Source organism: Pontibacter aydingkolensis, from assembly GCF_019443125.1.
GTDB lineage: Bacteria > Bacteroidota > Bacteroidia > Cytophagales > Hymenobacteraceae > Pontibacter > Pontibacter aydingkolensis.
In genome coordinates this window covers 173,015-230,685 of record NZ_JAHYXK010000001.1, presented here as the reverse complement: position 1 = coordinate 230,685, position 57,671 = coordinate 173,015, and the positions used below count along the sequence as shown (strand labels likewise).

General features: G+C 46.1%; 51 protein-coding genes (1 of these 51 cut by a window edge). 24 read left to right on the top strand and 27 right to left on the bottom strand.

Annotation, left to right across the window (positions count from 1 at the left end):
- From udk to K0O23_RS01010, 4 genes are all read right to left on the bottom strand, one after another.
- A protein-coding gene (gene udk, locus K0O23_RS01025; RefSeq protein WP_219875520.1) for a uridine kinase crosses the window boundary here: on the bottom strand, positions 1-270 show its beginning. It extends 351 nt beyond the left edge of the window; only the first 270 of its 621 coding nucleotides appear in the window; the start codon lies at positions 268-270; its stop codon lies beyond the left edge, outside the window.
- A gap of 76 nt (positions 271-346) precedes the next feature.
- Positions 347-928 carry a non-canonical purine NTP diphosphatase gene (locus tag K0O23_RS01020; protein WP_219875519.1) on the bottom strand — a complete coding sequence of 194 codons (582 nt, stop codon included), beginning with the start codon at positions 926-928 and terminating at the stop codon, positions 347-349.
- A 37-nt stretch (positions 929-965) separates the two neighbouring features.
- Positions 966-1,253, bottom strand: a complete 288-nt coding sequence (locus tag K0O23_RS01015) for a hypothetical protein (RefSeq protein ID WP_219875518.1) — start codon at positions 1,251-1,253, stop codon at positions 966-968.
- A 22-nt stretch (positions 1,254-1,275) separates the two neighbouring features.
- On the bottom strand, positions 1,276-1,791 hold the full coding sequence (locus tag K0O23_RS01010; RefSeq protein ID WP_219875517.1) for a phosphoribosyltransferase family protein: 516 nt from the start codon (positions 1,789-1,791) through the stop codon (positions 1,276-1,278).
- A 187-nt stretch (positions 1,792-1,978) separates the two neighbouring features.
- Between K0O23_RS01010 and K0O23_RS01005 the strand changes: the two genes are divergently transcribed.
- The 4 genes from K0O23_RS01005 (at position 1,979) to hemC (ending at position 5,757) form a co-directional block, all read left to right on the top strand.
- A complete protein-coding gene (locus tag K0O23_RS01005) occupies positions 1,979-2,224 on the top strand; it encodes a type B 50S ribosomal protein L31 (RefSeq protein WP_219875516.1) in 246 nt (81 codons plus the stop codon).
- 77 nt (positions 2,225-2,301) lie between these two features.
- Positions 2,302-3,510: a GlmU family protein gene (locus tag K0O23_RS01000; RefSeq protein WP_219875515.1), complete on the top strand. Its 1,209-nt coding sequence runs from the start codon at positions 2,302-2,304 to the stop codon at positions 3,508-3,510.
- Positions 3,511-3,630: 120 nt separating this feature from the next.
- Positions 3,631-4,755 (top strand): DNA polymerase III subunit, encoded by a 1,125-nt coding sequence (locus K0O23_RS00995; protein ID WP_219875514.1) that lies wholly within the window; start codon positions 3,631-3,633, stop codon positions 4,753-4,755.
- 48 nt (positions 4,756-4,803) lie between these two features.
- Positions 4,804-5,757, top strand: a complete 954-nt coding sequence (hemC, locus tag K0O23_RS00990) for a hydroxymethylbilane synthase (RefSeq protein WP_219875513.1) — start codon at positions 4,804-4,806, stop codon at positions 5,755-5,757.
- 289 nt (positions 5,758-6,046) lie between these two features.
- Here hemC and K0O23_RS00985 read toward each other — a convergent pair whose 3' ends face one another.
- Positions 6,047-7,597 carry an alanine/glycine:cation symporter family protein gene (locus tag K0O23_RS00985; protein ID WP_219875512.1) on the bottom strand — a complete coding sequence of 517 codons (1,551 nt, stop codon included), beginning with the start codon at positions 7,595-7,597 and terminating at the stop codon, positions 6,047-6,049.
- Positions 7,598-7,885: 288 nt separating this feature from the next.
- Here K0O23_RS00985 and K0O23_RS00980 point away from each other — a divergent pair, with 288 nt between their 5' ends.
- The 5 genes from K0O23_RS00980 to K0O23_RS00960 all read left to right on the top strand — a co-directional run bounded on the left by K0O23_RS00980 (position 7,886) and on the right by K0O23_RS00960 (position 12,397).
- Positions 7,886-8,536, top strand: a complete 651-nt coding sequence (locus K0O23_RS00980) for a peptidylprolyl isomerase (protein WP_219875511.1) — start codon at positions 7,886-7,888, stop codon at positions 8,534-8,536.
- Between the two features lie 6 nt (positions 8,537-8,542).
- A complete protein-coding gene (locus K0O23_RS00975; protein WP_219875510.1) occupies positions 8,543-9,454 on the top strand; it encodes an SDR family oxidoreductase in 912 nt (303 codons plus the stop codon).
- A gap of 171 nt (positions 9,455-9,625) precedes the next feature.
- Positions 9,626-11,278 carry a sodium-dependent transporter gene (locus K0O23_RS00970; protein ID WP_219875509.1) on the top strand — a complete coding sequence of 551 codons (1,653 nt, stop codon included), beginning with the start codon at positions 9,626-9,628 and terminating at the stop codon, positions 11,276-11,278.
- Positions 11,279-11,284: 6 nt separating this feature from the next.
- On the top strand, positions 11,285-11,446 hold the full coding sequence (locus K0O23_RS00965; protein WP_219875508.1) for a hypothetical protein: 162 nt from the start codon (positions 11,285-11,287) through the stop codon (positions 11,444-11,446).
- Between the two features lie 3 nt (positions 11,447-11,449).
- Positions 11,450-12,397, top strand: a complete 948-nt coding sequence (locus tag K0O23_RS00960) for a ComEA family DNA-binding protein (RefSeq protein WP_219875507.1) — start codon at positions 11,450-11,452, stop codon at positions 12,395-12,397.
- Between the two features lie 156 nt (positions 12,398-12,553).
- Here the strand turns inward: K0O23_RS00960 and K0O23_RS00955 are convergent, their stop codons facing one another.
- The 5 genes from K0O23_RS00955 to K0O23_RS00935 all read right to left on the bottom strand — a co-directional run bounded on the left by K0O23_RS00955 (position 12,554) and on the right by K0O23_RS00935 (position 17,429).
- A complete protein-coding gene (locus tag K0O23_RS00955; RefSeq protein WP_219875506.1) occupies positions 12,554-13,390 on the bottom strand; it encodes a class I SAM-dependent methyltransferase in 837 nt (278 codons plus the stop codon).
- A gap of 111 nt (positions 13,391-13,501) precedes the next feature.
- Entirely contained in the window at positions 13,502-13,972 is a 471-nt protein-coding gene (locus K0O23_RS00950) for an NUDIX hydrolase (RefSeq protein ID WP_219875505.1), read from the bottom strand.
- A 6-nt stretch (positions 13,973-13,978) separates the two neighbouring features.
- Entirely contained in the window at positions 13,979-15,079 is a 1,101-nt protein-coding gene (locus K0O23_RS00945) for an alpha/beta hydrolase family protein (protein ID WP_246596859.1), read from the bottom strand.
- A gap of 210 nt (positions 15,080-15,289) precedes the next feature.
- Positions 15,290-16,579, bottom strand: coding sequence for a MutS-related protein (locus tag K0O23_RS00940; protein WP_219875503.1), 1,290 nt, complete (start codon positions 16,577-16,579; stop codon positions 15,290-15,292).
- 61 nt (positions 16,580-16,640) lie between these two features.
- Positions 16,641-17,429, bottom strand: a complete 789-nt coding sequence (locus K0O23_RS00935; protein ID WP_219875502.1) for a hypothetical protein — start codon at positions 17,427-17,429, stop codon at positions 16,641-16,643.
- Positions 17,430-17,822: 393 nt separating this feature from the next.
- On the opposite strand from K0O23_RS00935, the gene K0O23_RS00930 reads away from it, so the two are divergent.
- Positions 17,823-21,764 carry an AAA domain-containing protein gene (locus tag K0O23_RS00930; RefSeq protein ID WP_219875501.1) on the top strand — a complete coding sequence of 1,314 codons (3,942 nt, stop codon included), beginning with the start codon at positions 17,823-17,825 and terminating at the stop codon, positions 21,762-21,764.
- A 46-nt stretch (positions 21,765-21,810) separates the two neighbouring features.
- Here the strand turns inward: K0O23_RS00930 and K0O23_RS00925 are convergent, their stop codons facing one another.
- A complete protein-coding gene (locus tag K0O23_RS00925) occupies positions 21,811-22,926 on the bottom strand; it encodes a toxin-antitoxin system YwqK family antitoxin (RefSeq protein ID WP_219875500.1) in 1,116 nt (371 codons plus the stop codon).
- Positions 22,927-23,083: 157 nt separating this feature from the next.
- Here K0O23_RS00925 and K0O23_RS00920 point away from each other — a divergent pair, with 157 nt between their 5' ends.
- Positions 23,084-23,935 (top strand): SdiA-regulated/phytase-like domain-containing protein, encoded by an 852-nt coding sequence (locus tag K0O23_RS00920; protein ID WP_219875499.1) that lies wholly within the window; start codon positions 23,084-23,086, stop codon positions 23,933-23,935.
- 102 nt (positions 23,936-24,037) lie between these two features.
- Entirely contained in the window at positions 24,038-24,913 is an 876-nt protein-coding gene (locus K0O23_RS00915; RefSeq protein ID WP_219875498.1) for an SDR family oxidoreductase, read from the top strand.
- Positions 24,914-25,019: 106 nt separating this feature from the next.
- Here K0O23_RS00915 and K0O23_RS00910 read toward each other — a convergent pair whose 3' ends face one another.
- Positions 25,020-26,597 carry a hypothetical protein gene (locus K0O23_RS00910; protein WP_246596858.1) on the bottom strand — a complete coding sequence of 526 codons (1,578 nt, stop codon included), beginning with the start codon at positions 26,595-26,597 and terminating at the stop codon, positions 25,020-25,022.
- On the opposite strand from K0O23_RS00910, the gene K0O23_RS00905 reads away from it, so the two are divergent.
- Both K0O23_RS00905 and K0O23_RS00900 read left to right on the top strand, forming a co-directional pair.
- Entirely contained in the window at positions 26,596-26,892 is a 297-nt protein-coding gene (locus tag K0O23_RS00905; protein ID WP_219875497.1) for a hypothetical protein, read from the top strand. The two genes, K0O23_RS00910 and K0O23_RS00905, sit on opposite strands and share 2 nt — an antisense overlap.
- Before the next feature lie 438 nt (positions 26,893-27,330).
- The gene (locus tag K0O23_RS00900) at positions 27,331-27,522 is read left to right on the top strand and encodes a cold-shock protein (RefSeq protein ID WP_219875496.1); all 192 of its coding nucleotides are present in this window, start codon (positions 27,331-27,333) and stop codon (positions 27,520-27,522) included.
- An 82-nt stretch (positions 27,523-27,604) separates the two neighbouring features.
- Here K0O23_RS00900 and K0O23_RS00895 read toward each other — a convergent pair whose 3' ends face one another.
- The 3 genes from K0O23_RS00895 to ricT all read right to left on the bottom strand — a co-directional run bounded on the left by K0O23_RS00895 (position 27,605) and on the right by ricT (position 30,787).
- Complete coding sequence (locus K0O23_RS00895; RefSeq protein WP_246596857.1) at positions 27,605-28,519, bottom strand: endonuclease/exonuclease/phosphatase family protein; 915 nt, start codon at positions 28,517-28,519, stop codon at positions 27,605-27,607.
- Between the two features lie 362 nt (positions 28,520-28,881).
- On the bottom strand, positions 28,882-29,361 hold the full coding sequence (locus K0O23_RS00890; protein ID WP_219875494.1) for a gliding motility lipoprotein GldH: 480 nt from the start codon (positions 29,359-29,361) through the stop codon (positions 28,882-28,884).
- Positions 29,354-30,787 (bottom strand): PSP1 domain-containing protein, encoded by a 1,434-nt coding sequence (gene ricT, locus K0O23_RS00885; protein WP_219875493.1) that lies wholly within the window; start codon positions 30,785-30,787, stop codon positions 29,354-29,356. The genes K0O23_RS00890 and ricT overlap by 8 nt, the downstream gene beginning before the upstream one ends.
- A 353-nt stretch (positions 30,788-31,140) precedes the next feature.
- Between ricT and K0O23_RS00880 the strand changes: the two genes are divergently transcribed.
- Positions 31,141-32,565: a lipopolysaccharide biosynthesis protein gene (locus K0O23_RS00880; RefSeq protein ID WP_219875492.1), complete on the top strand. Its 1,425-nt coding sequence runs from the start codon at positions 31,141-31,143 to the stop codon at positions 32,563-32,565.
- On the opposite strand, the gene K0O23_RS00875 is transcribed toward K0O23_RS00880, so the two are convergent.
- Positions 32,552-33,832 carry a glycosyltransferase gene (locus K0O23_RS00875; RefSeq protein WP_219875491.1) on the bottom strand — a complete coding sequence of 427 codons (1,281 nt, stop codon included), beginning with the start codon at positions 33,830-33,832 and terminating at the stop codon, positions 32,552-32,554. The genes K0O23_RS00880 and K0O23_RS00875 overlap by 14 nt on opposite strands.
- A 180-nt stretch (positions 33,833-34,012) precedes the next feature.
- Positions 34,013-35,170, bottom strand: coding sequence for a zinc-dependent alcohol dehydrogenase (locus K0O23_RS00870; RefSeq protein WP_219875490.1), 1,158 nt, complete (start codon positions 35,168-35,170; stop codon positions 34,013-34,015).
- A 178-nt stretch (positions 35,171-35,348) separates the two neighbouring features.
- On the opposite strand from K0O23_RS00870, the gene K0O23_RS00865 reads away from it, so the two are divergent.
- Positions 35,349-36,218, top strand: a complete 870-nt coding sequence (locus tag K0O23_RS00865) for a GNAT family N-acetyltransferase (RefSeq protein ID WP_219875489.1) — start codon at positions 35,349-35,351, stop codon at positions 36,216-36,218.
- A 65-nt stretch (positions 36,219-36,283) separates the two neighbouring features.
- Positions 36,284-36,613, top strand: coding sequence for a DMT family transporter (locus K0O23_RS00860; RefSeq protein WP_219875488.1), 330 nt, complete (start codon positions 36,284-36,286; stop codon positions 36,611-36,613).
- A 6-nt stretch (positions 36,614-36,619) separates the two neighbouring features.
- On the opposite strand, the gene K0O23_RS00855 is transcribed toward K0O23_RS00860, so the two are convergent.
- From K0O23_RS00855 to rsfS, 5 genes are all read right to left on the bottom strand, one after another.
- Complete coding sequence (locus K0O23_RS00855) at positions 36,620-37,441, bottom strand: hypothetical protein (protein WP_246596856.1); 822 nt, start codon at positions 37,439-37,441, stop codon at positions 36,620-36,622.
- Complete coding sequence (locus K0O23_RS00850) at positions 37,431-38,201, bottom strand: UDP-2,3-diacylglucosamine diphosphatase (RefSeq protein ID WP_219875487.1); 771 nt, start codon at positions 38,199-38,201, stop codon at positions 37,431-37,433. Before K0O23_RS00850 ends, K0O23_RS00855 begins: the two co-directional genes overlap by 11 nt.
- Positions 38,185-38,838 carry a LutC/YkgG family protein gene (locus K0O23_RS00845; protein WP_219875486.1) on the bottom strand — a complete coding sequence of 218 codons (654 nt, stop codon included), beginning with the start codon at positions 38,836-38,838 and terminating at the stop codon, positions 38,185-38,187. The genes K0O23_RS00850 and K0O23_RS00845 overlap by 17 nt, the downstream gene beginning before the upstream one ends.
- An 8-nt stretch (positions 38,839-38,846) precedes the next feature.
- Entirely contained in the window at positions 38,847-40,970 is a 2,124-nt protein-coding gene (ftsH, locus tag K0O23_RS00840; protein ID WP_219875485.1) for an ATP-dependent zinc metalloprotease FtsH, read from the bottom strand.
- Positions 40,971-41,031: 61 nt separating this feature from the next.
- The gene (gene rsfS, locus K0O23_RS00835; RefSeq protein ID WP_219875484.1) at positions 41,032-41,406 is read right to left on the bottom strand and encodes a ribosome silencing factor; all 375 of its coding nucleotides are present in this window, start codon (positions 41,404-41,406) and stop codon (positions 41,032-41,034) included.
- A 50-nt stretch (positions 41,407-41,456) separates the two neighbouring features.
- On the opposite strand from rsfS, the gene K0O23_RS00830 reads away from it, so the two are divergent.
- Positions 41,457-42,206, top strand: a complete 750-nt coding sequence (locus K0O23_RS00830; protein ID WP_219875483.1) for a biotin--[acetyl-CoA-carboxylase] ligase — start codon at positions 41,457-41,459, stop codon at positions 42,204-42,206.
- Here the strand turns inward: K0O23_RS00830 and K0O23_RS00825 are convergent.
- The gene (locus K0O23_RS00825) at positions 42,199-42,783 is read right to left on the bottom strand and encodes a YceI family protein (protein WP_219875482.1); all 585 of its coding nucleotides are present in this window, start codon (positions 42,781-42,783) and stop codon (positions 42,199-42,201) included. The two genes, K0O23_RS00830 and K0O23_RS00825, sit on opposite strands and share 8 nt — an antisense overlap.
- 115 nt (positions 42,784-42,898) lie before the next feature.
- Positions 42,899-44,413, bottom strand: a complete 1,515-nt coding sequence (locus K0O23_RS00820; protein WP_219875481.1) for a T9SS type A sorting domain-containing protein — start codon at positions 44,411-44,413, stop codon at positions 42,899-42,901.
- A gap of 489 nt (positions 44,414-44,902) precedes the next feature.
- On the opposite strand from K0O23_RS00820, the gene K0O23_RS00815 reads away from it, so the two are divergent.
- The 4 genes from K0O23_RS00815 (at position 44,903) to rlmB (ending at position 50,744) form a co-directional block, all read left to right on the top strand.
- Positions 44,903-45,517, top strand: a complete 615-nt coding sequence (locus tag K0O23_RS00815; protein WP_219875480.1) for a T9SS type A sorting domain-containing protein — start codon at positions 44,903-44,905, stop codon at positions 45,515-45,517.
- 124 nt (positions 45,518-45,641) lie between these two features.
- Entirely contained in the window at positions 45,642-48,596 is a 2,955-nt protein-coding gene (locus tag K0O23_RS00810) for a glycosyltransferase family 117 protein (RefSeq protein WP_219875479.1), read from the top strand.
- Positions 48,597-48,690: 94 nt separating this feature from the next.
- Entirely contained in the window at positions 48,691-49,929 is a 1,239-nt protein-coding gene (locus K0O23_RS00805; protein ID WP_246596855.1) for a GWxTD domain-containing protein, read from the top strand.
- The gene (gene rlmB, locus K0O23_RS00800) at positions 49,899-50,744 is read left to right on the top strand and encodes a 23S rRNA (guanosine(2251)-2'-O)-methyltransferase RlmB (protein WP_219875478.1); all 846 of its coding nucleotides are present in this window, start codon (positions 49,899-49,901) and stop codon (positions 50,742-50,744) included. Before K0O23_RS00805 ends, rlmB begins: the two co-directional genes overlap by 31 nt.
- Positions 50,745-51,192: 448 nt before the next feature.
- Here the strand turns inward: rlmB and K0O23_RS00795 are convergent, their stop codons facing one another.
- Together K0O23_RS00795 and K0O23_RS00790 are read right to left on the bottom strand one after the other, a co-directional pair.
- Positions 51,193-52,269: a mannose-1-phosphate guanylyltransferase gene (locus tag K0O23_RS00795; protein ID WP_219875477.1), complete on the bottom strand. Its 1,077-nt coding sequence runs from the start codon at positions 52,267-52,269 to the stop codon at positions 51,193-51,195.
- Positions 52,270-52,274: 5 nt separating this feature from the next.
- Positions 52,275-53,246 carry a KpsF/GutQ family sugar-phosphate isomerase gene (locus K0O23_RS00790; protein WP_219875476.1) on the bottom strand — a complete coding sequence of 324 codons (972 nt, stop codon included), beginning with the start codon at positions 53,244-53,246 and terminating at the stop codon, positions 52,275-52,277.
- A 65-nt stretch (positions 53,247-53,311) separates the two neighbouring features.
- Here K0O23_RS00790 and recQ point away from each other — a divergent pair, with 65 nt between their 5' ends.
- Complete coding sequence (recQ, locus tag K0O23_RS00785) at positions 53,312-55,492, top strand: DNA helicase RecQ (protein ID WP_219875475.1); 2,181 nt, start codon at positions 53,312-53,314, stop codon at positions 55,490-55,492.
- A 202-nt stretch (positions 55,493-55,694) separates the two neighbouring features.
- Complete coding sequence (gene purD, locus K0O23_RS00780; protein WP_219875474.1) at positions 55,695-56,984, top strand: phosphoribosylamine--glycine ligase; 1,290 nt, start codon at positions 55,695-55,697, stop codon at positions 56,982-56,984.
- A gap of 192 nt (positions 56,985-57,176) precedes the next feature.
- Here purD and K0O23_RS00775 read toward each other — a convergent pair whose 3' ends face one another.
- Positions 57,177-57,590: a BrxA/BrxB family bacilliredoxin gene (locus K0O23_RS00775; RefSeq protein WP_317195622.1), complete on the bottom strand. Its 414-nt coding sequence runs from the start codon at positions 57,588-57,590 to the stop codon at positions 57,177-57,179.
- Positions 57,591-57,671 lie beyond the last annotated feature (81 nt).

Sequence of the window (57,671 nt, the reverse complement as noted above, 5' to 3'; positions counted from 1 at the left end):
GTTAAAAGTATACTCTTTGCGGTAAACGGTTTCGCCCTGGCTTACTTTTAAAATGTCAGCAGCGTAGGCTTCGTCGTCGATGCAGGAAGGGAGGTCGAAGTTAACGACTCCGTTCGGGTCCTTTGTCTGGTGTTCGCGATCTTTGTAATAATTGTCCTGTGAGATCAGGCAAACCTGTTCCGGTGCGAACGAAGTGAGGAGCTTGTTCAAAAAAGTTGTTTTTCCTGAAGCGCTACCTCCTGTAATCCCGACGATAAATGGCTTTTGCATTGGAAGCTTTAGTTTCAGGCTACAAAATTAAGACATTAGGCAGAACAAGACCAATGCCGGGTAATAAATTTATACTTTATCCCTGTGTTTTTAGAAATTCTACCAGTTTTCGCACGGCACGGCCTCTGTGGCTGATGGCGTTTTTCTCTTCTGAGGTCATTTCTGCAAAGGTTTGTTCGTAGCCAGCTGGTGTAAAAACAGGATCGTAGCCAAAGCCTTTATTGCCTTTCCACTCCTGGGCTATACTTCCGTCTACGGTGCCTTCAAACTGGTGCTCCTGCCCGTTAAGTATAAGGGTGATGCTGGTTCTGAAATTCGCTTTTCTGTTCGGGTTGCCCTCCAGGTTTTGTAGCAGCAGGTATATGTTATCGCTATCGGAGCGTTGCGGGCCGGCATAACGGGCAGAGTATACGCCAGGCGCGCCATTTAATGCATCCACTTCCAGGCCACTGTCGTCGGCAAAACAGCTGATGTTATACTTATCCCACACATACTGTGCTTTCTGGCGTGAGTTAGCCTGCATCGTGTCGTGGTCTTCGGGCAGTTCTTCGTTGCAGCCAATATCTTCCAGGCTCACCAATTCATACTTTCCAGCCAGCATCTGGCTTACCTCAGTTATCTTGTTCTTGTTGTTGGTGGCAAAGCAGATTTTTTTCATGGACTAGGATTTATAGGATTATCAAGATTATTGGAAATTAGCAGCTTTGCCTGGCTTTGCTCTTAATATCGCTGTACTTGTTTTCGTTTGACTTCCACTTAAAATTCGCAAGGATCAAACCGATCAAGGTAAACAAAACCAGCTTCGTCAGAAATTCTTGAGAAAGCAGCAAATCCTTTACAGGTGCGTCGCCCCATCTGAACATGATGGTAATAGCAAGTGTGATTACAGCATAAATTAAAGCATAGCCAGCCATGTATGCTGCTTTGCCTCTTTCATGGTATTTCTGCCACGTGTTTATAAATGCCTGCTCCTTTTCGTTCATTGTTCCTGATTTATCGGTTCTTTTATAATAAATATGCCGCTACTTCATTCTCTTCCAGCACAACCTCCACGCGCTCACGCAGAGTGGTTGCCAGCGAATAACCGGTATAAGTAGCCGCCATCGGGTAAAGCGGGTGGTGCCTGTCTACAAGTGTGGCAATCTCTACTTTTTTAGGGTTTTTCGGCAGAAACGCATTTAAGGTATAAGCGAGTGTTTTGCCCGTATTCAGTACATCGTCTACTACCACTACTACTTTGCCATCCAGGTTTATGTCTGTTGGGGTAAGTATAACTGGAGCTTCAAGAGGGGTGGTTTTATTTAGCTGTACCTGTAGCAACTGTACTTTTAATGGTGAAATGGCCTCTAGTTTCTGAGCCAGCCTTTGTGCCAACGTATAGCCGTTCTGGTAAATGCCGGCCAGTACGAGCTCTCGCTCTTCAAAATTCTGCTCATACATTTCGTAAGCCATGCGTGTGATCTTCTGCTCAATCTGGCCCTGGTCCAGAATCAGGTTTTGTTGGTGCGATTGTGGTGTCATGGAGTGTGGCAGTATAAGTTATGGCCCATATCCGGAGCCGGTTAAGACAAATGTAAGAAGATAATTGCTTCAGTAGCAGCATTTAGCCGGTGTGTAAAATATTTTGGCGAATAGCATTCTACTTTACAAAAATCTTGTTAAATTTGCAGTCCGATTTAGAAATTAAGGTTAATTAACGTTTATAATAATGAAAAAAGGCATTCACCCAGAGTACAGAGAGGTTGTTTTCCATGATATGACAAGTGATTTCAAATTTATCACGCGTTCTACTATGAACTCTGATGAGACAGTCACGATGGAAGACGGTAAAGTATACCCGGTAGTTAAAGTGGAAGTATCTTCTGCTTCTCACCCTTTCTATACTGGTAAGAACATCTTCGTGGATACTGCTGGTCGCGTGGAGAAATTCAACACACGTTACAAGAAAAAATAAGCGGTTTTAACCGGTTAAAACGTTTCTATAAAAAGTCTTCTCGTAAAAATCGGGAAGACTTTTTTATTTTTGTACTCATGAACATCATTCTCTTTTGCGATCCTGTAATCAGGAAGAATCTTTTACCGTTAACTTTTACCCGCCCCATTTCGGAGATCAGGGTAGGCATACTTACCATAACAGAAAAGTGGGAGCAATATGCCGGTGCAACTGTGTCATTAATGACGGAGCCATACCTGCAGGATAAATATGCCATGCACCAAACGCATGAGAATATATATGTGAATGGAGCGCTGTTGCCGAGTAAGCCAATGCTGGCCGAGATAAAAAAACTGAAGCTGGGCGAGGCACTTTATTTCGGTGATAACTTGCTTGCCTTCAACGGCAATAACCTGCATCTGCACTCCATTGAAGACATGGTAAAAGCCTCATCGTCTAAAAAACAGGATTGCGCTGTTGAGTGCCATCTTGTACGCGACCTGTGGGATATTTTCCTGTTAAACGGCGAACAGATACGCAGTGACTATCAGGTGATAACAGAAGGACGTAAAAGCCAGCCAATAGGCGATAAGCATACTATTGTATATGGCGAAGAGAACATCTTTATAGAAGAGGGTGTGAAAATTCGCGCAGCCATACTTAACGCTGAAAACGGGCCTATATATTTAGGTAAAAACTCGCAGGTGCACGAAGGTGCTGTTATAAAAGGGCCTTTTGCTTTAGGCGAGGAAAGCAATGTGAACGTAGGAGGCAAAATGCGCGGCGACGTAAGCATTGGGCCGCACTGCAAAGTGGGCGGAGAGGTAGCTGCTTCGGTGATCTTCGGCTACACGAACAAAGGGCACGAAGGCTACCTGGGCAATTCTGTTCTAGGTGAGTGGATAAACATCGGGGCCGACACCAACACCTCTAACCTGAAAAATAACTACGCAGAGGTAAAGATCTGGAACTATGCAAAAGGCGGCTTCAAGAACACGGGGCAGCAGTTTTGCGGCCTGATTATGGGTGATCACAGCAAGTGCGGCATTAATACCATGTTCAACACCGGAACGGTAGTTGGTGTAAGCGCCAATATTTTCGGGCCGGGTTTTCCGCGTAATTTTATACCTTCGTTTAGCTGGGGCGGTGCTGCTGGCTTCGAAACATTTGGCCTGCGCAAAGCCTATGAAGTAGCCGATAAAGTGATGGAGCGCCGCAATATAAAATTTAACGACATAGATAAAGCCATACTTGAGCATGTGTTCGAAGAAACGCAGCAATACCGGGTGTGGGATAAGAAGGCTTAAACCGGTGATTAAGGGATTGAGGTGATTTTTATGGTTATTTTGGATAATCATACTTAATCTTTCAAATCACAAGTAATCACCGGTCAACAATTCAACAATCAGCAACCAACAATTAAAGAAGTGCAGTTTTCACAGATAATAGGGCATAAGGAGGCGAAGGGGTTGTTGCTTAAATCGGTGCAGCAGAACCATGTTGCGCATGCGCAGCTGTTCCTGGGGCAGGAGGGAAGTGCTAATTTAGCCCTTGCACTGGCGTATGCCACCTACATTAACTGCGAGAACAAGCAACCCGATGATTCATGTGGAACATGTAGCAGCTGCGTGAAAATGAACAAGCTGGTGCACCCGGACTTTAACTTTGTGATGCCGGTTACCACTACCAAATCGGTTAGTAAAGATGCGCTGAGCAGCAGGTTCATGAACGAGTGGCGCGAGTTTATACTTGCCAGCCCGTACCAGGGGCTCAACGACTGGATGCAGCACATCGGCGCTGAAAACAAACAAGGTAATATCTCAAAAGAGGAAAGCCGCCAGTTGGTAAAGCTGGTATCGCTGAAGGCTTTTGAAGGCGACTATAAAATTGTGGTGATCTGGTTGCCGGAACTTATGCACCCTTCCGCATCTAATGCGCTGCTTAAGTTACTGGAAGAACCACCTGTCAAAACGCTTTTCCTGCTGGTGGCACAGGCCGCTGAGAAGTTGTTGGCTACTATTACTTCCCGCACCCAGATCATGCAGGTACGCAGTTTTACTGAGCAGGAGGTAATTCAGTATTTGCAGGAAAAGTATAATACCAATCCCGACGTGGCGTACCAGGTGGCGCAGCTGGCAGAAGGCAATTTGAATGTTGCAGCGAAACTTACCACCGAGATCACCAGCGATTACTTTAGCTTTTTTACTGACTGGATGCGCAACTGCTACAGCTACAAGTTCGCGGAGATGATAGATATGAGTGATAAGTTTCAGACGCTGGGCCGCGAGAACCAGAAAAACTTTTTGCTATATGCCCTTAACCTGTTCCGGAAAGTGATGCTTTACGGAATTGATGCCAGTTTGATAACTTATTTGCCCCCGGCCGAGCTCGATTTTGTACAGAAATTCTCTAAGCTGATAACAGTGGCAAACGCTTCGCAGTTAACGGAAGAACTAAACCAGGCGCATTATCACATAGAGCGCAACGCAAACCCTAAAATAGTGTTTGTAGATAGCTCTATTCAGATTGCAGGCTACCTGAGGGGTAATTAAATTGTTAATTGCTGTTTCTGTAGCAGTTGGCCTACTAAATAGAAGATTATGCAAAATAGCATTCAAGATAAAGTAATACGAATTGGTACACGGGGCAGCAAACTGGCCCTGTGGCAGGCAGAACATGTGGCAGAAAAGCTACAGGCAGCAGGTTTGCAAACAGAGTTGGTGATCATCAGCACAAAAGGCGACCAGGTGCTTGATAGGTCTTTAGATAAGATAGGCTCGAAAGGTGTGTTTACCGAAGAGTTGGAAGTAAGCCTGCGTGAGGGAAATATAGAAATTGCCGTGCACAGTGCCAAAGATGTGCAGTCTTCGATTCCGGACGACCTGGAGCTAGTTGCTTTTATGGAGCGCGAAAAAGTAAACGACGTTATACTTAGCTTCGACCCGAATTTTAAGCTGGAACGTGATAGCAAAGTTGTAATCGGGACATCTTCTACGCGCCGTAAGGCTTTGCTTAAAAAACACTACCCAAATGTAACTACCGCTGAATCGAGGGGCAATTTGCAAACCCGTTTGCGCAAACTCGAAGAAAAACAGTTTGATGCCCTGATGCTGGCTTATGCCGGCGTATTTCGCATGGGCTATGATAACCTGATCGTGCATACTTTTCCGGAGGATGAGTTTGTGCCGGCAGCCGGCCAGGGAAGTGTAGCCGTAGAATGTGCCAAGAACCTGGAGCCTGTTTTAAAAGCAGCTATCAAAGATGCACTTAACCACCCTGATACGCATGTTTGCTTAGTAGCAGAGCGTGCTTTCCTGAGAACAATGGAAGGTGGCTGCAGCATTCCGTCTTTTGCGCTTGCCACTTTAACAGCTGAGGGTGTAAGTATAACTGGCGGCATAGTGAGCCTGGATGGTAAAACACTCTTGCAGCAAACCATGACGGCCCCAACTGAGGAAGCTGAGGCGCTGGGTGTACGTTTAGCAACTGATACACTACGTAGCGGCGGTGAAGAGATACTTTCAAGTATAAAGCGCGAACGCAGCGAAATTTAGAAGTATAAAGTATAATAGAAATGGCCCCTTCAGGAGATCTCCTGAAGGGGCCATTTCTAATTGTCAGAATCAGGCGTGCTCTAATAACACTCAGGTTATTAATTCATAGCTAACCCGAGTTGCGTGATGTTTTTTCGTTGATGATTTACCCACCCCTAACCCCTCCGAGGAGGGGAATTTTAATCGTGCATGTAATTCCCCTCCTCGGAGGGGTTAGGGGTGGGTTTTCTAAAACAGATGGGGTACATCAACTATGCATTTGCAGCTTATAAACTAATTCATCATTCACTCACACCTGCGCAGCTTTTACGGCCTCTTTAGATAAAGCCTGCTTTTTTGTTGATTTGGCATAAACCAGGAAAGCCTGCATTTCGCGTTTAACAACAGGAGCCAGCAAGTACAAGCCTACCATATTCGGTATACTCATGGCAAAGAGCATAGCATCTGAGAAAGCGACTACACTATTAAGCTGAATGGATGCGCCAAGTACAACAAAAGCACAGAAGATCACTTTAAAGGAAACGTCTGAAGCTCTTGTATTGCCAAACAGGTAAGTCCAGGACTTTAAGCCATAGTACGACCACGTGATCATAGTTGAAAAGGCAAAGAGGATAACGGCAAACGCTAGGATAAGCGGGAACCAGCTGATAACAGTGGCAAAGGCAGTAGACGTAAGCGCGATGCCGTCTCCAGTATCCTGGGTATAAGCACCTGTAACTACAATTACCAGGGCCGTCATGGTACATACGATCACAGTATCAATAAAAGGCTCCAGGGATGCTACAAAGCCTTCGGTAACGGGTACATTTGTTTTAACAGCTGAGTGTGCGATGGAGGCCGATCCAATACCGGCCTCGTTGGAGAACACACCTCGTCTCAAGCCTTGTATCATTACACCAACAAGGCCACCGGCAACGGCAGTACCGGAGAAAGCGCCTTCAAAAATGGCTACAAAAGCTGCCGGAATCTGCGTAAAGTTTACAGCCAACACTAACAAGGCTGCTGCAATGTAAATGCCGCACATAAACGGCACTACTTTTTCGGTAACTTTAGCAATGCTTTTCATGCCGCCAAGTATAACCAGGCCTACCAGTATCGCCATAATCAGGCCGAATATCCAGGCATTGCCACCACCGAAGAAAGAGCCTTCCGCACCTCCGGTTACAGCTATAAACTGTTGTGTTGCCTGGTTTATCTGGAACATATTGCCTGCCCCTACAGCTCCGCCGATACACATCACAGCAAAGAAAGCGGCCAGAAACTTGCCAAGGCTTTTCATGCCGCGCTCGCTAAGGCCTTTGTTAAGGTAGTGCATCGGGCCACCAGATACGGTGCCATCGGCATGCACATCTCTGTACTTCACACCCAGTGTACACGACACAAACTTTGACGACATACCCAGCAAACCAGCCACGATCATCCAGAAGGTAGCCCCGGGGCCTCCGAGTGAGATGGCAATAGCCACTCCGGCAATGTTGCCCAGCCCAACCGTGCCAGAGACGGCTGCGGTTAATGCCTGAAAATGGGAAACTTCTCCGGGGGCATCTTCTTGGTTATACTTGCCACGCACTATATCCAGGGCGTATTTAAATCCTCTGATATTTATGAAGCCAAGATAAACTGTAAAGAAAGCCGCTCCAGCTAAGAGCCATACAAGTATAAGCGGAATTGAAATAGTGTCAGTAAGGGCTACTTCGTAGAAAATAATGTCGGAGATAAGTTGTGCAGCAGGACCAACAGCGGCATCTATCTGCTCGTCTATAGAAGCCTCTGGCGCACGCGCCATAAGACTGCTAAGCGACGCTAAACAGAACCCTGTGGTAAGTAGGAATCTTTTCATTAGTGTATTTAGGTTGATTAGTCAGTTTGCTTGAATATAGCATTTTTACGGGGAAGTATGAAATTTAAGGCCCAATTGCATCTGAGGATACAGCAGGAAGTTACAATAATGCAATGATGAAGTATGTAGCAATTGACACTTCGGCAAAGTATAAAATCTGCTGAAATGAATGTTGAGCAGGTATAAATCGCATCCAAAGTATAAATACGAGCTAAAAAGATTTAAATTTGAGAGCCTGCTAACTATAGGCTGATCTTAACTAAAGTTTAACACCGATATAGAACAAGTATGAAGCTGCTTAAAAACCTGGTAGTCGCTGCTGGCATAATGGCTTTGGTGCCTTTGGGCGCAATGGCCCAGAAAGTAAAAGGCAAAGACCAACTGGTAACCATCGAAACACCGCAGGGCGAAATAAAGCTGGTGCTGTTTAACGATACCCCAAAACACCGCGATAACTTCCTGAAGCTTGCCAAGGAGGGCTTTTACGATGGCACTACATTTCATAGAGTGATTGACGGCTTTATGATACAGGGCGGCGACCCGAACACAAAAGACGATAACCCGAATAACGACGGCTCCGGCAACCCCGGCTATACTATCCCCGCCGAAATTAACCCACAGCACAAGCACGTGCGCGGTGCGGTGGCAGCAGCTAGAATGGGAGACCAGGTAAATCCGGAGCGTGCCTCCAGCGGATCGCAATTTTACATTGTAGAGAATCACGACGGAACCCCAATACTAGATGAAGCCTATACTGTATTCGGACAGGTAGTGGATGGCCTGGATGTGGTAGATAAGATTGCAGAAGTGCCTAAAGGGGGCCGCGACAGACCTTTGTCAGATATTAAAATGAAGGTGAAGGTTGAGAATGTGAAAAAGAAAAAGATAGCCAAAAAGTATAACTACGATTACACTACGCAGTCGCTGCAGAAGAAATAACATACCATGAAAAAAGTACTTATTACCGGCTCTAACGGCCTGCTTGGGCAGAAACTGGCAGAGTTGCTTTTGCCGAGAACGGATGTGGAACTGCTGGCAACCAGCCGTGGCGAAAATAAATTGGCAGAGGTGCTGCCAACACTGCCATTCAGAAGTATGGATGTAACTGACCCGCTGCAGGTAGAGGAGGTGGTAAGCGAATACAGGCCAACGCACATCATTCATACAGCCGCCATGACAAACGTGGACCAGTGTGAAACAGACCATGAAGGTGCTCTTAAGCTAAATCGTGATGCGGTACAGTACCTGGTTAATGCCTGCGAAAAGTATAACGTGCATTTGGTACACCTCTCCACAGACTTTATTTTTGACGGTGAAGACGGACCTTACGATGAAGAAGCAGAGGCAAACCCTATTAGCTTTTATGGCGAAACCAAGCTGATGGCAGAGGAGATTGTGAAGAACGCCAGCTGCAAATGGGCCATACTTCGGACTGTACTGGTTTATGGCGTAGCGCATAACTATGGCCGTACGAACATTGTGCTATGGGTGCGCGATAACCTGCAGGCAGGTAAAGTTATCAAAGTAGTCACTGACCAGTTCAGGACACCTACGCTGGCCGAGGACCTGGCGATGGGCTGCTGGTTGGCTGTAAAGCATGATGCTGAGGGAATCTATAATATCTCGGGCAGCGAAATGCTAACCCCTTACGACATGGCCATGCAAGTGGCAGATTATTTTGCCCTGGATAAATCTTTAATAGATAAAGCCGATGCCTCTACTTTTTCACAGCCTGCCAAACGGCCTCCACGCACCGGTTTCGATATCAGCAAAGCCCAAAAAGAATTAGGTTACCAGCCGCATAGCTTTATGCAGGGTATCCAAATGGTGGCAGAGCAAGCCGAGGCTATACTTTAATTTCTGTTTTACAGGCTGTTCTCTAGACCCGGCGCATCAGTTAATATTAAAAATATCTGATTTTTAATGCCGCTCTGTTAGGCATTGTTAAAATTGTTTCTTTAAATTTCAGTTTAAAACGACCTAATCTTAAAACCAACTAAACTAAACTAAACACTTCTACCTTATTTTATGAGTGCTAACAAAGAATCGTGGGGCTCACGTGTGGGTCTCATTCTGGCTATGGCCGGTAATGCTGTTGGTCTCGGTAACTTTCTCAGGTTTCCGGTGCAGGCAGTACAAAACGGTGGTGGCGCCTTTATTATTCCTTACCTGGTATGCTTCCTTGTAATGGGTATTCCGCTTTTATGGATCGAGTGGTCTATGGGCCGTTTCGGTGGTAAATTCGGACACCACTCCACACCATTTATAGTAGATACCATGGGCCGCAACCGCCTCTGGAAATACATCGGTGTTTTCGGTATCTGGACAAACATTGCCGTAGCCGCCTATTACTGCTATCTGGAGTCCTGGACGCTCTCTTACATGTTTCACTCACTGGGCGGTACCTTTAGCGGAATGGACCAGAATGGAGTGGCAGCTTTCTTTATAGAGTACGTTAGCCTTGGCGAATCTACATTTGGCATTCCTTACGAGCCAATCGTGTTCTTCCTGATCTGTTTGCTGCTTAATACCTGGATACTTTCGCAGGGCCTTGCAAAAGGTGTGGAGCGTGTAGCTAAAATCGGTATGCCATTGCTTATTCTTTTTGGTATCTTTTTAGCTTACAAAGGCTTTACCATTACAGCCGGCGAGAACGGAGCTATCAACGACAGCACCGTAGGCCTTAACTTCCTCTGGACACCACAGTACGATAAGCTATGGTCACCATCGGTGTGGTTGGCTGCTGCCGGACAGATTTTCTTTACCTTATCAGTGGGTATGGGTACAGTACATTGCTACGCCTCTTATGTTCGCTCTAAAGATGATATCGCGCTAAATGCCATGTCGGCTGGTTGGATGAACGAGTTCGTAGAGGTTGTACTGGGTGGCGCTATTCTTATCCCTATCTCTATCGGTTACCTGGGTATTGACAGAGTAACAGAACTTGTACAAAGCGGTGGTCTTGGCCTTGGCTTCAGAACGTTACCGTACTTATTCTATCAGTGGGGCGACGTGTTAGGTGCAGTAGCAGGGTTTATGTGGTTTGGCTTGCTATTCTTTGCAGGTATCACATCGTCGCTGGCAATGGGTACACCTTGGATCGGTTTCTTACAAGACGAATTTAACTGGAAACGCAAATCTGCTGCCTGGTCTTTCGGTTTGATCGTGCTTATACTTGGTATGCCAACTGTTTTGTTCTTTAACTATGGCGTGTTCGATGAATATGACTATTGGGCAGGTACCGTATCGCTGGTAGTGTTCGCCTTGCTGGAGTCTATACTTTTTGCATGGGTATTTGGTATTAACAAAGGCTGGAGAGAGATCATCTCAGGGGCTGATATCAAGGTGCCGGGTATCTATAAGTTCATCATTAAGTTTGTGACACCTTTGCTATTGTTATGGGTATTCCTGGGCTCTTTGTTTACACCAAAAGGTGGCGACTGGGGCAAGGCATTTGGCGGAGAGTGGGTGCTGGACGATAGTTCCATCATTAAAAAGATCACAAACAGCGATCTGAAAGCAAAATTAGCCGCTGCCACAGATCCTGCCGTGATAGAGCAATTACAGGATACGCTGTTCTTTGTGAACGCATCACGCATACTGCTGGTAACTGTTTGGCTAAGCTTGGCGTTGCTGGTGTATATCGCTTACAAAAAAAGAGTTAGAGAAGGAAGAATTTAAAAAATTATGAATACATCTGCACTTGTTGTTATGCTGCTCACGCTGGGCATTGTAACCGGACTAATGTTATACTTCTTCTGGAGAGTAATAAAAACACCACCCAAACCTGAGCCAGACTCGTATCTGGATAACGATGACGAGCCAGGCCGTCAGGAAACAATAGTATAATGCATGAAGAAACTCAGACACATGATCCGGCGACACTTTGGCTTTTCGCAGCGCGAGGTAAACGGATTTTTGTGGCTGATAACCATAATGGTGCTGCTTACGGCAGCACCATTTCTTTTTAACAGGTTTTATACTCCGCAGCAAAGTATAAATACAGCCACCGATAGGCAACTGCTCGATAGCCTGGTAGCGCAACTGGAGGCAAAGCAACCCGAAAGGCCTGGCAAGAGGCAGCTTTATACTTTACCTGAACAGTTGCAGCCCTTTAACCCCAACCAGTTAACTGCAGAAGGTTGGCAGCAAATCGGTATGCCGCCCTTTATGGCGCAGCGTATTCTTAATTACCGCAAAAAAATAGGCGATTTTACTTATAAAGCGGAGCTGGGTAAAATTTATGGCATGCCCGATTCTATTTTTCAGCAGCTTTACCCTTATATACAGCTGCCGGTAGAGCAACCGGAAAAGTATAAACGAAACCAGCGCTACGCCAGCAACTCAAGACCTTTACCAGATTGGAGCAGCAATTACCCTCCACGCGAGAAATTTATACTTGCCCCCTTTAACATTAATGCCGCCGATACCATCCAGCTAAAGCAGATCCGGGGCATTGGCAGCAAACTATCCGCAAGAATTATAAAGTATAGAAACAGCTTAGGTGGTTTTCATAGTATGGCACAGGTGCGTGAAGTTTTTGGCCTGCCGCCCAATGTAGTAGATAGTCTGGAGAAATATACGTTTGTACCAAAAGCCAACGCGCCACAAAAGCTGAACATTAACAACGCAACCGCCGATGAACTGCGTGCGCACCCTTATGTTACTTCCAACATGGCTCGCTTGATTGTGGCTTACCGCGAGCAGCATGGGGCGTATAAGCAGGTAGAAGATATCAGGAATATAAAGGTGATTACGCAGGAGCAGTTTGAGAAGCTTAGGCCGTACCTGGAGGTGTAGTAATATTTCAATGTTATGGCGCGAGCGTCCTCGCTCGTGACTAAGAATAGCGGGGCCTCTGGCCCCTTTAGAGTATTTGTTAGTTACTGTGGCCAGAGGCCTCTACTATAGTAGACACGAGCGAGGACGCTCGCGCCATAGTTTACATCACTCCGCTCACGAAGTATAAGCCTTAGCCTGCATAAAAGTATAAAAGAACACTGCATTCGGGTTTTTGGCTACTACATGCATCTCTTCCCGCACCTTATCAGCAAGCTCAGCATCTACGTAACCAGCCTCTAATAACTGTGGCAAACCGCTTAGTAGCAACTCCGTCCAAAAACCGATCATTTCGGCACGTTTAGCTGGGTTGCGGTTGTCGAGGTGGTAGGTTTTGGGTTCTGTGGTAATGCGCTGATATCCCACTGACTGCAGCAGGTTTCCTAGCTTAGCGCCTACAAACGGGTCACCGCTCATATCGTATTGCAAATCGTTAAAGCGCATCCAGTATTGCAATACGCTGGGCGAGTAGGGCTCTACAAAAAAGCTGGAGTTAAGTACCTCCGTTATCACAATAGGGCTGCCAGGCTTAAGCACACGCCGCACTTCCGACAGCACTCGCGCAGGCTCCGGGATATGCTCCAGCACCCAACACAGAAAAGCACCGTCAAACTGCGCCTGCGAATCAAAGTTCATATCCATGGCGTTGCCCTGCAGCAAAGTATAGCGGTTGGTGGCATAAGGTATAGTAGAGAGGTAACTCTCAGCCTGTTTTATCTGCTTTTCGGAGTAGTCGAGGCCTGTCAGGTGGATTTGCGGAAAACGGCGCAGAAGGATTTCACTCTGTGCACCTACACCACAGCCTACCTCCAGCAGATTCGTAACCGTTGAGAAATCAATATCAGAATAGATCTTGTTCTCCATAAACCTGGCCTGCTTGTAAAGGCGCTGCTGCTCTTCTGTAGAGTATCCGTGCAGGTATTTTTCTTCTGATGGTTCTGCTGATGTCGTCATAAGGGATGAAATATGGGCCAAAGTACAGAAAATATTATAGACTAACAGAAGTATAACGTATGATGTGCTAGTGATGCTTAGTGTAACATAGATCAGGAATATCTATACACGTTACACTTTGTTAAAGCTTTTTATAAGTAGTGCTGCTTTGGCAACAACCTGGCGCTCACTTTTAAAAGCCAGTAACTCTTCGGCCTCCTGTATGCTTACCCATCTGGCCTCATTCACTTCCCAGTCGTGCTTGCCAAGGTCGCCGGAAGAATAAGCCAGCAAAAAGAAATGCACGAACTTATGGAATCTCACCCGCTGTTGTCCTTTGTTGCCTACGTACCAGTACTCGATGGTCTCTAATTTCTTGATAAGTTCTGTGCTGATGCCGGTTTCTTCCTGCACCTCGCGCACTGCAGTAATCTCTGGCGTTTCGCCGGGGTCTACGATGCCTTTGGGTAATTGCCAATGGGCAGGTTGGCCAACAGAAATAAGCGCTACCTCAACGCCAGCGTCGCCTTTACGGTACGCCACCCCACCCGATGAAACCTGGTCCACTACAGGCAATTTGGGTTTAGGTGCATCAGGTTCCATTCGACTTTACTTTTTGGCTGTGTTCGTTACGGGTACTGGGGGCTTTTTACGTTGCTCGTTCAGCCACAGCAGGCCAGGATTATAAGCCATATCGTGCACGCCTTTAAACAGCACCAGCCGCACATCCCCCGATTGCCTTGCAAACACAATTTCGGGGTCGGTATCGCCAAAGTATTTAAACTCATCCGAAGTTTCTTTTAGTTCCTCAGGCAGTTGCTGTTCCTCATCGATGTATTCCATGTGCTCTTTTGAGATGGTATCTGAAGGGGCAGCGAGTACATTAAATGCCCTTATGGTGTGGCTAACCGGTACCAGTACATCCTCGGTGCCTCCTGCCAGTAATACAGGTACTCCCCTGGCATTGTGCAGGTACATGCTTGGGCTGCGGCGCCTGCATTCTTCGGCAGCCGGGGTGCCAGGCAAAGGCTCCCCGCCACAGGCCGCTACTACGTGGCGGTTATAATCGCGGTGCGGGTAGTTCTGGCTAAAAGCATACCAGTCTACCAGGTCATAAACCGGAACCCAGGCCACCACGCCTGCCCATATCTCGGGGTTTTTGCCGGCGGCTACTAAAGCTGTCATGGCGCCGCCTGAAGAACCCATAATGTATATGCGCGAATCGTCTATCTCGGTGTTTTGCTTAGCATAGTTTACGGCGTCTACAATATCCTGAATGGCCAGGGAAGATGCCATTGCTTCGGGCCTGTTAAATTTACCACGGTAATTAGGGTGTATAAAGGCCCAGTCGTACTTCATGGCCCACTTAGCGAACGGAATGCTTACCAACTGCAGATACTCGCTGCTCCAACTATGCAGCATTACCAGCAAGGGTCTCTTGCCGGTAGTATTAGAAGTATAAAACAGAGACGGTTGCATGGTGCCGTCGGCTGTTGATTTAATCTCTACCTTTTTTATATCGGGCACCTGCTGTTTCCACTTTGCTAAGCTCTCATCGGCAAATTTAGCGGGGTACTTTTTTGAAGTGGAGTACTCTTTCATACGCTTAACCTTTCTTTCCTTGCGTTCTTGGCGGCAGGAGGAGAGAAGTGTGAGTGCCAGCAGCAGCAGTGGCAAAAGGTAAGTATAAGGTTTTATATGCTTGGCCAAAGTAAAAGATATCACTGTATTACACATAAATAAACAAGGGCGCTGCTTTCGGGATTAAGTTTACTTAAGAACTTGCAAAGGAATAAAAAGTTGCAACACATTGCGCAGAATCTTAATAGCTGTAAAAAGTATTTATTAACGCTGCGACCAGATAACTTCTATCCTTTGACAGATAAACTGGCTATATTTTTCAAAAGCAGTAACTTAATTTTATACTTCCGACTGCAGCATTTCCGGAATTCCCTCTTTCTCAAAAAGTATACGGCCAATTTTCAACTCAGACCAACCCGGCTGCAGGCGATAGGTAAATACAGGCAAATCGTTATTTAAAGTACAGCCAATGCTAAGCTGCTTTACGCCTTGTATACTTGTAGTCTTCTTTAAACCGAGGAGGTGCGTTGAGATAAAGAAGTAGCAGTTGTTATACTTTGCCAGACCTTTGATGGTGGTAGCAGTAATATCCAGGGCATCGTCGGAGTTGGTGCCCCTGAAAAGCTCGTCGAATATAGCGAAGCAGCTTTTACCGGAGTTAATCTCATGCACAACGGCTTTCAGGTTTTTAACCTCTGCCATAAAGTGGCTGTAACCATCCTGCAGGCTATCGTTGGTGTTGATGGCGATAGAAATGGTATCAAAGTATGGAATTACAGCAGCAGAGGCCGGTACGGCAAATCCGATATGCGCCAGGTACACGCAAAGGCTCACAGCACGCAGCATCGTAGATTTTCCCGACATGTTCGGCCCTGTAAGCAGCACCACGTTATCATTACTAGCCAGACGCAAACTATTCTTTACCGGATCGCGGAGTAGCGGATGGTAAAAGTTCTGCAGGTTAAAGGCATTATTGTTAAAAGCTGGAAAATTAAACTGATGATCAAGTATACCCTTAGTGATAGAGATATAAGCCTCCACAGCAGCCAAGCTATTCCAAAGCGCCGAAACCTCTTCAGGCGTAAGCTTATCCAGCTTTTGGCTAAAATGTACCGTAGCCTTCAGGTTAAATTTTTGCTGCGCCACTAGCTCTGCCTGTTGCTCTATACTTAGCTTGTTAATAAAGCCTTTAACTACCTGTAAGTGCGTCTGAAAGCTGGCAGGGAAAAATGCTATACTTAGCCTGGAGAAAAAGCAACTGCTTAACTTGTGGAAGAAATTGATTACCTGCACACTTCTTGACCTCAGTTGCTGCCGCCAGCTGTCGTCGTAAGTAAATTTTATAAAAGCCTTTAATTGCCGTGTTTCCAGCACAATCCTCTTCGAGGCAACATCATCCAGAAAATTTTTTACCTCTCTGTAATCCAGCCGTTGGTAGGAGAAAGCCTCCAACACATCCCAGTTTAGTATAAGTGCCTGAATAATTTGCTGCCGGTCATGAATTTCACTAATGCTGCCAAGCGGTTTGTTGATGATCTGCTTCAGAAGGCTTTCTGATTCTCCGCTATTGGTGTAGTTAAACAGGGGCAGGATGTCGTCTTCAAGGCTCAGGTCGTATACTTTCAGCATAAAGCGGAGGCAGGTTAAAGTGTGCAAAAGCAAGTTCTTACCTCAATATAAGTATACTTCTCTAAACTCTGTGCTCTTCTAGTACCTGATTGTTTGCATTAAATTCTAGATAACGCTGTTTGGAACGACTTTCCTGGTATTTATTGAATGGAAGCAGAAATGCAAAAAATACAAAACTAGCCAGTGCGAACTCCTGCAGTTCCCACTTCTCACCTTCCCTGATCAGCAGGATGCTGAAAAATGACACAAAGTATATCAGGCTTTGGATAGCAGTCGGAATGGGTAATCTCACCTTATCCACCAGGTTTTTGAACCACGCTTTGTACCTGTAAAGTATAGGGAAAGCCAAAAAGTAAATAAACACGCAGGTATAAAGCACTTTCCCGAAAATTAACTTGTTCAGATTAACGCCATCTACATGAATGTTGTGGAAATTAAATTCTTTCTGGGCATTAATCTGTTCAAGATCGTCTGGCGTTTCGAAGCCGATAATACGCTGTCCCCAGGATATCTCTTCGCCGAAGCCCAGAAAAAATACGATTGCGGCCGAGTATAGAAACAATTTAGGCAGTTTGCTGCTTGTGGAGAAAGCTTTGTAAAAGCACAGTACTGCTGTTGCAAGTAAGATAAATGCCGTAAAATACTCTATGTAGCTGTCTTCTTCGGTATAGCTGTAATACAACTCGGGGTTAAGAAAAGAGAATACGATGCCAATAAAAATATGTGCAAATGTAAAAGTGTACAGAAAAGTGCCTAAAAGCGCAACTCTATCAACAGGAGCATTCTCGGCTTTTAATTTAGATAAGGCAAAGTATATAGATAGGGGGGTAAATTTTCTTATAGTATCCATTGGTGTTTATGTTGATCTGCCGTAGCCGGCAAAGCCTTACTGAGTGCAGATGTTGTATTAATTATTGTACTCTTTTTTACGAGAATATGCCTGATAATGATAATAAATTTAGTTTGTGTATAGCTGGTGATTTGTTTAAAAAATTGATTATGATAATGTTATGCCTTTGTTTGATAGTGTGTTTTTTTGTGTTAAGCCTATGCTTTTGCTTTAAGGTTGTTATACAGTGATAAAGGATAAGCGTTTTGTGAAAAGGATAAGTATAGCTACTCGAGAAGCACATACATAAATAGCCTGAAAGGCATACTTACTACCAACTCAAAGTAAATACTATTAACTTGCTAAGGCGCTAAGACTACTGCTGACATTTCTTCGTTAACGGTGACAGGCACTATGAAAAACATCCTCAAAAACTACCGACGCAGACTGCTGAACCTGGGCACTGGCAACAGGGCACTGCTGCTGTTGCGCCTGTACAGGGAGTTGCACGTAGATGTAGAGGCACTGGATTTTGTGAACGGTGAGCCTGCCTTTGAGGTAGTAAATAAACTCTTGAGCGGCAAAAAGAAGGTCAGCCTCAGTCCTTACGCCGATAGCCGCTATGCCCCGGTAAACCATGCCAGCCGCCGGCTACGCTACATCAAGCGCAAAGCTGAGATGATCTTTGAGGAGCGTGGCAGCCGTGAGTTATACTTAGGATGGCCATTTGTGCATGGCAAATTCTCGGATGGTACGCCGGTGCGCTGCCCTTTGCTATTCTTTCCGGTGGCTTTGCAGGTGAATGCGGCACAAGAGTGGGAACTGGTACCTGACACGTCGCAGCAGCCACAGTTTAACCAAAGCTTTTTGCTGGCCTACGCACACTACATGGGTACGCCCTTAGCAGAAGACCTAACCGAGCTAGACCTAAGTACACTGCCGCAGCACCCGCTGGAATTTCGCACCAAAGTATACGAACTGCTTAAAGAAAGCCAGTTGGCTATAAATGCAGGCCGCGAGCTGTTTGCCGATAAGCTGAAGCCGTTCAGGGATTATAAAAAGATTGATTACGAAACGCACCTGAAAGACGGGCAGCTGCACCTGGAGCCAGAAGCAGTTATCGGTATTTTTCCGCAGGCTGGCTCATACCTGCTAAACGATTACGATGAATTGCTGGAGCGTGAAGACCTGCAGCAGATGGAAGATCTTTTTGCCACACCCTTCGAAAGTATAAACACACAAGCTCCGGCGCAACAAACCTTTACTGCTTTTGCCATGGATGCCTCGCAGGAGGCTGCGCTGCAGGCGGTAAAACAGGGTAAGTCGCTGGTGGTGCAGGGACCTCCGGGCACAGGCAAATCGCAGCTTATCTGTAACCTGGTGTCGGATTTTACGGCGCGTGGCAAGCGGGTGCTGGTGGTGAGCCAGAAAAGAGCGGCCTTGGATGTGGTGCATCAGCGTTTATCACAACAGGGCCTGGGCACTTTCGCCGGTTTAGTGCACGACATAAACACTGATCGCAAACCGATCTTTAACCAGTTGCTGCACCAGATAGAGCAACTTGACGAGTATAAGAAACAAAACCTTGCCCTGAACAGCATTTACACCGATCGTGCTTTTCTGGAGGCAAGCCGGGGCATCAACAAAAGTATAGAGCAGCTCCAGAGTTTTAAGAACGCATTATTTGACACCAGCGCCTGTGGCTGGTCTGCCAAAGAGTTATACTTGCTCAGCAGTTTACAGCTGCCTCATATTCCTTTAAAGGGTATCTACAAGAATTTCATGGCAGCTACAGCGGCAACTTTTCTGCCAAGGCTAAAGCAATACCTGGAACAGGCCATCCGCTTTGAGGCTCCCGATTTTGTGTGGCGTGACAGAAGGAGCATGAAAGGCTACGGCTGGCCGCAACGCCAGGAACTGGAGCAAACCATACAAGCGGTGCACGAAGAATATGCCACGCTGCAGCAAAGTATAAAAAAGCAGAGCGGTTTTGATCTTGAACTGAACGCACTGCCGCCAAACATCACCCAAAGTATAAACCAGGTACATGAGGCACTGCAGCAAAGCGGTGTGCACGATATTGTTTATACGTTGCTGCAAAAGCCTGTAAGTATAAAAGAGCTGGCACGGCAAGTACAGGAGCTGAAAAGCTTATACCTGGTTTGTCCTGCCCCGGATGCAGCTATTCCGGCTACTGAACTGCCAGCAGTAAAAACCGCTATTACAAAGTATAATGAGCAGCAAGGTAGCTTGTTTAAAAGTATAAGCTGGCAGTTTTCCAAAGATAAGAATATACTTAAGCAGGCGCTTGCAAAGTATAAGTTGGAGCTGGATGCGGCAGGTGTTGGAGAGCTGGAACGCCGGCTGGCGCTAAGGCAGCAGGCCGAAACACTGATGCAGGCCATCAATCAAAGTATAAAGTATAGCCTGACCATAGCTGATAACCCTACTCCGGTGCTGCAAAAGCTAGCTATAGCGGAGCAGGCTCTGGAAGCGCATCAGTTATTAAAAAAGCTGCACCAGAATAAAGTACTCCACGAAAAGCTGCTGACAGAAGTAAATTTGCCTGCGCACCTGCAGGAGTTAAAAGAAAGTATACTTCGGTTGGATGAAACGCAGCAAAGATGGTTTACCATGCTTACAGAACAGCAGGTGGAGCGGCTTTTGCGTGAAGATAGTTTTGCTGATGAGCTGCTGCAGGCTTTGCCTCTATACTTTGAAGAACTGGTAGCCTTTGATGCCCTGAAGGAGGAACTGACGCAGGCTGAGCGCGAAGTAGCTGGTTTGCTGCTATCTGAAAGTATAAAATCAGGAGAAGAAGGGAAGAAGCTATTTCTAAATAGTTTATACCTGGCCTGGCTGCACCACCTCGAAAGCCAAAACCCGGAACTGCGTTTGCCAAGCAATGGCGGGCTTACCAAACTGGAAGATGATCTGCAGCGGTTGCTAAACGAAAAGCAGCAGTTAAGCCATGAAATTGTGCTTTCAAGGTTACGGGAACAAACTTATAAGAATATTGAGCTTAACCGATTGGGCAATGCGGTTACTTACCGCAGGCTGCACGCGCAGGTAAGTAAAAAACGCAGCCTGTACCCGCTCCGCAAGCTTTTTTCTTTGTTCTCTGCAGAGATTCTGGACCTGGTGCCCTGCTGGCTGGCTTCGCCGGAAACGGTGTCGGCGGTGTTTCCGCTGGAGGCCTGCTTTGATCTGGTTATTTTTGATGAGGCCTCGCAATGTTATGCAGAAACCGGGATACCAGCCATGCTGCGCGGCAATCAAGTGGTTGTGGCCGGCGACCAGCAACAGCTAAAACCATCCGATCTGTATCGTGCCCGGTGGAGCACTTCCGAAGATGAGGAGGTGGAAGAATTAACTGCCGAATCGTTGTTGCAGCTATGCGGTTTATACTTACCGCAAACTATGCTCACGCAGCATTACCGCAGCCGCTACCCTGAGTTGATCGAGTTCTCGAACCAAAACTTTTACCGCCACAAACTTGAGCTGATACCCGAACTGCACGACCTGAATGAACGCCAGCCGGCCATCCAGTTTATTAAAGTGCACGGGCTGTGGCAGGATAACCAAAACATACCAGAGGCCGAGAAGGTAGTGGAGCTAGTCCTGGAGTTACTGAAAACGGGTCAGGAAGAAATTGGCGTGATCACCTTTAACTACAACCAGCAAATGCTGGTACAGGACCTGCTCGAAGGAAAAGCACTGGAGCAAAGTATAAGTGTACCACCTTCGGTATTGGTAAAGAACATAGAGAACATACAAGGCGACGAGAAAGAGGTAATTATACTTTCGGTAGGGTACGCCCCCGATACAAAAGGCAAATTGAGTATGCAGTTTGGCAGCCTGAACCAGGCCGGCGGCGAGAACCGTTTAAACGTAGCCATTACCCGAGCCAGGCAGCAGGTGTTGGTAGTTAGCAGTATAAGGGCAGAGCAATTGCAGGTAGATGGCGCGCTGCATCCGGGGCCAAAGCTGCTAAAAGATTACCTGCACTACGCGCAACAGGTTAGCCGCAGGTATTTCCAGTATCAGCCTAAAAAAGGAAGTATACCAACACACGTGCCACTGCTAAAGGAACATTTAGCCGCGCAACTGCCTTACCTACAACCTGAAGTGCCATTCGCAGACCTAACACTGGTAGAAAACAACAGCTACAAAGCCGTAGTACTTACCGACGATGATCTATACTTCAGCCAACATGCGGTACGCCACCTGCATGCAGATGTGCCGCAATTATTAAAGCTGCGCCACTGGCCATACTTTAAAGTATACAGCAGGCAGTTTTGGGAGAACCCGCAGGGAGTGTTGGAGAGCTTAGTAGTTAGTGAGGTTGAAAGTTAGATACGCAATATCTTGCGTCTTTATCCATCGCATAATGCTTTGCCACCTACTTTTTCAGGTGTATAGGCATAAAGCGGTAGTTATACTGATAAAATCCGCTTTGGAATCTGAATTTAATCTCAAATGGCTGACGTGAGGGTTTCCCATCCACAAGTGCTGGCTCTAATGCAGGCAGTCGGCTTAGCGTTCTGATTAAACCATCAGCAATCTGCGTGTTAAAGGCAATATCATACCTCAGGTTCACCAGCCTTCCATCTTCCGAAACTTCACCTTTCAAGTTTAATTCATTGTCGTAGGGTTTCAGGTCTACGGTGCTAAGGTATGCGGATACATTTTTTTTGATTTCTTCGCTGTAAGCAGGTAAACCCCGTCGAAACTGTGCACCAACTATTTTAACACCTTTAGGTTGAGCATCGCATCCATAGGCAGAAAAAGCCATTTTTTCTGCATTTAGATGTGGAAGATCTTTTAGATTTATTAGGTTAATTCTGGAGGCATTGGTATATGCTCCTATCGGACCTGTGCCTTTTATAAAATGTCCGCCTTTAAATTTCTCTGTATTGATTGGAGTTTTAACTCTATCGTTCGCATTATAGGCTACCCAGGTGCCATCTGGTTTACCGTTTGCCAATTGCCCGCTCCAGATAATGAAGCCAGAGCCTGCGCTATACTTGCCTTTACCATTGCTAACCAGTTGCTTGCCGTTTTCATCCCAGGCATTTAATATGTCTATTTCACCTTTGTTGGCAGTAAAAGTTAGTTTTGGGTTGCCGCTTTCATAAAATAACTGCCAGGTTCCGGCAAACTCATCTTCAGAATAAACACCCTCTGCACGTAGTTTTCCGTTGGTATAGTACATCATGAACGGCCCATTTTTTAAACCGTCTCGGGAATAGCTTCCTCTGGATAAAATAAAGTCCGGATCAGTAGTACTGTGGTCGGTATAGTTGCCGTAAAACTTCTTTGTTTCCCTGTCAAAACGCACATGGCGCACTATCTGGGCACAGCTGTCTTCAATTATAAAGTAATCCGCATTAAATGGGATATGCAGGCTGTCCGGACCGTAGTTTTGGAGGGGTATCCTGCGCTGACTGGCAGTTTGGGCAAAAGCGGAAACTGAAACTATAAAGGTTAAAAGAAGAGTAAGTAAAGCTGTTTTCATTATCAGTAAAATATGTGGTGCTTTTTTGAATTAGTAAAAATAAGTAAATATTTGATTGTAGTTATATACTGGCTACAGCACTTACTTTGTGTAGATTTATAGGTAATTGCAGGTGGTTTATATAATGTTACCATTGGTGCTATTAACAGAATTGCGGATGCTTATTAAACTCTTTACCCTATATATTTACCTGCAAACCAGCCTTTGCGGATGCGCTTCAGACCGCAGAAATGGTGGTTTCGAGAAGCCTCCTTTTAAGTATAAACTGGAACGGGTAAGCAAAATGGACCAGCGCGTGCTCGAAAGTTCCGGCCTTGCCCATGCCCCGGACAGTACCCTCTGGACCCACCCCGACGGAGAAAATCCTGCCATACTTTACAACATAAATAAGCAGGGAGAACTGCTGGATACCATACCGCTGCCGCAGCTGCCAAACCTTGACTGGGAAGACCTGGCCGAAGACAAGGAACATCTCTACATTGGTGACTTCGGAAACAATGCCAACAACCGCCAGGACCTGCGCATTTATAAAGTAAGCCGGCAATATTATACTTTAGCAGGTGTTATTGAGTTTAAGCTGGCTGATCAGGTACAGTTCCCACCCACAGAAGATAACCTACACTTCGACCTGGAAGCTTTTTTTTACCATCAGGATTCGCTCTATCTCTTTACCAAAAGCCGGGGCAAGCACAAAAAGCTAAAGATGTATTCGTTGCCTGCCACACCTGGTAAGTATACCGCTAAGCTGCAGGAGCAGCTGCCGCTAAATGCCATGGTAACTGCCGCCGACCTTTCTCCAACCGGGAACCAATTTGCCGTACTTGGGTATGGTAAATTATACCTGTTTGAAGTGCAAAACGATAGTATAAACCTAAGTGGCAAACACTACTGCATACCCCTTAGCCGTACTGGGCAGGCAGAGGCTATACTTTATACTTCGCCACACGAACTGCTGATAACAAATGAAGCCGGAAAGTTGTTTAAGATTAAGCTAAAACCACGTCGGTAAAAGGTGCAATTTTATGTCTTTTTAGCCTCAATGGCCTGTAATTTATCATCGTGAAGGGCTTAAAAACCGTACTTAAAATATACATCTAAACAAAGTAGAACTATGCATTTAACGATATTGGTAACGGGTGCAACTGGCACCGTGGGTTGTGAGGTAGTTAAGCAGCTGTCGATGATAGATGGCGATTTAAGAGTGCGTGCCGGCGTACATTCCATCATTAAAGGCGAGAACCTGAAACGGCTGCCTGGCGTCGAGATTGTGGAAATGGATTTTGAAGATCAGGAGTCTCTACACGCAGCTTTCACACATGTGGATAAACTGTTTCTGGTTACGCCCATGGCTAAAGACCAGGTGCAAATGGCCAAAACACTGGTAGACGAAGCGAAAAAGGCAGGTGTAAAGCACATCGTGAAACTTTCTGTCATGGGTGCAGATGCTGAGCCGGGGTTACAACTGGGGCGCTGGCACCGCGAAACAGAAAAATACATAGAAGACAGCGGCATTGCCTATACTTTTCTCAGGCCAGCCTCTTTTATGCAGAATTTTGTAAACTACTGTGGCGATACTATTAAGCAAGAAGGCAAAATATACATGCCGACAGGAGACGGTAAAGTGGGTTACATAGATGCCCGTGATATTGCTGCAGTAGGGGTAGAGGCTCTGACCGGCGAAGGCCATGAAGGAAAAGTTTACGAACTAACCGGCCCTGATGCTATTTCTCACGGCGAGGCAGCCCGTATTTTGAGCGAAGTTACCGGAAAACAGGTTGAGTATGTGGATGTATCTGGTGATGCTGCCAGAAAGTCGATGAATGAGCAAGGTACCCCTGATTGGATGGCAGATGCCATGATGGAGTTATATGATGCACACAAAGCAGGATACTCGGAGGAAGTGCTTGATTCGGTAAAGGCAATTACAGACAGAAAGCCACACTCATTCAGACAATTTGCCCAGGATTATAAAGAATGCTTTAAGTAAAGAAAGTATACATTAGTAGAACAGCAAAGTATAGTATAATCATACAAAAAACGCCACTCCAAAAATCTGGAGTGGCGTTTTTTGTATGATCTATATTGATCTTAAATTAGTCTCTGTCAAGGTTGCGGTAACGATCGCTTCTGCGGCTTTCGTAACGGTCTCTGTCATGCTCAGATCCTGATCCTGATCCCGAACTTGAACCATAGTCACCACCACCATAGCCTCTGTAGTTTTCGCGTGAGCTGGAGCCACGGTTATCACTGTAATATGACGTGCCGCTATCCATAGAGCCATAACGGCTTTGGTCGCCACCACGGCCACCCTGGCCGTATCCGCCAGAGCTATGTCCGCTTCCGGTACCCTGACCATAACCGCCTCTGTCGCTGGAACTGCCAGATCCTGAACCGTGGCCATAGCCACCGCTCATACCGCGGCTGTAGTTGCTATCGCCGTATCCGCCTCTGTCTCTGTCAGAGCTGTAGCCTCCTGATCTGCTGGATCCGCCATAGCCGCCCTGGCCATAATCACTGCCCTGAGAGCCATATCTTCCCGAACGGTATTCGTCGTTGTAAGAACCGCCTCTTGAGCCGTAACCGCCCTGGCTGCCATAACCGCCCTGCATAGAGCTCTGAGAATCCCAGCCTCTTTGCGAACCGCGCTCATCTCTGTCGTACTCGCTCATGCCTCTTGATGAGCCATAGCCCATAGAACCATAACGGTCTCTGTCGCCGTAGCTGCTCTGGGTGCCTGGTCTGGATGAGCCGCCTTGCTGGCTGCTGCCATAACCTGACTGAGAGCCATAGCTGCCCTGGCCGTATCCGCCGCCCTGGCTGGAGCTTCCTCCACGCTGGCCATAGTCACCTTGTCCGTAATTTTGCTGATAGCCTCCCTGAGATCCCTGGCTTCCGCTTCTAGGAGAACCGTAAGACCCTCCTTGTCCGTAGCTGCTGCCAGACATACCCTGCGAAGAAGAACCATATCCACCCTGGCCATGCCCACCACCAGACGAACCTTGCTGAGAAGAGCCTCCATAGCCGCCTTGGTTACCAAAGCTTTGAGAAGATGAGCCATATCCACCGCCCTGCGACGAATGAACACCGCCACTCTGCTGAGATCGCTGGCTGCCATAATTGCCTTGCTGGTTATAACGGCCCATGCCGCCCTGGTCATTCATTACGCCGTAGCCTCCCTGGAAATCTCCTTCACGGTCCTGGTAGCCACCTTGCATTCCGCCGCGGCTGCCATACATGTCGTTAGAATAATCGCTCTGAGAACGCATACGGTTGCCTTCCATTCCGCCCTGGTTGCCATAGTTATAACCACCTGATGAGCCGTATCCGGACTGTGAGCCTGAGCCACTCTGGCCATATCCGCCAGACGAGCCCTGCGATGAGCCGTAGCCACCACTGCTCACGCCCTGAGATGAGCCATATCCACCCTGGCCCTGGCTGCCATAACCGCCTTGCTGCGAAGAACCATAGTCGCCCTGGTAACCATAGCCGCTCTGGCCACCATAATTACCGTGCTGCGAACCATAGCCGTAGCCACCCTGGCTGCCATAACCACCCTGGTCGCCGGAGTTTTGGCCACCGTAATTGCCCTGGCCCTGGTTAGATCCCTGAAAATCCTGCTGAGAGCCGCTGCTCATAGAGCCATAGCTACCAGAGTCTGAGCCCTCGCCCATGCCACTAACCTTTTGTGAGGAAGAAGATGAGCCAGAAGATTTCCCTGAAGTAGAGCCTGAGCCTGATGATTTACCAGATGTTGATCCGGAAGATTTGCCACTTGCAGACTTAGACGTACTTGCCTTAGTGGTAGATGATTTTGACGTAGAGCCTGACGCTTTACCGCTTTTTGAAGTTGAGCTGCTGCCAGCGCCTGAGGATGAAGCTAGGCCGCTGCTGCTGCCTGATGATGTATTAGATGATGAAGATGACGACGGGGTACTCGACGATCCGCCCGACATATTTGATGATTGATTCGAGCTTTGGTTTTTCTCAGTGTCTTTCATAGTTCTGATCTCCTTGTTTATTGTTAAAAATTAAGTTTGTTGCATGCCCCACACATGTAAGCCACAGGGACGGCAGATGTGGATTCTGTTATGGACAGCACCTGCTCCAAATAGTTGGTAGTGATGCCTTTTTTTAATGTAACAGAACGTTTTAGCTATACGAACCCCACGGTAGTTGGTTATTTCAATATCGAAGTATAAGGGTAGAGGAGTAAGGTGATATTAGGAAAGAGCCAGGGTGAGATTGCAGCAGGTTTTACTTACTTGAAAGTAAGGCTTAAAATGGCTGCGGTTTAACTTATACTTATGTAAGTAGCTGATGGTGTACTTTTTAATATTTTTTTAAGGGTACTAGTAATTTTGAAAGTAATATGTACCTTTGCTTTATTAATAAATTTATTTCGTAATGAAGACAGGTAAAGTAAAATTCTTTAACGTATCAAAAGGTTTCGGTTTCATAGTAGCCGACGACACAAACCAGGAAATTTTCGTGCATCAGACAGGTCTGATCCATGAGATCCGCGAAAACGACCATGTGTCTTATGAAGTTAAGGATGGCAAAAAAGGATTGAATGCAATCAACGTAGAGAAAATCTAAGTTGTAACCATATTTTGCCGCAAGGCATCATTCATCTATTTTAACCCGCTCAGTTGCTGAGCGGGTTTTTTTCTGCCTGATGTTAGTGCTTCTGGCCGCCATTCTCCTGTTTTTCGTGGTTTAGTTCTTCGCCTTTCTCCAGTCCCTCTTCTATCAACTCTTCAGCCTCTTCTTTGTCTTCGTGATCTGCTTTTGGCGGTTTCTGCTCGTCCTCGGTTAAGGGTTCATAGTTTAAGCTGATGGCCATCGGGAAATGATCCGAGCCAAACTTGTTTAATCTTCTTAAGCTAAGCAGCCTGAATTCCGGATCATAGAAAACGTGATCAAGGGGGTACCGGAAAAGTGGAATAAGTGCATTGTAGGTGTTGTAAAACCCACGGCCCACGCGCGGGTCCAGCATGCGGCTTATCTTCTTAAACAGCTTTGTGGTGCTGGACCAGGCTACATCGTTCAGGTCGCCGGCAACCACACTCGGATACTTTGTGGACTTGGCCTGTTTGGCTACAATAAGAAGCTCTGCCTCGCGGGTTTCGGTGTTTTGCATCAGGCGTGGCGGTTGTGGGTGTACTGTAAATAAGTCAAACTTTTTGCCGCTTGGCATTTCTACCACTGTATAAAAAGAAGGTATATCATCCTCCACTAAAAATCTTATCTCGCTATCGTGCAGCTTAAATTTGCTCCAGAATAACATGCCATAGGTATTATCCAGCGGCTTTTTAATAGAGTAAGGAAAACGCGCATCAAACTCCTTACGCACACTCTCATGCCATGCTTCGTCGGGCTCGTTCATAATGAGCATGTCCGGGTTCTCTTTCAGTACCAGTTCTTTAAATTTCTGATGTTCCTTGTTCACCATCCGCACGTTGGCGATCATCAGTGTAAAGGCATTTGCCGGATGCTTCTGCTCGCTTCGCAATGCCTCTACCCGCGCAACAGGCGTAAACCAGAAGATATACCTGATCTCATTTATGATGGCAACTAACCAAATTGCAAGCATGGTTTTTTCGGAAGTGTCGCCGAGGCCATACATAGCTACATAAGTTATAAGTATAGCGGACAGAATAATTGCAACGTGCAAACGCGGAAAGTCCAGAACCCTTATCCACCAAAGGGGTGATTTTATGAAAGGAAGAAAAGAGAAAAGGGTAAATATAAAACCTAATATTATAAGAGTGGATTTCATGCTGCTTATGGTGCTTGTATAGTATGCGTGCTAATGAGATACTTATGAAGTATGAGTTTTGTTGCTGATAACTTTACAGTGTACCTGTTATTATAAGCTACGTAAAACGGGCATAAAAGCAAAAAGCCCTGTGCACTTTTATGCACGGGGCTTTGCTCTATAAAGTTATGAGAATTTTACTCAGCTTTACTCTCAGCAACCCGGATACCAACAGCCATAATATGAGGCAACGGATCGCGGCGCATATACTGTGTTAACTTCAGGCTATACTTACCTGCTTTTCCGAACTTAATGTTATCCAGCGCCAGGGCCTGCAAGTCGAACGTGTCGCTGGAGCCTTTGCCAATGGGTTTGCCTGTTTTAGCATCCATCAGCAATATTTCATGCAATTTGGAAGATAGCTCTGTGCTGTCCGAGCCTACCAGTTGGTGGCGCAGGTACAGGTTATAGTAATCGTACTCCAAGTTATAGCGTACGTTAAAGTATACATCATAAGCCTTGGTAGTATCCTGTATCTCGAACTCAAAAACAGGAGCATTGTCTATCTGCCAGTTACCATCGGGCAGCGTTACGTTCTGCTCGTATACACGGGCAGGGTCGCAGCTGCTTAGTAAAAGCAGAAGAGATACTGCCCACAACACTAGGATTTTATGCATCGGTGCGCGGCGGTTTAGATTCCTGATCTGGTTTCTTGCCTTTAAACGGCTTTCTACGCTTCTTAGGCTTTTGGTCCGGGCTTCGTTCCTGTCCGGCAGCAGGTGCAGCGGCACCTGGCTGGCCATCTGGCCTTGGAGTACGCGGAGGTCTGTTTCCGCGACGTTCCCTTTGCTCTCTGCCTTCGCGCTGCTCACCTCTTGGCTCTCTAGGTTCGCGTTGCTCCCTAACTTCTCCTGATGCCTTGCCTTCGCGAGGTGGACGGTTTTCCCGGTCCTTATTTTTGTTTTTGAAAGGCTTTTGCTTGCGCGGTCTTTGGTCCTGCTCACTTTTTTCGCCACGTTCGGGCTGCTCCTGCTTTCTCTCAGGTCTTTCTTTTTGTTGTTTAGGATCCTCAGTTGCAGCCTGATCAGCTGGTGCGCCTGGCTTTTTCTTTTTCTTCTTTTTCTTCTTTTTGCTCTTGAACTTATCATCCAGGCGTTCCAGGCTGCCTTCTACCTGCGCTACAAACTCGTTCTGCTTCGGCTGCTCTTCTTCTTTTACCAGTACGAGGGCCTCTACGGCAACGCCTTTGGCATTAAGTTCCTGTATCTCCTGCACACGCTCTACCGGTACTGCATACCAGTTGTTGTCACCTTTGTAGCCGAACCACATCATGCGTTTAAAGATATCCGTTTTCTGAAGTATGGCGTCGCCCTGCTGTGTCTGCAGTGGGCGGTTTACGGTTGGGATATCCTTTAACGCATTCATATAGGTTTCGAGCTCATAGTTAAGGCAGCATTTAAGTCTGCCGCACTGGCCCGAAAGCTTGCTTGGGTTAAGCGAAAGGTTCTGGTAACGCGCAGCTGTGGTAGAAACGCTCTTGAAATCAGTTAGCCAGGTAGAGCAGCAAAGCTCACGACCGCACGAGCCGATACCTCCCAAACGGCCGGCCTCGTGGCGCAGGCTTATCTGTCGCATCTCGATACGCACTTTAAACTCCTCGGCGAGTTTCCTGATCAGATCACGGAAATCCACACGGTCGTCGGCGGAGTAGTAGAAAGTTGCCTTGCTCTTGTCGGCCTGGTACTCTACATCCGAGAGCTTCATTTTAAGCCCCAGTTGCTGGATTATCTCGCGGCTACGGTACATGGTGGTTCCTTCAAGGTCTCGCACCTCGTTAAACTTCTCCATGTCCTTTTCATTGGCGATGCGGTAGATGCTGCGAATCTCTTCATTGTTGTCTACCTTCTTCTTCATCATCTGCAGGCGCACTAATTCGCCTTTTAACGATACAAAGCCAATGTGATGGCCGTTTGGCACATCTACTACCACGGCGTCGCCGGTTGTTAACTCCAGCCTGTTGTTATTGCGATAGAAGTCTTTACGACCTCCTTTAAATCTTATCTCAACAATGTCGAACTCCTCAAACGAAACGGGTAATTCCATATCGCTGAGCCAGTCGAAAACGTTTAAACGATTGCAGCCACCCGTGCTACAGCCGCCGTTGCTTTTGCAGCCACCTGGTTTGGTGCCGCATCCGCCACTAGAACATGAACTACATCCCACTTTATATATCTCCTTATAATAGCCAGGCTATTCTTGTTTTCTGATTCTGTTAATTAACAAATATACTAAAATTTTAGGCTTTTGCTTTTGCTTCTCTTAAAAGTGCAATGCATGCCAACCGCAGGCAGGTAAATTTGGGCCAGACTGGCCTTCTTAATTCCGGCCGGGTCTGTAAAATACGAAAATTATGCAGTATTGGAGAAAGGCTTGGAATTAAAGTATAATTTTAAGCGATGCTTCGGAAGTTACTGTCACATGCGGCAATTTATGGGCTGGCGGCACAAGTGCCCCGGATGGCTGGTATTTTTGCACTACCCATTATCACACCCTACCTTACCACGCTGGACTATGGCGTTGCCGGTGTGATTACAGCCTACACGGTAGCACTGAACACTATTTTTTCTTTGGGGCTTTCGGTGGTTATGGTAAACAGCTACTCCAAGCACCCGTCGCGTTATAAATGGGTATGGCGGCAACTGCATGGCTTTTTATCTGTTTGGGCCATACTTTACGGGTTTATACTTGGCGCGGTGCTGTGGTGGGGCATACCTGCCGAGGCAGCTGCAGACAAGTGGGAGTTGCTTGCCTTAAATGTGTTGCCGGTGGTACTGTTCGGTGTAACGGAGTATCAGGCCATGTTTTTGTTCCAGATTTCTCAGCGGCCGTTGCCGGTTGCGGTGCGTTCTTTTGTGGTTGGCGTTACCACAGTTGCGCTTAATATTTATACAATAGCCTACCTGAAAATGGGGTATATGGGTTGGTTTTACGCCAATGCCGCCGGTATGCTTGTTGGGTTTATACTTTATAGTTATCCCTTATACTTTGTAGAAAAGATGTGGCCGATCTTTAACTATAAATGGAAGCGCATTAAAACCTCCCTAAAATTATCGCTTCCTGTTATTCCGCACCATTTCTCTTTTTTCCTGCTCGATACATCTGACCGGTTGGTACTGGACCTGCTGAAAGTGCCCGTGCCCCGCATTGGTTTGTACAACATTGCCTCCAGCTTTGGTTTATACTTTATGGCAGCCTCTAACTCAGTGGTGCAGGCAGCCGCGCCGTTTTACCTTCAATTCTATTCAAAGTCGCGCGAAGACTTACATGCTGCCAGGCAGGCCCGAAGTATGACATTTGCCTTGCAGATATTTTTTCTGGGTGCAACCTTTATACTTTGCCTGTGGCTGAGGGAGCTTTTTATACTTTTGATCAGGAACGAAGAACTACAGCAGGCCTACCCGCTGGCTATTATCATAATGATGGGCTATAGCTACCGGCCTATGTACCTGGGTGCTGTAAACCTGCTTACCTACCGGGAGCATACCAAGGTGCTCTGGAAAGTATCCACAGTGGCTGGTGCGGGCAATGTAGTTTTAAACCTGATCTTTATTCCACTTTATGGTATAGAGGCTGCAGCCATTACAACTTTTATAGCCTTAATGTATATGGGATACTCCGGTTATGCTTTGAAGGAGTACAAACAGGTGGCTGAGGTTAATTACTACCCATGGGTGTGGCTATCGGTAAATATTGTCGCGTTGGTGGTGGTGTATGTGTTAAAAGATATTGGACTGGGGTATAAAGTTATACTTAGTGCTGTAACAGGGGTTTGTGCCGGAGTCGGGTATTTATACTTAGGCAGACAATTTAGCCTGAAATAGCAGCGGATCTTTGCAGCTGGTCTTTATTTAGCAACCCATAATAAAGTGACATCAGCCTTTGGTGCAGCACCTGGTTGTCGAAGTTCTGTTTTACATAAGCGCGGCCAACTTTTCCCATTTCTTCTCCGATGTGCGGGTGTGCAAGCAGATAGTCTATTTTTCCGGAGATGGCTTGTACATCTTTCTGGGGCACTACAAACCCTGATTTGCCAGACAGCATACCCTCAGGGATACCTCCGGCATCTGTAACTACTAAAGGTAGCCCCATACTTTGCGCTTCCTGCACCACCAATCCCTGGGCTTCTACCTCGCCATTATCGTCCTGAACTCCAGCTAAGACGAATATAGCTGCTTTGTTGTAATATTCCAGAACCTGCTCCTGGGTGGCGGCTCCGTGCAGAAATACATGCTCTGTCAGGTTACGTTCTTTGATCAGTTGCTCTAACACCTGGCGCTGTTCGCCCTCGCCAAGTATGTGATACTGCAGGTTGGGGTAAGCCGGCAGTAAGTTTGCTACAGCCTGAATGCTATACTTTAGTCCTTTAAACTCGGTAAGGCGGGCAACTGTAAGCATAACTGGCGCTGCTGTTTTACTTCTGGAGTCAGGAGTGAATTTTATACTTTCAAAGCCTTCTGGCAGATACTTTATGCAGGATTCCGGAATGCCCAGCTTAATCGCTTTCTGCTTGATGTAAAGCGAGTTTACAGTGTAAAGTTTGCACACTTTTACCAGGTCTTTGTACAGGCCTTTTCTAGAGGCATGGCTTTGCCAGGAGAGAAATTCCTGGTGGTTTACATCATACCCGTGAAAAGAGGTAATCAACTCGCCCTGTAGCAAACCAAGTTCCCTGAAATTAAGCGCTTTTATGGCATTCGGGCCGAAATGACAGTGCACAATATCAAACTGCTTGTCATTTAAAAAGGGGATGGTGTCGTAAAAAAAATCGAGGCTAAGGGCATACTTGCCATACTTTATAAAATTTAAGGTAGGAAGCAGGTATTTCGCACTACGGTAATTTGCTAAAAATAACCCTAAGGCTTTGGCAGCTCTCCTGAACTTACTTTTGGGGATATAAGGGCGATAAACTGTTTTGGAAAGCATGTCATGCTTTTCGATAACGGCGTGCCGGGTCCAATTTTGTGGCTGGCCAATAGAAAATATGGTAACATCGTGGCCTTCAGTAAAAAGCGGAGCCAGCTGGTTTAGCAAATAAGTTTCTGATAGTGCCGGGAAATAACTGATCGAGTAGGCAATTTTGAGCTTCATGTGCATCTAAAGTAGCAAATAGATTACGGATGCGCAATTGGCAAGTCAATAGAGTAATATTAGCGCATTGTTTGTGGCCTGACTGAGGTATTAGTTTATACTTTGTTTTTACCGACACACTACTACTAAATAGAAAAGGGAGACACAATTGGCTCCCTTTTCACGCTGAGAAAATCAGAACTAAGGTTTAAGCACAACCTTTACACAGTTGTCTTCTTTCTTTTTGAATATCTCGTAGCCGTGTGCAGCCTGCTCTAGTGGCAAGGTGTGCGTAATAATGTCGTCTAACACTACTTTTCCTTCCTGCACCAGGTTTAGCAGGTGGTCTATATAAGTTTGCACCGGTGCCTGTGTTCCCATCAACGTTACGCCTTTATCAAACCAGCGATAGATTGGGAAATTGTCGAAGGCTGAGCCATATACGCCCACTACACTTACAATGCCTGTTCTTTTTACGGCTCTTAGGCAGGTTTCCAGTACCTTTGGTGTGCCTTTCTCAACGTTAAACACGGCTTTGGCTTTGTCCAGGAAACTACGGTCTGCTTCCATGCCCACGGCATCTATACAAACATCGGCTCCGCGGCCCTCGGTCATGCTTCGGATCAGTTCTACTACCTGGTCCTGGTTTTGCCAAAGTATAGTTTCAGAGTTAGCGGCTTTTTTTGCCATATCCAGGCGGTACTGCTGCACATCAATGTTAACTACCCTGCCTGCCCCCATCAACCAGGCCGATTTTGCAGCCATAATACCTACAGGGCCAGCGCCAAAAATGGCTACTGTTTCGCCTCCTTTAATTCTGCCCCAGTCGGCGGCTGCCCAACCTGTCGGGAAAATATCTGTCAGGAAAAGCACTTGCTCGTCGGTAAGGTTATCAGGCACTTTGCGCGGACCGTAATCTGCATAGGGTACTCTGACATATTCTGCCTGGCCGCCGTTATAGCCACCGTACAGATCGGTGTAGCCAAACAGAGCTGCTCCTTTTTCAGTCATAAAGCCACCGTCGGGGCCATAGTTTTTATTTGAGTTTTCGCATTGGGTGGGCCATTGGTGGTTGCAGAAATAGCAGGTGCCGCAGGCTATCGGAAAAGGTACCACCACACGATCGCCTACCTTCAGGTTATTTACGCCGGGGCCAATTTCCTCTACAATGCCCATAAACTCGTGCCCGAGTACCATGTTGCGCATTTGGGGCACAAAGCCGTCTAATATGTGCAGGTCTGAGCCACAAATGGCTGTGGAAGTAACACGAATAACGGCATCACGGCTTTCCTCTATCCGGGGATCGTCCACAGTCTCTACGCGTACATCGTTGATTTTGTGAAAAACAAGTGCTTTCATAGTATAAATAGTTTTGAAATAGTTGCATAGCCAATGCTTGGCTTATTGAATAAAAGTAATAACGTTGTAGTATAGAAGTAGTTGTGAAACTGAATGGACAATGGCTGGAAAGCAGTGCACCCGGCGAGCAATGATTTATACTTTAACCATAGAATAAAAAGGCTCTACATCTTACAAAATGACAGATTTTAGCTTCTCTTTTTTAACAGCCAAAGAAATGCCCGTGCTGCACCAGACTTTTCTGAAGGCTTTTGCAGATTATCTGGTGCCGATACAATTAGACGAAACTCAATTTAAAGCCAAGGTACAGCGTGAAGGCATAGAGCCAAGCTTTTGTGTGGCTGCTTTTAACGGAGGCCAGATGGTAGGATTTATACTTACAGGCTTGGGAGAATGGCTGGGAAAACCTACTGCCTACAATGCCGGCACAGGCGTTTTACCAGCATATCGAGGGCACAGGCTTACGCAGCAACTCTATACTTTTCTGGTTCCTAAACTGCGTGAAAGCGGCGTGGAGTGTTGTTTGCTAGAGGTAATACAGGAGAACATACCTGCTTTAAAGAGCTACCAAAGTATAGGCATGCAGACTACACGCTCACTGGATTGCTTTCGGGTAAAAAAGGAAGAGTTGCTTTTGCAAGCAGAAGCCCCACAGAATATTACGATTGCCAAAGCCTCTAAACCAGACTGGGATTTATACCAGAGCTTCTGGGACATTGCACCAACCTGGCAAAATGCTGTACAATCTATAAAGCGAAGTATAAATGAGAACACTATACTGGAGGCTCGTGACGAGGACAAACGTTTAACTGGCTATATTATAGTTTACCCGAAAAACGGGGCAATAGCACAACTGGCTGTAGCAAAAAATAGCCGTAACACTGGCATAGCAACAGCGCTGCTACGCGTGGCGGTAAAACTTACGGATGCTCCAGCACTTATGTGCATCAACATCGATACTGCAGGCACACATGTTATCTCCTACTTACAGAAACGTTATTTTAAGCGGATACTGGGGCAGTATGAGATGCTGATGACATTGGTTTAAAGTATACTTATTTACACCGGCCTAAGGAATATGTACCTTTGTCATGAAAAAATAAAGAAGATAGTATGAATACAGCGTGGTTTTACCTGGTACTGGCAGGCATATGCGAAATTGGCTGGGCTTTTGGGCTAAAGTATAGCGAAGGCTTTACGAAGTTGGGTGTAAGTATAATCACCGTTATCGTTATGATCCTGAGCTTTGTGCTGTTGGCCCAGGCCATGAAATACTTGCCGCTTGGCACCGCCTATGCTATTTGGACAGGGATTGGAGCCGCTGGCACGGCCATACTTGGCATTGTTTTCCTGAACGAACCCCGCGATGCGATCCGTATTTTCTGTATCCTGATGATTATTGCCGGAGTAATTGGCTTGAAGGTATTTTCGGAAACAAAGTAAGCGGCATTACCAATAGTAGAAATCCAGTTGCTTAGCCGAGAAAAGATATAGTTTACCTTTACTGGCTAAAGCTGTCACATAAGGCTTCGGTAACGGCAATGTCCGTTTTTCAGAAGTATAAAGGTCGATAAAATGCAGTGCTCCGTCCTGAACAAAGTATAGCTCGTTATCCAGAAAGTTGATATAAGCTACATCTGCAACTGGTATTTTCCGCTTATAGTTGCCCAGGTTATCAAAAACAAAAATGCCGTTGGTATCTACTAAGTACACCATATTCTGATACTCCCGCAGCTGCTTCACGTTAAAACGCTCTTTCTCCAGAATCAGGTTCAAAGGTGTTTCTATGGTTACTTTACGCAACTGCATGTCCAGCTTACTCAGTGTAAGGTTTGTTTCATCAAAAAGCCAGAAGTTATCATCAGCGGCAAGCGCAGCGGCTTTTGCAGTGCCGTTATAGTTAAAGTCAGGTAGCGTTGTATTACCTATAGGGCGTAAAAACCTGTCGAGTAAAAACAGCTCCTGCCTGTCTTCGTAAAAAAGCAGGATCTTCATGGGATTCCAGGCGTCTATGCTGGCAATGCGGCCACGGGTTGGCGGCGAAAAAGTACCCAGCGGCAGACCTAGCGAATCTACTCTTAAAAGGCTGCGATTAGGCGCCAGAAAGTATACATTACCGTTGCGGTCTTTAGAGATGGTGGTAGGAGAGAAGATGGCTATACTATGGCTATACTTTAATGTAGCAGTCTGCACCATATCCTGGGCAAAGGCTGAAGTGGCAGCTGTTAAGAGCGCCAGCAAAAGTATAGCTATGTAGTTTTTAGCCTTCAAAGGTCTTTAGTTCAAACTTGTCTCCGTCGTAAACACCATACGTGCAAAAATTGACCCATTCTCCCAGGTTCAGGTAGCGGCTCTTCTCATCAATAGGAATATCCAGCGGCAGGTGGCGGTGTCCGAATACATAAAAGTCGTGATGTTGCTTTACCTGCACCTCTTTGCAGTACTGCACCAGCCACTCATCTTCTCCTAAAAAGGCCTCGTCTTTTTTTACATTGCTAATGCGGCTTCTTCTGGACCACATGTTAGCCACGCCTATACCCAGGTTAGGATGAACGCGGGCAAACAGCCATTGGCAGGCTTTGTTGTTAAATACACGCTTGAGTATTTTATACGTATGGTCGCCGGGACCTAAGCCATCGCCGTGGCCAATGTAAAATGTATGGCCGTTTATACTTGTAGAGATCGGGTCACGAAGTACGGGTATGTTCAGTTCCTTCGGAAAGTAATCAAACATCCACATATCATGGTTCCCCGTGAAAAAGTATACCGGTATGCCTGCGTCGGTTATCTCGGCCAGTTTGCCTTGCAGCCTTATAAAGCCTTTGGGAATGGCATGTTTGTATTCGAACCAGAAATCGAAGATATCACCTAGCAAAAGTATGGCTGCTGCATCCTGTTTTGCCATGTCCAGCCATTTTACGATCTTTTTTTCGCGGGCAAGGCTGGTGGCGGCATCAGGTACTCCTAAATGGAAATCGGAGGCAAAGTATACTTTCTTACCTGCTTCTAACTTGTTAATGCGGAAGGTCATCAATCAGGAAAAGTACTAGCTGTTTAGGTCCGTGCGCGCCCATTACCAAAGTTTTCTCAATATCAGCTGTCCGGCTCGGCCCGCTTACCATTGATACCATTGAGGGGAAGTTCTCTTTATACTTATCGCGGATACGCTGCAAACCGTCTTTAATATCAGGCACCAGTTGGCTGGCTTTTGCAACTACCATGTGTGTAGGCGGATAAATGCTCAGGCGGCGGCCTCCGGCATTGGCAGAACTTACCAATACACTTCCAGTACGGGTAATCAAAGATTCGCAGGTGGTCAAGCTTGCCTCTGCGTCGCGCACAAAATTATCCTGGTCTGAATAGAACTCGATACCGGCATGGTGCAAAGCGTTTTGCAGGTTAGACTCCCACACATATAAGTGCTGCAGGTTTTGCTCTTTTTTATAGATAAAAAGCTGGTCAAAAAAGGCTTCCTCGTTATCGCAGTAAATAAACACACCGGCATTCTTTATAAAGTTCTCGGCAAAAACCACCGAAAGGTCTTCTAATGCAATAGGCGGGTGTAGCGGCGAGGTAAAGTCCGGGGTAGGAGGTAGAAAAGGCGCCGACTTAGCCAGCGCCTCTCTTACTCTTCTTAAAACTATTTCTTTTGATTTTGCTTCGTACATGCTTGTTACTAAGCTGTTCTGGAGTTGATGTTGTCACTTTCGGCTGGTGTGCCCTGGTCTTCTAGTGGCGTACCTGGTACACTACCTTCTTCCTGCTCCGGATGTTCGGTTTGGCCAAGCTCTACTGGGTGGGTATTCTCCACTTCGCTCTTCGTCTGGCTTCTGTCGGTACCTGCTGTATGCGCCTGGTATGTTGTAAGGGCCTCAAACGGACGCTTGCCAACTAAACGCTCCAGGTCACTCTGGAATAGAATCTCTTTCTCCAACAGTTCCTTGGCAACAATTTCCAGGGCATCTATCTTATCTCTCAACAGGGCTTTTGTACGCTCGTAAGCAGCACTGATAATCTGGCGAACTTCTTCGTCAATTGTTTCGGCAGTAGCTTCAGAGTATGGCTTGTTAAAGGCCATGTCAGTCTGCTTAGAGTCGTAGAACGAAACGTTACCTATCTTAGAGTTCATACCATACATAGTTACTATGCTGTAAGCCATTTTAGTGATACGCTCCAAGTCGCTTAACGCGCCTGTAGATATCTTTCCGAAAACAATGTCTTCAGCGGCACGTCCGCCAAGGGCCATGCACATTTCGTCTATCAGCTGCTCAGTAGTATAAAGGAACTGCTCTTTTGGCAGGTACTGTGCATAACCCAACGCGGCAACACCACGCGGTACGATACTCACCTTCACCAACGGATCGGCATGCTCCAGGAACCAGCCTGCAATAGCGTGGCCGGCCTCGTGGTAAGCCACAATTTTCTTTTCTTCCGGAGAGATGATCTTATTCTTTTTCTCCAGACCACCTATTACACGGTCAACGGCATCGTTAAAGTCCTGCATTTCTACAGCCTTCTTGTTGCGTCTTGCCGCGATCAGAGCTGCCTCGTTACACACGTTGGCAATCTCGGCACCGGCAAAACCTGGTGTCTGCGCTGCCAGCTTCTTAGCATCCACATCAGGGGCCAGGGTAAGCGGCTTCAGGTGCACTGCAAATATCTCGGTACGGCCGTTAATGTCCGGCTTGTCTATACTTACCTGGCGGTCGAAACGGCCAGGGCGCAGTAAAGCTGAGTCAAGTGTATCAGGGCGGTTAGTGGCTGCAAGTATAATTACACCTGAGTCGGTTGCAAAACCATCCATCTCCACAAGCAGGGAGTTCAGTGTATTCTCACGTTCATCGTTACCGCCTGGCGTTGCACCGCGGCTACGGTGGCGGCCAATCGCATCAATCTCATCTATAAAGATAATACAAGGTGCCTTGGCCTTTGCCTGCTTAAACAGGTCGCGTACACGCGCTGCACCTACACCCACGAACATCTCCACAAAGTCGGAGCCTGAAAGTGAGAAGAAAGGCACATCGGCCTCGCCTGCCACGGCTTTTGCAAGCAACGTTTTACCGGTACCCGGAGGGCCTACCAGCAAAGCACCTTTTGGTATCTTACCACCAAGTATGGTAAACTTGCTTGGGTTCTTCAGGAATTCCACGATCTCCTGTACTTCTTCTTTTGCTTCTTCAAGGCCGGCTACGTCCTTAAACGTGATCTTAACCTTGTTCTCTGCATCAAAAAGAGCAGCTTTAGATTTGCCGATGTTGAAGATCTGGCCACCTGCGCCACCGGATGTTACGCGGCGCATCAGGAACCAGAATCCAAATACCAGCAGTATCAGGAAGCCCCATTGCAGGAAGAAATCGGCAAAACCGGTACGGTCTACCAGGTTATAGCCTACATGCTGGTCTTTAGGTAAGTTAGCCTGCAACTTGTCCAGGTCTTCTTTAAAAGACTCTGCAGAGATAACCTGGAAATGATAATGCGGACCCTGTTCCATGCTAAGCATGCCACGGTCTGTCAGGTCTTGCTTATACTTTTCATTTTGTAAAGCCTCATCTTTCAGGATAACCTCGACTGTTTTGCCGTTCACGATGTTCAGTTTCTTTACATCACCGCTAAGCAGCATTTCTTCAAACTCCTGTTGGGTGGTTTCCACAGAAGAGTTGCTCTTGTTAAGGTAAGTAAGTCCGAAAATCAGCAGGATCAAAACAGCCAGCATCCACAACTGCATAGTTGGGCGCGGGGGGGTGTTCGGAATGATCGGCTTCTTCTTTTTGTTATTGCCTTTTTTATTATTTTCTGCCATTGATGTTTAATTTCAGTTGTATGTAAACATTGGCCACAATCAAATGTTCAGGCCAAATGCGTTAGACAGCCTCTACGTGTTTTATGCTGGCATCGCCCCAAAGCTCTTCCAGGGCATAAAATTCGCGCTTGTCTTTCAGAAAGACGTGAGCTACCACATCTACGTAATCCAGCAGCACCCACTCTTTGTTGATGCGGCCTTCACTTTGCCACGGATTTTGTCTTATTGCTTTAAAAACCTCTTCTTCAATAGAAGTGGCGATGGCATCAAGCTGTGTGTCGGAGTTGGCTGATGCTATAACGAAGTAATCAGATACGGCATTCTTAAGTGATTTGAGGTTAATTATGACAATATCGGATGCTTTTTTCTCCTGCATTCCCTTCACGACTAGTTCTGCCAATATGTCTGAATTAGCCTCAACCTTGGTTTCTTTCATTTGCTATACTTAAATTTGATGTACAAAAGTATTAAATTCTGAGTTAAAGTATGTTGCCTAATACGCTGTTTATAGGCCAGCAGCTATATTTTCTGCCGGTATGCCCTTCTACTAACTCTGAGGCCCATCAGCTTCTTATCAAAAATGAAGCCACAGAGGGTTGCACGGTAGTTACGGCACACCAGACTGCGGGCCGTGGCCAGCGTGGCAATACCTGGGAGGCCGAAGCCGGGCAAAACATTACCTTATCAGTAGTATTAATGCCAAAATTTCTGGCTATCAAGCACCAGTTTTACCTTAACATGGCTGTATCGTTGGGCGTGCTGGACCTGCTCCGCGAACTGGGCCTGCAAAAGGCTCAGGTAAAGTGGCCAAACGATTTATACTTTGAAGATAAAAAACTTGGCGGGATTCTAATAGAAAACGCAATAAATAGCCTGACTTTACAACACAGTATTATCGGGATTGGTTTAAATGTGAACCAGCTTCAGTTTTGTTATACAACGGCCACATCCCTTGCTAATGTATTAGGTTATACTCTGAATCTGGAGCAAGTTACGAAAAGGCTGCTGGAACTGTTGGAAAAAAGATACCTGGAACTGCGAAATGGCAAAACAGCTAAGCTAAAGTATGAATACCTCCAGGTGCTTTACCGCTACCAGGAAACCCATACGTTTGAAGTACAGGACCAGTTAGTACAGGGCCAGATACTGGGCGTAGACGATGATGGCCGCCTTGCCGTGGAAATAGAGGCGGAGCTGCGGTATTTTGGCTTTAAGGAAATAACCTTCGTTATTTAAGGCCTTTTTTAGCAGGATATACTGTTGCTACCTGTGGAGTAACATTTTCAGGTATTAGCTGCAGGTGCAGGTTTACGTTAATATGCTCGGCCATAAACCCGCCGGTAAGCTTCGGCGATTCTATATGGTGGTCTTTTGTGCTCACAACGAACCCCGACTTAAGTATAAACTTGCCTCCCTCTTTTACAAGCGTGCCCTTTATACTTCTGCGTTTAGACACGCCATGGATAGACAGTATGCCATGTGCTGTAACTTCTTTGCTGTTCTGGCTAAAGCTTGTCACCTCGCCAATAAAAGTAGCTTTAGGGTGCCTGTCTGTCTTCATGTATTTGTTGTTGAAGCGTTCCTCCATCAGGGAGTTCGCAAACTGAAAAGACTTTACAGGTATCTCGAAGTATACTTTGCCTGTTACCTGATTTATACTTCCTGTTATCGCAGTAGAGGTGCCCTTGATCAAATCAAGGGGGGCTCCGGCTGAGAAGGTGACCTGGCCATTGCCGGTGTAAGAATTTTGCTGTCCTAAACTAACCTGCCAGCAAAGCAAATAGGTTAGTAGCAGCATGAAAAGCGGTTTCATAAAAGTGGCGTATGTATATTAATATGAACTGGTTATATCCCTTATTGTTTCGTTTCTTAAGAAGAATAAGCGGAAGTTTGATAGTGCACTCCCGCTTATTTAGTTAAGGGTGATTTTATCGGGGTATAATCAGTTTCTTTGTTTCTGTTTGTGAGCCATAGTGTAACTTAACAAGGTAAATCCCGCCCGGCAGCTTTAGCTCTGAAAGCGACAGGTCCATTTGTTGAGTGCCGCTGGCTACCTGTTGGTTATAAACTACATGTCCGTTTGTATCCATTATTTGCAGTGCAGTAGTGCTTTGGCTGGCTACGTTGTTTTTTAGTCCAACCGTAAAGTAGTTTCCGGTGGCAGGATTGGGGTAAACAGACAGGTTGTCAGTTGTTATGGACTGTGTCTGAGTAACTGCTATCAGGCTGCTATACTCAAAGGCGCCGCTATGGTCTGTTTGCTTCAGGCGGTAATAATGAGTGCCTTTCCCGGCGGTCGCATCGGTAAAAGTATAGCTTACCTTAACCGTAGAGTTACCTGCCCCTGCAACCGTTTCGATTTTATCGAATGACTTTCCGTCCTGGCTACGCTCCACTTCGAATCCGGCATTGTCTGTTTCTGATGCTGTGCTCCAATTAAGTTCTATGCCACTTTTTGTGGAAATGCCTTCAAACGAGATCAGTTCCACAGCTAGTGGATTAATAGGAGTGTCTTTGCAGGTCTGAGTGTTAAAGCCTGTGCTCACCACAGTGTTGCCGGCAAAAAGGGTAATCTGGAAAAAAGGATCTGTTTCATAAGCGGTAGTAGGTACTATGATGGCGAAAATGTCTGTCCTGCCATTGGCGTAGCCCTTTGTGTTCTGGCTGTTAAAGGTGATCAGGTTAGCATCCTGGTCTATTGTTGTGCTGTAGTTATACTTAGCTTTGTAGGCGCTGCCATTATTGCCTGATGAAACAGCGATAGGCGCTGATGTATTTGGTGTTTCGATCAGTAGTTGTGTTAAATCAGTTGCAGTATTGTTCTTCACCAGAAACCTGACAGTCGTATTGCCATCGGGGAAACTGATTGCATCTATAAAGCTGAAGGTGGCTTCTCCCAGGTCAAGTTCGCATCTTGTGTTAGGGTCCTGGCCGGGTGCAGGTACAGTGGCACAGGCATTCAGGTCAAACATTACCTGGCCTATTGTGCCGTTGCTGGTTTTTGTCTGCACGCGCATGCCTGTCGCTGCAAGGGTGTTATAATCTTCGTTGGTCAGGTAAAATTCAAAAAGGTCTTCCTGGCCGTTATTTATCGCAGCCGTGTTTTTGGCATTGAACTGTAGAGCGTTAAACTCGGTGTCAATCTGGTTCTGGCCTTGGTTGCTGGTCTTTCCGTTTCGTACAACGTAGTCGTTGTTTTGCTGCAATACATTTGCTGGCGTCGCAGCTTTAGACCCTTCAGGAAGCTCAAATGCGATGTAGTCAAGCTTGTTCCCGCATAGAATTTTGACGGTGTACATCAGCTTAACTGTTTCGTCATTAAACCGGGTGGCTCCTAGTAGCTTGTACTCGAAGCAGGCGTCGGTTTGTATGCATGTACCTTGTGCACGAAGGTTATGTAAGCTAAAAAGGATCAGGGCGAATAATAATATATGTCGTTTCATGTAAATTTCTCTCAATAAAGTAATCTAGATATTGTTTAATGTTTAGTTTAACGAGGTGTGTTTGTGCTAGTTGCATAAAACCTAGTGCATTTGGTAGAGTGCAATTAGATTCTTTACAAAGTATAATTGATATAAAGCCTTTGATTTTGTCTAATTGCTGTTTATCTAAATGGTGTAGTTGTTGAAGTTGGTGACTTAAATTGCACTTTTGCATGTGTTTGATTGGTTGTGTTGGGGAGGTTTTAGATTGTTAAAGTTATATTAACTTGATGCATTTGAAGTCGTAGGCAGGAAATTGTGCATATATCAGATGCAACTCTTTTGCCTAAACAGGCATCATTTTTGAGAATTGGTGAGATGGCGGGAGATAGCTATTTGTAACTTCCACTGGCCAAATATTTTAAAAATAATATTTAGAGTTCTGGCTTTTTAAACTATCTTTGGTTTAATGTCAGAGTAGACTATAAATCTAACCCGAGACGTACCCTTATGAAGAATTTTACTAAACTGTTTTTTATAACCACCCTAATCAGCTCACACCTGCTGGGTTTTGCAGCCAATGCAAACAACAGCCTGACAGCTGCTGACGGCGAATCGCCAACATACAAAGGTGGCACTACTACCTGGAAGTTAGTTCAGGATAAAGGCTCTCAGTTAAGCGTGTCGGCACAGAATGCGCGACCTGCTTTTGTGCGCAGCGAAGAAGAGCACGCCTGTTCCTCGTTATATGCTTCGGCTATTAGTAAGGAGTTTCATGTGGTGGAGAAGCGCAGTACAAAAACTATGTTTGCCAACGTAAGTCTTGCGTCGTTTGCTTCTGTTGCACCTGCGCGCAGTATTAAGCAGCTGCCTTCAATTAATGCATATCCAAATCCGTCCAGAGGTATAACAAGGCTCTCGCTTAACCTTCCTGGTGGGCATGAGAACTATAAGATCCGTATTTCTAACACTATCGGTAAGGTGCTGAGTGTACACGAGCTGGTGCCAGCTGAGAAAATGGAAGTGGAATTGAACATGACAAGCCTGCCGTCAGGAATTTATTTTTATAGCCTCCTGGTAAACGATAAAACAGTTGAAACTAAGCGCCTTGTGCTTCAGAAATAACTTAAATAAGGCTTCCCTTAATAAAAAAAGCCGGCCAGCAGGCCGGCTTTTTTTATTACTAACCCTTAAAATTGCATAGTCCCTTCGTTTTATTTATTATTTTCGGGGCTCAATCAAAAAAGCTATGACGGATTATCGTAAGATAAATAACCTCGTGGGGTGGGTCGTGTTTCTTATAGCGACCACTGTATATGTGCTAACGCTGGAGCCTACAGCCAGCTTCTGGGATGCAGGAGAGTTTATTGCCTGTTCGTATAAACTGCTGGTTCCACATCCTCCGGGAGCCCCGTTCTACCTGCTGGTAGGGCGCATGTTCTCTATGTTTGCCAGCGATGTCACCCAGGTTGCCTGGTGGGTAAACCTGCTTTCAGCGCTTTGTAGTTCTTTCACGGTGTTGTTCCTGTTCTGGACCATCACCATACTTGCCCGCAAGCTAATGGTAAAAGAGGGAGCAGAGCCTACACGTGGCAATGTGCTGCTGATTATGGGTAGCGGTGCGGTAGGTGCCCTGGCTTATACTTTCTCCGACTCGGCCTGGTTCTCGGCGGTAGAGGCCGAAGTATACGCCATGTCGTCTTTCTTTACGGCTATAGTTTTCTGGGCAATATTGCGCTGGGAGGCAAAAGTAGGGGAGGCACACTCTGATAAATGGCTTGTTCTGATTGCTTACCTGGTTGGTTTATCGATAGGTGCGCACCTTCTTAACCTGGTAACAATACCTGCCCTGGCATTTATTTATTACTTCAGGTTGTACAAGCCAACCCTTATAGGTGGTGTTGTTGCATTTGCGATCAGCGCTGTTATTGTAGTGGCTATACTTTGGGGAGTTATTCCAGGGTTGCCGTCTGTGGCAGGCTGGTTTGAGGTTTTCTTTGTAAATAGTCTTGGATTGCCATTTAGCTCAGGCCTGATTGTATTCCTTATTTTGCTTATCACTGCTATTGTGATCGGTTTACGCTACTCAATCAAGCACAATAACCGCATACTAAATACTGCGCTGCTTTGCTTTGTGTTTGTATTGATAGGCTATTCTTCTTACATGATCATCCCTATCCGATCATCTTACAACCCAACTATTGATGAGAACGACCCGGACGATATCCTGACATTTGTATCATACTTAAAACGTGAGCAGTACGGAGACAGACCTTTGCTTTACGGACCACAGTACAACGCACAGCCTGTAGACCAAAAGGAAAAAGGACCACGCTATGTAAAAGGCAAGGATAAATATATTGAAACCAAAGGCGGTGTAGAGCCTATTTACGACAGCAAAGACAAAACATTGCTGCCACGTATCTACAGCGATAACCCACAGCACCTGGATGAATACAGGAAATGGGTTGATCTGCGCGAAGGACAAGCACCTACATTTGGGCAAAACCTCAGCTTCCTGTTTAATTACCAGTTAGGGCATATGTACTGGCGTTATTTCCTGTGGAACTTTGCAGGCCGCGAGAGTGATGTGCAAAATGCCGGGGTACTGTGGTTTGGCAAAGCAGACCCGAACGCCCCGGAGCGCGTACTCGAAAGCGAAGCCCGTAATTGCTTTTACCTGCTACCATTGTTGATCGGTATACTTGGCCTTATTTACCAGGTACGCAAAGATGAGCGTAACGCGTTTGTAATTGGATTGCTGTTCTTCTTTACCGGTATTGCTATTGCTTTATACTTAAACCAGCCACCAGTAGAGCCGCGTGAGCGTGACTATACTTTTGCAGGCTCGTTCTATGCATTCAGTATCTGGATAGGCTTGGGTGTAATGGGGCTGGCAGAGCTGGTGCGCAAAGGCGTAAAAAATAACCAGGCCGCCGCCGGAATAGCTACAGTTATAGGTTTACTGGTGCCAGGCGTAATGGCTGCAGAAGGCTGGGACGACCATGACCGCTCTGATCGCTATCAGTCTGTGGATTCTGCCAAGAACCTGCTCGATTCCTGTGCCCCTAATGCCATACTTTTTACAAACGGCGATAACGATACGTTCCCGTTATGGTATGTACAGGAAGTGGAAGGATACAGAACAGATGTACGCGTGGCCGTTTTAAGCTACTTGAACACCGACTGGTATATTGATCAGATGAAACGCCGCGCTTACAAATCGGAGCCGTGGCCACTTACGCTGGAGAATGAGAATTACAGACAGGGCACAAACGATTACCTGCCTTATGTGGAGCGATCTCAGGTTGCTGCAGGTATAGATCTAAAACAGTACATCGATCTGGTTAAGCAAAATCACCCGGCCCTGCAAGTACAGTATGGCGCCGGCACTACGCTGCTAACCTTCCCAACCAAAAACTTCTCCTTATCTGTAGACAAAGCCAAGGTTAAGGCTATGGATATTGTGCCAGATGAGAAAAAAGCGGAAATAGTGGACCGTATGCAGTGGACAATCAACAAGTCTGTACTTGAGAAGAAACACCTGATCATTCTGGACCTGCTGGCTACTAACAACTGGGAACGCCCGATATACTTCTCTACTACTGTAAACAGTGCAGACTTTATTGGTTTGTCTGAGTACTTCCAGTTAGAGGGTCTTGCTAACCGTGTAATACCTGTTAGAACAACAGGCGAAGGCTCGCAGGGCTATGTGAACAAAGAGGTAATGTACGAGAACATGATGAAGAAATTCCAGTTCCGTAACTTCAGCAGGGAAGATATCTTCTACGACGAAAACTATTACCGCTTCTCAGCCAATGCCCGTGATAAGTTTGGGAAGCTGGCGGCTGCCTATTTGGAAGCTGGAGACGATGCCCGTGCGAAAGAGATCATGGATTACTGCTTTGAAGTAATGCCTGAGAAATCGGTGCCATACGATTACTACACACCGCAGTTTATTCCGTTGTACCATGCTATCGGGGAAGAGCAGAAAGCAAAAGAGATAATGGACTCGATGGTACAGAAGTCTACAAAAGCATTGGATTACTACTTTACCAAAGGTGCATTGTTTGACATGGAGATTCAGACAAATATGATCATTTTGCAGCAACTGGTAGGCATTGCTGAGGAATTGGGCATGGATGACCGTGCACAGCAACTACAGCAACAGTTTATGCAGTACTTGCAGCGTATGCGTCGTTAAACAAAATACTGTCAGAAGCAGTAAAGAAAGCCGGGTTACTTAACTAAAGTAACCCGGCTTTCTTGTTTGGGCTTAAAAAGAAAAACTGCTGTAAATGACGCGCATCCTTTTAAATCTTACTTCGCTGCTTTTGCTTTTAATACTGTATGCCTGTGGTACACCCCAGGTAAACCGTTTGCAACCGGTTGTAGTGAGGCCTGTTGCCCCCGAAATAGCCATCAAGTATAATTTTTACGAAGAGAACGACAGCCTGCACGTGTTCCTGAAATTTGAGGACCAACAGGAAGTGATGGATGTGTTGCAATCTGTAACAGCAGTCGAGTATTTTGTAAAAACCGGATTATCTGACCGTGACAAAGTACTGGCCGCGGACTCTTTGGTTAAACCTCCCCGAAAAATTACAGATGTGGAAGGCCAACTGCACATTTCCTTTGTGTTGCCCGGAGAATTAATAAAAGAGCCAAACATACTTCATGTAAGATTATGGCAGGCCTTGGTTGGGCAGGAGCGTATGGCAGTTCGATTTAGAATACCACTTAAAGCCCAGATGCTTGATAAAAGTTACCTGCTGGTAAAAACCAGTAACGATAAGCCAATTTTTGAAGAGTACATTAATACCTCTGAGAAAGTGTTTGCACGGCAGTATGGTAGCAGCAGCCTGCCTATAACAGTATATACATATAAAACAGAAGTTTTACCGGCGCTGCCACCCATGTCTTTACGCCAAGAGCCTGATCTGGTAATGAATGTGGTAGATACGTTATCGTATGCCTATCGCGATACCATGAGTTTTGACAAAGAGGGCCTGTATGTGTTTGAGCCTTCCTCTGCTTTTGCCAAAAGTATACTTGTGCAAAAGTGGGCATACCCGCAAATCTCTATGGCGCAGGAACTGCTCCAACCACTTACTTATATTACAACCTCAGCAGAGCGGGAAGCACTTTTCAGGGCACCGGATACGAAGGAGGCTGTAGATAACTTCTGGCTTAAAGTTGGTGGCGACAGGGCAACAGCCAGAGAACTAATCCGAGCATACTATAGCCGGGTAGAGAGAGCCAATAAACTTTTTACCTGCCATAAACCAGGCTGGGCTTCAGACAGGGGTATGATCTATATTATATTCGGAAGGCCCAGCACCGTGAGCCAGACTGGCAACACTGAAACATGGATTTACCGCGAGGCAGAGGCGAGTCCTTATATTAAGTTCGTTTTTAATAAAAAAGGGGATAACTTTACCGAAAATCATTATGAGCTGGTACGGCGCCGCGAGTACGAGGAGAGTTGGTACAGCACAGTAGCAAAATGGAGAGCAGGAATAACAGACAACATGTAGGCAACCGCTATGGAGGCCCCAGAACACCAAAGGAAGATAAACTAGAGATGATTTTCGGGTCGCGCCCTATTTTGGAGGCAATGCTGGCCGGGAAAACACTGGAGAAGATTTTCCTGCTGCGCGGTACAAAAAACCCGACCACAGACGAGATTATGGCCGAGGCCAAAAAGTTTGACGTGCCGGTAGCATCTGTGCCTCTCGAAAAACTAAATAAGCTAACCCGCAAAAACCACCAGGGAGCAGTTGCTCTTATATCACCGATAACTTACCTGCCACTTGATGAGATCGTGACGTCTTTATTCGAGAAAGGTAAAACCCCACTGCTGCTTATACTTGACAGGGTAACCGATGTGCGTAACTTTGGTTCTATTGCCCGTAATGCTGAATGTATGGGCGTTGATGCGATCATCATTCCAAGCAGGGGTGGTGCTCAGGTAAATGCCGATGCCATGAAAACATCTGCCGGCGCTTTAAATCTGGTGCCTGTTTGCCGTGAGCCGAACCTGAAAGATACCATTGATTACCTGAAAGACTACGGCATACAGATCGTGGCCTGTACTGAGAAAACAGAACACATGATCACCGATTTTGCTGTTGACTTCTCAGGGCCTACGGCTATTATCATGGGTAGCGAGGAAGATGGTATTTCGCCAGAGTACCTGAAGCGTGCCGATGTGCGCCTGCGTATTCCGCTGATGGGCCAGATTGGTTCTCTGAACGTGTCGGTGGCAACAGGCATTATACTTTACGAAGCCATGAGCCAGCGCCTGCGCGAAAGCGGATACTCCAGCCTTGGAAGCCTGGAACCAAGATAAGTTTATACTTGACAATACAGCAAAAGGCGCAGCCGCTATACGTTAGCAGCTGCGCCTTTTGCTTTTTTAAGAAGCTGAATGTAGAGCCGCAATACCGTTGTTCGTTGTTGGTTATTTGTTGTTCGTTTTTCGAAATGTAGAGACGCCATATTTTGCGTCTTGTTTGCTACAAGGCAGCGGATTTCAAAGTTCGCAATGAAGTTAACTACAAGTATAAAAGTATGGCTCACGGAAGTCTGAAGACTTCCAATTATGCAAAGTCACAAGTCACCGCTGCGCTAAAGACTTGCGCCAGGAAAGGTCTGTTACTATGGCAACAAGACGCAAAATATGGCGTCTCTACAATCACCAATAATGAATAACCAACAACCAGTCACATTAGTAAAAGCAAAAATCCCGGAAGTATACTTTATACTTCCGGGATTTTTGTAGCTATACTTTGATGTGTCTAAATAAAGTCGACACCTTTTTTAGACTTGGCATCAGCCATGAATTCTTTCACTTTCTGTTCTTCAGATTTTTTGCAGATCATGAGCACATTATCATACTCGGCTACAATATAATCGTCCAGTCCCTGGAGCACAACCAAACGCTCTTTGGGAGTTTTGATGATACAGTCTTTAGTATCATAAAGCAGCACATCGCCATCAACTACGTTACCGTTGCTGTCTTTGTCGTTGATCGTGTAAAGCGAGTTCCAGGTGCCTAAGTCAGACCAGCCGATATCTGCCAGTAGTACAAACACATTGTCTACCTTCTCCATAATGCCATAGTCGATAGATACGTTGCGGCATTGCGAGTAGGCCCTGGTAATAAAGTTCTGCTCTTCAGGTGTATTAAGAATACTTGCACCTTCCTCAAAAATCTCTGTGATCTCTGGTAACTGTTGCTTGAAGGCGCTTAGAATACTTTTTACGTTCCAGATAAAAATACCCGAGTTCCACACAAAATCGCCGCTGTTAAGGAACATCTCGGCAAGCTCAAGGTTTGGCTTTTCAGTAAAGGTTTTAACCTTTTTTATACTTTGGGTATCGTCGCTGATGTACTGAATATAGCCGTAACCAGTATCAGGTCTGCTTGGTGTAATGCCCAGGGTTATCAGTACGTCGTCTTTGTCGGCGGCTGCTACAGCCTCCTTAATTACACTGGTAAATACCTCTTGCTTTAGTACCACATGGTCAGCTGGTGTTACCACAAGGTTAGCATTAGGATTGATCTGTGCAATTTTATAGGAGGCATAAGCAATACAAGGGGCTGTGTTGCGTCCGATTGGCTCCAGAAGAATCTGGTTATCGCTTAGCTGAGGCAGCTGTTGCTTTACCAGGTCCTTGTAGTCTTTGTTGGTTACCACGTATACGTTTTCAGGCGGGCAGATATCCTGGAAACGTTTTGCTGTCATTTGCAGCATGCTTTCGCCTATACCCAGCACATCATGAAACTGCTTTGGGTAGTTGGTACGGCTGAACGGCCAGAAACGGCTTCCGATGCCGCCGGCCATTATCACCACGTATGTGTTCTTATCCATTATTCTTATACAAGTCCTTCTTTCAGAAGATCGTGCAGGTGCACGAACCCTTCAAAGATACCAGATTTGGTTACAATTAACTGTGTTATACTTTTTTCCTGCATAATAGCCAGTGCCTCGGCTGCATACTGATCCGGCTCTATGGTTAAAGGCATAGGTGTCATAATGTCGCTGGCTTTGATACCTTCCGTAGATTCATACTTGTTTAGCATCCGGCGCAAATCACCATCTGTAATAATACCAATAAGTTCTTTTGTGCCATCTTTAACAACAGCCGTTGCGCCTAATCGCTTAGATGAGATCTCAATAATAATTTCCTTTAACGAGGCGTTTTCATTAACGTTGGGTGCCTGGTTATATCCGTAAATATCGCCCACCATCAGGTACAGGCGTTTGCCGAGCGAGCCTCCCGGATGCAGGTGCGCAAAGTCGGCGCTGCTAAAGCCGCGGGCTTCCAGCAGGCTAACCGCTAGCGCGTCACCTAAGGCTAAGGCTGCGGTTGTACTGGTGGTGGGAGCCAGGTTATGTGGGCATGCTTCGCGCTCAACATTGGCATTCAGCACATAATCAGCGCTCTGGGCCAGGTAAGAATCTATACTTGATACCATGGCTGCCAGCTTAGACCCTTTGCGTTTAAGCAACGGAACTAGTACCTTTATCTCAGGCGTGTTGCCGCTCTTAGAGATACAGATCACAAAATCATCCGGCTGTATCATACCCAGGTCACCGTGAATGGCGTCAGCGGCATGCATAAAAAGCGCGGGAGTTCCCGTAGAGTTAAGTGTAGCAACGATTTTAGTGGCAATGTTGGCGCTTTTGCCTATGCCTGTTACCACTACGCGGCCCCTGGACTGAAGTATGGCTTCGACGCAGTTTTCAAAACTTTCGTCGATAAAATCGGCTAATCTGGCGATTGCATCGGCTTCTGCATGCAAGACTTTTTTTGCCGTAAGGGCTATATTATTAACAAGATTCAAAGTAAATTTGTATTAAGGTACCCCAAAAAAGGTACATGCAATTGAATAATTTTTTGCAAGATTACATGTCAGTACAACAAGAGGTAAATCTCAAGAACAAATTAAAGGAAGTTTTTGGGTATAATCAATTTAGAGGAAATCAAGAGTTGATAATAAATAACATTATCAACGGGAAGAACACCTTTGTGATTATGCCTACAGGCGCCGGCAAGTCGTTGTGTTACCAACTACCTGCCCTTTCCTTACCGGGGACAGCGATCGTTATTTCGCCGCTGATTGCCCTGATGAAAAACCAGGTTGATCAGCTTAATGCTTTTGGCGTTAATGCTCATTTTCTGAATTCTACTTTATCCAAAGCAGAAATAAACAAAGTTAAGAAAGAGACACTGGCCGGTGAGGTTAAGCTCTTGTATGTGGCCCCTGAGTCGCTTACCAAAGAAGAGACAGTAGAGTTCCTCCGCAGTTCCAACATCTCTTTTGTAGCCATAGACGAAGCACACTGTATTTCGGAGTGGGGGCACGACTTCCGTCCGGAGTACCGCCGTATCCGTGGTATTATAGATCAGATAGGTAACCTGCCTATTATTGCGCTTACTGCTACGGCAACCCCAAAAGTACAGCTTGATATTCAGCGTAACTTGCAAATGGACGAGGCTTCAGTGTTTAAGTCTTCGTTTAACCGCACCAACTTATACTATGAGGTTAGGCCAAAGCACAATACTAAAAAGCAGCTTATCCAGTATGTAAAAAAGAATAAGGGCAAGAGTGGTATTGTATACTGCCTGAGCCGCAAAAAAGTAGAAGAAATTGCCGAGTTACTGCGTGTAAACGACGTAAAAGCACTGCCATACCATGCAGGACTTGACAGCAGCATACGCATGGCCAACCAGGATGCATTCCTGAATGAGGATGCCGACGTGATTGTAGCCACCATTGCATTTGGTATGGGCATCGATAAGCCGGATGTTCGTTTTGTGATCCATTACGATACGCCGAAGTCTATTGAAGGCTATTACCAGGAAACAGGCCGTGCCGGGCGCGATGGCATGGAAGGCAACTGCGTGATGTACTACAGCTACGACGATATTGTTAAGCTGGAGAAATTTAACAAAGACAAGCCTGTAACAGAGCGTGACAACTCAAAGCTGCTGCTGCAGGAAATGGCTGCCTACGCCGACTCTGCCGTGTGCCGCCGTAAGCAGTTGCTGCACTACTTTGGTGAAGCCTACGAAAAAGACTGCGGTTTTTGCGATAATTGCCTTCACCCGAAAGAGCGTTTCGAGGCGCAGGAAGAAGTGCAGCTGGCACTTAAGGCTGTACAGCAAATTGGCGAGCGCTTTGGCATAGACCACATTACTGCCGTGCTGACAGGCCTGCGTAACCAATATGTAGTAAGCTACGACCACGATAAACTGGATGTATTTGGAAAAGGCAAGGAGCAGGATGTGCAATTCTGGAGCTCTGTGCTGCGCCAGATACTTTTATCTGAATACCTGGAAAAGGATATAGAGCAATTTGGCGTGGTAAAGCTAACGCAGAAAGGGATTGATTTTATAGACAACCCGCACAAGATACAGCTTACAAAAGACCATAACTACGAGCAGGAAGTAAAAGATGACGAGGAGAAGGAGGGAAGCCAGGCTGCCGCCGGACACGACGAAGTACTGTTCGACTTACTGAAGACGCTGCGTAAGAAAATGGCCAAGGAGAAAAACCTGCCGCCTTACGTGCTCTTCCAGGACCCATCGCTGAAAGAGATGGCAACCGTTTACCCAACCACCAAAGAAGACCTGGCGCACATTGCCGGAGTAGGTATGGGTAAAGTACAGAAGTTTGGTAAGCCGTTCCTGGATCTGATCACAAAGTATGTAGAGGAAAACGATATTGTAACCGCTGCCGATGTGGTAGTGAAGACTACGGTCAACAAATCCAAGATCAAGATCTACATTATCCAGCAAATTGATAAGAAAGTAGACCTGGAGGAGATTGCCAGCACCAAAAGCCTGACAATGCCTGAGCTTATCGAGGAGATCGAGCATATTTGTTACTCGGGCACCAAGCTAAACCTGAACTACTACATCAACAACATACTTGACTCTGACCGGCAGGAAGAAATTTATGATTACTTCATGAATGCCAGCACTGATAACATCAGCGAAGCCGTGAAAGAGCTGGGTACCGACGATTACTCAGAGGAAGATCTTCGCCTGATGCGCATCAAGTTCTTATCGGAGTATGCTAATTAAACTGTTGATGGTTATTTGCTGATCTTTGTTCGGCAAGTTAAAAATCAGGAGGCCGTTGTAGCATTACAACGGCCTTTTTATTTTGGATAAAGTATAAGGCTAAAAGTATAAAACTATAGATTGTGCTGCACAGGCAAGTATAAATTTATAACTTCGCAGTGCATAGTAGAGCAATTAAAAATCAGCTATTAGCAATTTAACTATGAACGTACTAATAATCGGATCTGGGGCCAGGGAGCATGCCATTGCCTGGAAGCTTAGCCAAAGCGAGTATTGCGACCAGATATTTGTGGCGCCAGGTAATGCCGGCACATCCGAGTTTCATACAAACGCCGATATCAACATACATGATTTTGAGGAAGTTGCGAAGTTTGCCAGTGACTTTAACATTATGATGATGGTGGTGGGGCCGGAGAACTCGCTGGTAGAAGGTATTCATGATTACTTCCAGGAGAAAGAGTATCTGCGGCACATCCTGATTATCGGTCCGAAAAAAGCAGGCGCTATGCTGGAAGGAAGCAAAGATTTCTGCAAAGCCTTTTTTGATAGGTATAACATACCAACAGCTCGCTACCAAACCTTTACAGAAGAAACATTTAGCAAAGCCTGCGAATACCTGAAAGGCCATACGTACCCTGCAGTACTTAAAGCGGATGGACTGGCTGCGGGAAAAGGCGTTATAATTGCCCAGGATTACGAGGAAGCTTTTGATGCCCTGGATGCCATGCTGCGTAACAAGCGCTTTGGCAATGCCAGCAGCAAAGTAGTGATCGAAGAGTACATGCAAGGTATAGAAGTATCGGTGTTTATACTTACCGATGGCAAAGAGTATGTGCTGCTACCGGAGGCAAAGGATTACAAACGTATAGGCGAAGGCGACGCAGGGCTAAACACAGGTGGCATGGGGGCGGTATCGCCGGTGCCATTTGTAGATGATGCTTTTATGTCCAAAGTTAAGGAGCGTGTAATTGAGCCAACTTTGAGAGGCATGCAGGCCGACAATATGGACTACTCAGGTTTCCTTTTTATTGGTTTGATGAACGTGAACGGCGACCCTTATGTGATCGAGTACAACGTGCGTCTCGGCGACCCAGAAACTGAAGCTATACTTCCGCGCATTAAATCAGACCTGTTTGAGATGTTCAAAGCGCTGCACGACCATACTTTGGGAAGCTATAAACTGGAGATTGACCCGCGGACAGCTACCACGGTTTTCCTGGTATCAGGCGGTTACCCGGAGGGGTTTGAGAAAGGCAAAGAGATTACAGGTATAGAGAATGTGCCGCAGGATGTGCTGGTGTTTCATGCGGGCACTAAAGCGGTAGGCGACAAACTGGTAAACAGCGGAGGACGCGTAATTGCCGTTACTGCACTAGGCGATACTATGGATGAAGCGCTGGCTAAAGCCAATGCTGCTGCCGAGGCTATTACATGGCAAGACCGTAATTACCGCCGTGATATAGGCTTCGATTTAAGAGGCATGCACGCTTAAGCGCATCAGGACAAAGGAAGGTGTGACAAAGGACAAAAGACTTGGAGAAACCAGGCGTTTTTGTTAACATGTTAGGCCAAGAGATTATACTAGAGTAATTTTTTCTTCCTGCTTACAAAGTATAAAGTATAAAAAAAGCGGCGGCTGGTATTCAACATACCAGCCGCCGCTTTTTTTATACTTCAGGCTATACTAGCAATAAGCTTCGAAAGCGCCTTTGAGGTTATCCACGATGCGGTGCAGTTCGTTGCCCTCGATATGGTAACGCTCAATCATGTGCACCAGTTCGCCATCTTTAAACAAAGCAATAGATGGTGATGATGGAGGATAAGGAAGCATATGCTCACGTGCCTTGGCAACTGCATCTTGCTCCATGCCGGCAAATACTGTTACAAGCTTAGTAGGCGTTTTATCGCCAGCAGCAACAGCCATTTTAAGTGCAGGGCGTGCTTTAGAGGCAGCACAGCCACATACAGAGTTTACAGCCAGCAAAACAGTGCCTTCAGTTTTTAAAGCCTGCTCTACTTCTTCAGATGTCATTAATTGCTCAAAACCAGCCGATGTTAAGTCTTCGCGGATTGGAGCAACCATATATTCAGGATACATTCCCATAAAATTCAAAGTTTTAAGTAATGAATAATGTGCTGCAAAATTAACAAATAATCCCCAATTAAAGGTCAATTAAAA

Bases quoted from the DNA above. Each gene is read 5' to 3' on its own strand.
- K0O23_RS01020 (WP_219875519.1), bottom strand. From the start codon at position 928: ATGAAAAAAATCTGCTTTGCCACCAACAACAAGAACAAGATAACTGAG.
- K0O23_RS01015 (WP_219875518.1), bottom strand. From the start codon at position 1,253: ATGAACGAAAAGGAGCAGGCATTTATAAACACGTGGCAGAAATACCAT.
- K0O23_RS01010 (WP_219875517.1), bottom strand. From the start codon at position 1,791: ATGACACCACAATCGCACCAACAAAACCTGATTCTGGACCAGGGCCAG.
- K0O23_RS01005 (WP_219875516.1), top strand. From the start codon at position 1,979: ATGAAAAAAGGCATTCACCCAGAGTACAGAGAGGTTGTTTTCCATGAT.
- K0O23_RS01000 (WP_219875515.1), top strand. From the start codon at position 2,302: ATGAACATCATTCTCTTTTGCGATCCTGTAATCAGGAAGAATCTTTTA.
- hemC (WP_219875513.1), top strand. From the start codon at position 4,804: ATGCAAAATAGCATTCAAGATAAAGTAATACGAATTGGTACACGGGGC.
- K0O23_RS00985 (WP_219875512.1), bottom strand. From the start codon at position 7,597: ATGAAAAGATTCCTACTTACCACAGGGTTCTGTTTAGCGTCGCTTAGC.
- K0O23_RS00980 (WP_219875511.1), top strand. From the start codon at position 7,886: ATGAAGCTGCTTAAAAACCTGGTAGTCGCTGCTGGCATAATGGCTTTG.
- K0O23_RS00975 (WP_219875510.1), top strand. From the start codon at position 8,543: ATGAAAAAAGTACTTATTACCGGCTCTAACGGCCTGCTTGGGCAGAAA.
- K0O23_RS00970 (WP_219875509.1), top strand. From the start codon at position 9,626: ATGAGTGCTAACAAAGAATCGTGGGGCTCACGTGTGGGTCTCATTCTG.
- K0O23_RS00965 (WP_219875508.1), top strand. From the start codon at position 11,285: ATGAATACATCTGCACTTGTTGTTATGCTGCTCACGCTGGGCATTGTA.
- K0O23_RS00960 (WP_219875507.1), top strand. From the start codon at position 11,450: ATGAAGAAACTCAGACACATGATCCGGCGACACTTTGGCTTTTCGCAG.
- K0O23_RS00955 (WP_219875506.1), bottom strand. From the start codon at position 13,390: ATGACGACATCAGCAGAACCATCAGAAGAAAAATACCTGCACGGATAC.
- K0O23_RS00950 (WP_219875505.1), bottom strand. From the start codon at position 13,972: ATGGAACCTGATGCACCTAAACCCAAATTGCCTGTAGTGGACCAGGTT.
- K0O23_RS00940 (WP_219875503.1), bottom strand. From the start codon at position 16,579: ATGCTGAAAGTATACGACCTGAGCCTTGAAGACGACATCCTGCCCCTG.
- K0O23_RS00935 (WP_219875502.1), bottom strand. From the start codon at position 17,429: ATGGATACTATAAGAAAATTTACCCCCCTATCTATATACTTTGCCTTA.
- K0O23_RS00930 (WP_219875501.1), top strand. From the start codon at position 17,823: ATGAAAAACATCCTCAAAAACTACCGACGCAGACTGCTGAACCTGGGC.
- K0O23_RS00925 (WP_219875500.1), bottom strand. From the start codon at position 22,926: ATGAAAACAGCTTTACTTACTCTTCTTTTAACCTTTATAGTTTCAGTT.
- K0O23_RS00920 (WP_219875499.1), top strand. From the start codon at position 23,084: ATGCTTATTAAACTCTTTACCCTATATATTTACCTGCAAACCAGCCTT.
- K0O23_RS00915 (WP_219875498.1), top strand. From the start codon at position 24,038: ATGCATTTAACGATATTGGTAACGGGTGCAACTGGCACCGTGGGTTGT.
- K0O23_RS00905 (WP_219875497.1), top strand. From the start codon at position 26,596: ATGCCACTAACCTTTTGTGAGGAAGAAGATGAGCCAGAAGATTTCCCT.
- K0O23_RS00910 (WP_246596858.1), bottom strand. From the start codon at position 26,597: ATGGGCGAGGGCTCAGACTCTGGTAGCTATGGCTCTATGAGCAGCGGC.
- K0O23_RS00900 (WP_219875496.1), top strand. From the start codon at position 27,331: ATGAAGACAGGTAAAGTAAAATTCTTTAACGTATCAAAAGGTTTCGGT.
- K0O23_RS00895 (WP_246596857.1), bottom strand. From the start codon at position 28,519: ATGCTTGCAATTTGGTTAGTTGCCATCATAAATGAGATCAGGTATATC.
- K0O23_RS00890 (WP_219875494.1), bottom strand. From the start codon at position 29,361: ATGCATAAAATCCTAGTGTTGTGGGCAGTATCTCTTCTGCTTTTACTA.
- ricT (WP_219875493.1), bottom strand. From the start codon at position 30,787: ATGGAATTACCCGTTTCGTTTGAGGAGTTCGACATTGTTGAGATAAGA.
- K0O23_RS00880 (WP_219875492.1), top strand. From the start codon at position 31,141: ATGCTTCGGAAGTTACTGTCACATGCGGCAATTTATGGGCTGGCGGCA.
- K0O23_RS00875 (WP_219875491.1), bottom strand. From the start codon at position 33,832: ATGAAGCTCAAAATTGCCTACTCGATCAGTTATTTCCCGGCACTATCA.
- K0O23_RS00870 (WP_219875490.1), bottom strand. From the start codon at position 35,170: ATGAAAGCACTTGTTTTTCACAAAATCAACGATGTACGCGTAGAGACT.
- K0O23_RS00865 (WP_219875489.1), top strand. From the start codon at position 35,349: ATGACAGATTTTAGCTTCTCTTTTTTAACAGCCAAAGAAATGCCCGTG.
- K0O23_RS00860 (WP_219875488.1), top strand. From the start codon at position 36,284: ATGAATACAGCGTGGTTTTACCTGGTACTGGCAGGCATATGCGAAATT.
- K0O23_RS00850 (WP_219875487.1), bottom strand. From the start codon at position 38,201: ATGACCTTCCGCATTAACAAGTTAGAAGCAGGTAAGAAAGTATACTTT.
- K0O23_RS00845 (WP_219875486.1), bottom strand. From the start codon at position 38,838: ATGTACGAAGCAAAATCAAAAGAAATAGTTTTAAGAAGAGTAAGAGAG.
- ftsH (WP_219875485.1), bottom strand. From the start codon at position 40,970: ATGGCAGAAAATAATAAAAAAGGCAATAACAAAAAGAAGAAGCCGATC.
- rsfS (WP_219875484.1), bottom strand. From the start codon at position 41,406: ATGAAAGAAACCAAGGTTGAGGCTAATTCAGACATATTGGCAGAACTA.
- K0O23_RS00830 (WP_219875483.1), top strand. From the start codon at position 41,457: ATGTTGCCTAATACGCTGTTTATAGGCCAGCAGCTATATTTTCTGCCG.
- K0O23_RS00825 (WP_219875482.1), bottom strand. From the start codon at position 42,783: ATGAAACCGCTTTTCATGCTGCTACTAACCTATTTGCTTTGCTGGCAG.
- K0O23_RS00820 (WP_219875481.1), bottom strand. From the start codon at position 44,413: ATGAAACGACATATATTATTATTCGCCCTGATCCTTTTTAGCTTACAT.
- K0O23_RS00815 (WP_219875480.1), top strand. From the start codon at position 44,903: ATGAAGAATTTTACTAAACTGTTTTTTATAACCACCCTAATCAGCTCA.
- K0O23_RS00810 (WP_219875479.1), top strand. From the start codon at position 45,642: ATGACGGATTATCGTAAGATAAATAACCTCGTGGGGTGGGTCGTGTTT.
- K0O23_RS00805 (WP_246596855.1), top strand. From the start codon at position 48,691: ATGACGCGCATCCTTTTAAATCTTACTTCGCTGCTTTTGCTTTTAATA.
- rlmB (WP_219875478.1), top strand. From the start codon at position 49,899: ATGGAGAGCAGGAATAACAGACAACATGTAGGCAACCGCTATGGAGGC.
- K0O23_RS00795 (WP_219875477.1), bottom strand. From the start codon at position 52,269: ATGGATAAGAACACATACGTGGTGATAATGGCCGGCGGCATCGGAAGC.
- recQ (WP_219875475.1), top strand. From the start codon at position 53,312: ATGTCAGTACAACAAGAGGTAAATCTCAAGAACAAATTAAAGGAAGTT.
- purD (WP_219875474.1), top strand. From the start codon at position 55,695: ATGAACGTACTAATAATCGGATCTGGGGCCAGGGAGCATGCCATTGCC.
- K0O23_RS00775 (WP_317195622.1), bottom strand. From the start codon at position 57,590: ATGTATCCTGAATATATGGTTGCTCCAATCCGCGAAGACTTAACATCG.